Source organism: Nocardiopsis sp. TSRI0078 (assembly GCF_001905145.1).
GTDB lineage: Bacteria > Actinomycetota > Actinomycetes > Streptosporangiales > Streptosporangiaceae > Nocardiopsis.
Window position 1 is genome coordinate 341,244 of sequence record NZ_LWLB01000001.1, and the last position, 57,164, is coordinate 398,407.

Here is a 57,164-nt window from a genome sequence, read left to right on the forward strand (position 1 = left end):
CGTTCATGTTCTTCATGTCGACCGCGCCGCGGCCCCACACGCAGCCGTCGGCGATCTCGCCCGCGAAGGGGTGGTGGGTCCAGTCCTCCGGCGCCGCGGGGACGACGTCCAGGTGGCCGTGGATGAGCAGCGGGGGACGGCTGGAGTCCTCCCCCGCGATCCGCGCCACGACGTTGCTGCGCCCCGGGTGCTTCTCGTAGATCCTCGACTCGACGCCGACCTCGTCGAGCCGGCCCGCCACGTACTCGGCGGCCTTGCGCTCCCCGGGCCCCGAATGGTCGCCGTAGTTGGAGGTGTCGAACTCGATGAGCTCCCGGCACAGGTCGACCACCTCGACCTCGGCCGCGCTCAGGTCCCTGTCTGGCTCTGCCATCTGACGCTCCCGTCCAGCCACACCTTTTGCCCTACTGTCCCATCCGACCCTGCCACGGTCTTCCCCGGCGGAAAACCTGGTTCGGGCCACCTCAGACCTTTGCTATGGTTGATCTGTCCGAAGCGAGAGCGCCGGACGCATCCCAGTCCGGGTGGCGGAATAGGTAGACGCGCTAGCTTGAGGTGCTAGTGGCCGTTAAGGCTGTGGGGGTTCAAGTCCCCCCTCGGACACCGAAGAGAGAAGATCCCCAGGTCGACGACCTGGGGATCTTCTCGTTGTGCCGACCGTGCGCCGCCACGGGCCGCGGCGGCGTCAGGTCCGGCCGGTGGCCGCCGACTCCTCGTCCGCCGTCCCCGACGGCGCCGTCGGGCCGGGCCGGGCCCTCCCACGGGCCCCGGCCGCGAGCGCCTCCGGGGCTCCCCGCGCTCAGGAGGTGTCGGACCGCTCCTGGTGATCGAGCCTTTCCCGGAGGCCCTCCCAGTCCTTCCTGCGCGCCATCACCCGGTACACCGGCAGGGAGGTGGGCATCATGCGGCCGACGGTCATGGTCAGCCGCGGACCGTCGGCGTCCAGGCGCGCCCGCGGGCCGATGGCGGTCTCCGCCCTGCCACCGTGGAGGACGAAGGGCACCCGCAGCCTCCCCGGGGTGAGCACGAAGTAGGGCATGCGGACGTAGAGGATCCCGAAGGCCAGGAGGACCAGGCCGGGGACGAGGACGGACACGCCCCTCGCACCGTCGCCGGTCGCCCAGAGCCAGAGGCCGGAGACGGACAAGCCGGTTCCGGGTGACAGGAACACGCCGCACATCCACCAGGCGAACCGCACTCTCACCGTCATGCATGCTCTTCTCACCGCTTCGGGGGACCCCGCCGGACGGGGTGCCGGGGATGGCGGGGGGACAGAGCCCCCACCCTGACGACGGGTCCGCGGCGCGGGCGGGCGCCCGTGCGCGGCCGGTACCACCGCGACGGCCGCGGCGGAGAAGACCGCGGCCACCGCGAAGACGGCGGGCAGGCCCGCGAGGGTGATCACGCCCGCCATGAGCACCGGGGTCAGCGTCGTGCTGATGCCCTGGAGCCAGTTCTGCACGGCCAGGGCCCGCCCGGCCCAGGGGGTCCCCGCGATCTCCGCGACGGCGGTGAAGGTGAGGCCGTTGTGCCACATCGTCAGGACGAGGCAGAGCAGGGCCATCGGCACCGCCGTCCAGGACCAGGCGTTCGGCAGCGCGGTGAGCAGGAGCAGGCAGGTCCCGGAGGCGACCGCCAGCCACCGCACCGGCCGCATCCGGTCCCCGGTCCGGTCCGAACGGACACCGAGCAGCAGGCGCCCGGCGGCTCCGGGCACCTGTGCCGCCGCGACGACCGCGCCCGCGGCGGGCGCGCTCCACCCCTGCTCCTGGACCAGGTAGATCACCGCGTAGGTCATGAGGGTGATCTGCGGGACCCCGAGCAGCATGCTCACACCGTGCACCCGCCAGATGGCCCCGTGGCGGTACGGCGATCCCGCCGGGGCGGCCGGCGCGCGCTCCGCGTCCCCCGCCGCGCCCGGACCCGGGGTCGCCTCCGGCGCGCCTCCCGGCGGCGCCGCGGGCATCATCAGTACGAGCGGGACCGCGAGGAGCGCGAGCACCGCCGGGACCGTCATCGCCCCGACGAACCCCCACGCCTCGGCCGCTCCGGGAAGCACCAGGCCGGAGACGCCCACGCCCAGGGGAAGCGCCGACTGCCGGATGCCCATGGCCAGGCCGCGCTCCCCCGCGGAGAACCACGACAGCACCAGCCGTCCGCTCGCGGCGTTGACCGGGCCGCCGACCGCTCCCACCAGCAGCAGGACCGCGGCGGCGCTCCACAGGTGCGAGACCGCCCAGAGCAGGCCGAGCGCGCCCGCGGTGAGGACCAGGCTCAGCGCCATCGTCGGCCGCTCCCCGGCCCGGTCGATCACCAGGCCCCAGAGCAGGAGCGTGAGCAGCAGTCCGAGCGACGGCAGCCCGGCCAGTACCCCGGCCTGCGCCGTCGTGACCCCGAAGGCCTCCCGCAGTTGCGGCAGCACGACGGGCACGCCGAACATCGCCGACACACTGGCCACCTGCGCCACCATGCCGACGGACAGGACCACCCAACGACTGCGCACGAGCATCCCGCCAGCGTAGGGAAGGACGGCTCCGTTCCCCGCACGCCCCCGCACGCGGCCAGGACCTGTTCCTGCGAGGCCGCGAGCACCTGGAGACCGGGCGCACGGCGACCGCGGTGGCGGGCACCGAGGACACCGCGTACACGCGCCCGGCCGACGTACGCCGTGGTGGGGAGCGACGCGGCCATCGCCGCCGACGGCCTGCCCCCGGCCGTGCGCGTCCCTCATCGGGGAAACGACCTGTTCCGTGTCCGCAGGTCCCTGCCCCCGTTGCCGGTGCGTTCGCGTCGGCATACCTTCACGTGGCCGGCAGTGACCGACGACGGACCGTCCGTGTCGGTACGAACGAAAGGCACCGCAGTGGCTACGAACGCACACCGCCTCACCGCGGTCACCGCTCTCGGGATCAGCGCCGCGCTCGGGATCAGTACCGCACTCGCCTCCCCCGCCGCACTGGCCTCATCCGCCGACGACACCCTGCTCCCGGTCCCCGCCCCCGAGGTGGAGGGCCCCCTTCCGGGAAGGGTGCCCGGCGCCCCCGGCGCCGACGACGTCGAGGACACCTACCCCTTCTTCGCCACGACCGAGAACCTCGACCTCCACGACTACGTGGAGGAGGAGTTCCTCATCTCCGGGACCGCCAACCGCTACTCCGACGGCGAGGTCGTCTCGGAGCACCCCTACCTGACCCGGGTGCTGGTCCGACGCCCCGCCGACCCGCGCGACTCCAACGGCACCGCGCTCGCCGAGTGGCAGAACGTCAGCGCGGGCAACGACCTGGACGCCCTCTGGGGACCCAGCGCCAGGCACATCATGCGCTCGGGTTACACCTGGGTGGGGGTGTCCGCCCAGAACGTCGGCGTCTCCCACCTGACGGAGTGGAGCCCCGCCCGCTACGGCCGGCTGGACGTCACGGACGGCGGGACCGTCCCGGACGACCAGCTCTCCTACGACATCTTCTCCCAGGCCGCGCAGGCCCTGCGCTCCTCCGGCGAGCTCACCGGCGGGATCGGGATCGACCAGGTCCTGGCCGTCGGGGCGTCGCAGTCCGCGGGCCGTATGACGGTCTACTACGAGGAGGTCCTCCCCCACATCGAGCCGGTCTTCGACGGTTACGGCTTCATCGTGGGCCAGGCCCCCGAGGCCGACCGCCCCGAGCCGGTGTTCCAGGTGCTCTCGGAGACCGACGTCGCGTGGATCGGGCCCGCGGAGGACACCGAGACCTTCCGCCGCTGGGAGGTGGCGGGCACCGCGCACTCCGGCTGGGCGGGAAGGCAGGCGCGCAAGGAGACCGAGGTGCGCGACTTCGGCCGGCAGCCGCAGTACGACTGCGTCGAGCCGCCGTTCAGCCGCGTGCCGCTGCACCACGTGCTCAACGCCTCCTACGACCACCTCAGCGAGTGGGCCGCGGACGGGACCCCGCCGCCGGTCGCGGAGCCGATCAGGCGCACCGGGCAGGGGGAGATCGTCCGGGACGAGGACGGGTTCGCCGAGGGGGGAATCCGGCTCTCCCAGGTGGAGGTGCCCACGGCGCTGAACACCGGCGGCAACGCCCCGGCGGCCCCGGAGGACTACTTCTGCGTGCTGTTCGGCTCGCACGTCCCCTTCGACGAGGACGAGCTGGCTGAGCGCTACCGAAGTCACGGACAGTACGTGTGGGCGGTCAACAGCGTGGAGAAGGAGAACGTGCGCGAGGGCTACGTCACCCGCGCCGACTCCCTGCGGACCAGGCTGGAGGCCGCGCGCCGCTGACGCCTCCGACGGTCCCGGTACGTGACGGGGACCCCGGCCGGTGGCCGACGGGGACGGCCGCCGGCGGTCACCGCTCCGCGGGAGCGGTGGCGGGCAACCCTCGGGGGTGGTGTTCCGACCCGTCGCACCGGTCGGCGGGGCCGGGCGTCACTGCCCGGGGGCGGAGGGGGAGAATAGGTCCGATGACCGACAGGATCCGCCCCCACGCGCCGGTGCCCGCCCCCTCCCCCGCGGGAGGTGCGCGGTGAGTCCGACCGGGGGTCCCGCCCGCACCGCCGTCGTCTCCCCCGCCCGGGTCGTGGTCGCGTCCGCGCTGGTCCTGGCACTGAGCGGCCCGGGGCAGACCGCCGGTGTCTCCGTGTTCGTCGACCACGTCATCACCGACCTGGAGGTCAGCCGCTCGGCCGTCTCCCTCTCCTACATGGTCGGCACCCTCGGCGGCGCGCTCGCGCTGCCCTGGCTGGGGCGGGCCGTGGACAGGTTCGGGATCCAAAGGGTCCTGGCCTCCGTGGCACTGGGTTTCGGCGGCTTCCTGGTCCTGCTGGCCTGCGTACAGGGCCTGGTGGGCCTGACCGCCGGCTTCGTCGGGGTACGCGCCCTGGGCCAGGGCGGCATGTCGCTGATCGCCAGCACCGCCGTCGCGATCTCGGTGACCCGCGGCCGGGGCACCCTGCTCGGACTCACCACCTCGGCGGGGAGCGCGGGGATCTCGCTGTTCCCGCTGATCGCCGAGCAGGTGGTCTCCGTCCTGGGCTGGCGGTACACCTTCGCCGCCGAGGCGCTGCTCATCTGGGTGGTCGTGCTGCCCCTGGCGTTCTGGGGCCTGCGCGGGGTCACCCGGGGGGCCGGGGAGCCTGAGGAGTCCGGACGGGCAGGAGAGCCCGCGCGTGCGGAGCCGGACCTCTCCGGCGGACCGGAGTGGCCGCTGAGGGCGATCGTGCGCACCTCCGTCTTCTGGGCGCTGGCCGGTGCGGTGGCGTGCAGCGGGCTGGTGTCCACCGCCGTGTTCTTCCACCAGATCGCCGTGCTCGGTGAACAGGGACTCACCCCGACGCAGGCCGCCGCCAACTTCCTGCCCCAGACCATCGCCGGGCTGGGTTCGGCGCTGCTGTTCGGCTCGGCCGCCGACCGGATGTCCCCCAAGGCCCTGATGTGCGGGGCCATGGCCGTGCACGCGCTGGCGCTCGCCCTGCTGCCGCTGGTCTCGCCGGGCCCGGGGGCGGTCCTCTACGGGATGGCGCTGGGCGCGGCGGCCTCCGGGGCCCGCGCGGTGGAGAACGCCGCGCTGCCCTTCTACTTCGGCACCGCCATCCTCGGCTCCCTGCGCGGGGTGACCCAGTCCGTCGCGGTCGCCTCCACCGCCGTGGGCCCCATCCTGCTGTCCCTGGCCCACGGGTGGGCGGGGTCCTACCGCCCCGGGGTCCTGGGGCTGGCCCTGCTCTGCGCGCTGATGGCGGTCGCGGTGTGCTTCGCCCGCCGGCCCGTGCCCCCGCGCCTGCGCGCGACCGGACCAGCCGGTCCACGCTGCCCGGAGCGGCCCTGACCGGGCCGTTCCCGGGCTTCGCCGCGGTCCGGTCGCCCCCGCTGGAGACCGCGGGAGTGAGGGACGATCGCGGTGGTCCCGGGTGACACACGGCCTCATCTGGTACACAGTGGACGGAAGTGACGCCAGGGGCCTTTGTTCACCTTGTCGGATCTCACGCTACCGGCTAGTAACGTCCAAATATGTCCACACTTCTGTTACATTGCCACAACGCACACGCAAGGCAGGGGGTCGGGTCATGCGAGCAGCGAAACGACCGTCATCCGCTCCCCGCGTGGCATTCGCAACCGTCCGAACTGTGGACGGGCACCGAATCCGGAAGAAGAGGACGAGGCAGCGATGAGGGATCCCGCCAACCTCGGCACTGCCAGAGGGGCGGCACGGCCGCTCCCCTCGCCCCGAACCGCCGAGAGGTCGCCGTGTCCGCGGTGACCTGAGGAGCACCCGCGCGTACCGTCCGGGCACGGCGCACGCCGGGCCGACACGTGTCGGCCCCGCCCGGAACCGGCGGGTGCGCACGTGCCGCCGTTTCCAGAATGGTCACTCTCCGTAGCAACACTGTCTTGGTGTGTGCGCCTTCGTGGTGCTTCTCCTCCCGCAAACCCGATTGGAGGCTCCTTGTCTCCCCGTTCCATCAAAGAGGTTCCGCTTCCCGCCCCAGCCGTCATCGACGCGGTCCGGCGCTCCTGCTCCTCCTTACCGCCCGGTTCGACCCGCCTGGCCGAGCGCTTCTACCAGAACCTGTTCTCCATGGCGCCCGGGGTGCGGTCGATGTTCCCCGAGAACATGCAGACGCAGAAGGAACGCATGGCCTTCGCCCTGCTGGAGGTCGTCCACTACCTCGACCAGCCCGACGAGGTGGCCGGTTACCTGCGGCAGCTGGGCGCCCAGCACCGGCGCGAGCTCGCCGTCGAACCCGAGCACTACCCCTACGTGGGCCGTGCCCTGGTGCGTGCGGTCAGCGAGATCTCACCGACCTGGTCCTCCTCCATGAGCTCGGCCTGGGTGATGGTCTACGAGTGGATCACCGCCAACATGCTCGAAGGCGCGCGCGACGCCGACGAGGGCAGGCCCGTGACGCGCAGCCGCCACGCGGCCGCGCCCTCCGAGTCGCGGCCCGCCGAGTCACGGCCCGCCGGGGCCCACTCCTCCGGATCCCGGCCCTCCGAGGGCGGGCTCTTCGACCCCCGGGCCGCCGGGCGGACCAGGGCACCTGAGGCGACCGACGCCTCCGCTCCGATCCGCTGATCCGCGTTCCGCGCACCTCGCGGACCGACCTGGTACCGCCCACCCCGCCTGTCCCCCCGCCCGGGACGACTGCGGCATCGCAGATCCCACCAGCCCCACCAGCCCTATCAGTCCCTGTGAGAGGCAGTGATGCGCGAGACCTCCCCACGGCACGTACCCGGCAGCGAGGGTGAACGCCGCGTCCAGGAGATAACCGGTACGAGCGAGCGCGCCGACCGTTTCTACCGCGACCAGATGCTCGACCATCTGAATCCGCGCATGCGCGAGTTCGTCACCCGCCAGGAGATGATGTTCATCGCCACCTCGGACCAGAAAGGTGAGTGCGACTCCAGCTTCCGCGCGGGCCCGCCCGGCTTCGTCCACGTGATCGACGAGCACACCCTGACCTACCCGGAGTTCCGGGGCAACGGCGTGTTCGCCAGCGTGGGCAACATCCTGGAGAACCCGCACGTGGGGCTGATGTTCCTGGACTTCACGCACGACCGCATCGGGCTGCACGTCAACGGCCGCGCGACCCTGCTGGAGGACGTGGAGCTGCGTCGCCACATCCCCGGCCTGCCCGCACCCGAGGTGCCCGGCCAGAGGGCGCTGATGTGGACCGTGGTGCACGTGGAGGAGGCCTACATCCACTGCCGCAAGCACATCCCGCACCTGCGCAAAGTCGGCCGGGACGAGTCCTGGGGCACCGACGACACCCTGCGCAAGGGCGGCGACTTCTTCGCCGCCAAGGAGACCTCCAAGCACTGGGGCGCCCCCTCCACCCCCGCCTATCCGGGCTGACCGCCGCGGCGGCGAAGGAAGCGGCGGGGCCCGCGCCCGGACGGGCGGGCCAACGCACCCCGTTGGTCGGAGCCGGGGTACACGCGGAAGGAGTACCGCAGCTGCATGCCGGTGAGCGTAGCGGCGGGGTGTGACAGAACGCGACCGGGCAGGAACACGCGGGTGGTGCGCGGACGTGGAAGCCGTGTCGGCCGAGGTCAACGCCAGGAGCGGGCCTGGGCGCCTGTGGGTGCACCTCCCACCGGAGGTCGCGGTGTCGAAGCCGGTCCACAGCCTCACCGGGGTCTGGTCCCGGCGGAGGCGCCAGGGGTTCGGCGCACTGGAGCGCCACTACCGGCGGGCCATGCGGTGGTGGTCAGGGGGCGTGTTTCGCCGGGGCGGTCGGGGGTGCACCGTTGGGCGTGGTGCGCCAGGACATCGAAGGCCGACAGCGCCCGGCCTGAGGGCCGGGCGGGGGTTCGGATCCGATGCGCCTTTGGCCTGAAGTCCGGAGCACTCTCGGATAAGACCGGTAGCTCTGGACCAGGCCGATCGAGACGCCCGCGTGGTCGGCGACGTCGGCGAGGGTGGTCCGGGCCGGCCCCTGCTCCCCCACCGCGCGCAGGAGCGCCTCGGCGACCTGACGCCTGCGCTGTTCATGGTCCGCCGTCCGTGCCATGAAAAATAACACGAAAATATTTTTCTGGACGCGAGGCCCCGTGCGGGGCCGGGCGGTGTGCGCCGCCCGGCCCCGCACGGGAGCGCTTCAGCCGCCGGCCGGCACCGTCCCGTTGATGCTCGCGACCCGGTGGGAGTCGTCGAAGTCCACGGTCACCCCGAAGTCCCGGGCGCCGAACGACAGCCGCCTTCCCTCGGCGTCGAACACCGGGTCGAGCCCGCGCATGGCGGCGTAGCCGTGCAGGGCGCGCCGGTGGTCCGACAGGGGCAGCTCGGCGAGGGACTGATGGAGCAGGCGCATCGTGCGGGCGGGGGAGGGCGGCGGCAGCAGGAACGCCGGGTGCTCGATGAGGAAGGCGACCCGTGTGCCGCCTCCGGCGTCGCCGGTGTAGGAGGTCCAGCTGCCCGTCAGGACCTTGGCCGCCTCGGCGAGGACGGCGGCCGCCATGACGGGTTCTCCCGAGGCGTGGGGCAGCGCGTCGAAGGGCACCTCGGGGTCGGAGAGCTCGGCGATCCCGTACTGGTGGCCGAGGTCGCGGACCCTGGCGGAGAACCCGGTGAGCTCCGCGGGGAAGCCGGAGGGGTTCGCCCAGGCCCACATCCACGATCCCGGACCGGGCGCGGCGCTGCCGAGGAGGTGGAACCGCTCACAGGTCAGGGACCGCTCCCCGGTGAACTCGAAGACGGGATTTTGCAGGTCCACGCGCCAGTCGTGCTCGCCCACCACCTCCGAGAGGTGGATCTGGTGTTCGAGTGAGAGGATCGCCGCGTCGTCGAGGATGTCGGTGAGGGACCGCGGAGTGTTCAGCATCCATGGATGCTAGTGCCTCCCTCCGACGGCCCGACCCCGGTGGACTCCGGGGGCGGGGCGCCGGGCGCCCGGCCGGTCGGGCCCCGGTGGCACCCGTCGCACCCGCCGGGCCATGGCACGCGCCACGAGCAGCCGGAACGCCCCGTCCGCCCGTTGTGATGCAATTGTCTACGGGTCCGCGGACCCGCGAGGACCCACGTGGTCCGCAACAGCACATCGACAGAGGGGGGTTGGTGCCCGATGACCGACCGCGCGTACGTGATCGCAGGATCGGAGGCCACCGGCGGCGCCGGCATCCAGGCCGATCTCAAGGCCTTCCAGGAACTGGGCGTCTACGGGATGGGGACGATCACCTGCATCGTGTCCTTCGACCCGAAGAACGACTGGGGCCACCGCTTCGTCCCGATCGCCCCGGACGTCATCGCCGACCAGATCGAGGCGGCGACCTCCTGCCACGACCTGGACGTGGTCAAGCTCGGCATGCTCGGCACCCCGGACACCATCGACGTGGTCGCCGACGGCCTGGGCCGTCAGCCGTGGCGGCACGTGGTCCTGGACCCCGTGCTGATCTGCAAGGGGCAGGAGCCGGGGGCCGCGCTGGACACCGACAAGGCGCTCACCGCGCGGATCCTGCCGCTGGCCACCGTGATCACGCCCAACCACTTCGAGGCGCGCACCCTCGCGGGCATGGAGAGCATCGAGACGGTGGACGACCTGGTCGAGGCCGCCCGCCGCATCCACGCTCTGGGCCCCCGGCACGTCGTGGTCAAGGGCGGTGTGGAGCTGCCCGGCCCGGACGCGGTGGACGTGTACTTCGACGGCGAGGAGGCGACCGTCCTCAGCGCCCCCAAGATCGGTGACGCGCGTGTGAGCGGCGCGGGCTGCACCTTCGCCGCCGCGATCACCGCCGAACTGGCCAAGGGCGCCGACGTGGGCAAGGCCGTGGACGTGGCCAAGGAGATGGTGCGCGAGGGCATCACCCACCGGGTGACCACGCACGCCCCGTTCGCCTCGGTGGCCACGGCCGCGCCGCGGGCCTGAGGGCTGCGCCTCCACTCCGACCTGCACGTTGTCCATTATGTCCAGTTTTTCACCTTACGTACGGTTGAGCCTTCCGCCGAGCGGTGAGGAAACCGGAGGGGACCGGACCCCGATGCAGGAGGTGGGTATGTCCGAACGCGACCAGGCCCGCAACAAGGCCGAGGAGTTCAGAGGCAAGGCCAAGGAGGGCCTCGGCAAGGCCACGGACAACGAGCAGTGGCAGGCCGAGGGCAAGGCCGAGAAGAAGACCTCGAAGCTCAAGCAGGCCGGGGAGAACATCAAGGACGCGCTGACCGGGAACGACAAGCCCGGCAGGTGACGATCCCACCGCCCCGGTGACGCGGGGAGGCGCCGGTGCGTCCGGACGCCTCCCCGCTCGCGTGTCATCCCCCCGGCTCCTCCGCGGGGGTGTCCCCCAGGGAGAGCAGCAGCTTGCGCAGCAGCGCCGCCAACTGCTCGCGCTCCCCCTCCTCCAGACCGCCGAGCAGGCGCAGCTGGTTGGCGACGTGCCCCTCCACGACCCGATCCACCAGGGCCAGCCCCTCCGGTGTGAGCCCCACGAGGGTGCGGCGCCGGTTGCCGGGGTCGACCTCCCGGGTGACCAGGCCGCGCCCGACCAGGCGGTCCACCCGGTGGGTCATGGCGGCGGAGCCGACCATGGTCATGGCGACCAGTTCCTTGGGTGTGAGGCGGCGGGGGTGGCCCGCACGGCGCAGGGTGGCGAGCACGTCGAACTCCCAGGACTCCAGCCCCTGCTCGGAGAAGTAGGCGCCGACGCCCCGGGACAGCAGCCGACTGGCCCGGGAGAGCCGTCCGAGCACTCCCATGGGGGCCGTGTCCAGGTCCGGCCGCTCGCGTGCCCACTGGTCGAGGAAGACATCGACGGCGTCGTTCATCCGGCGATCATAACGGCGCTCCCTTGACGGGATGAATCGCCCCGGCCTAATCTTTCGACATCGAACAGTTTGACATCGAAGGGTTCGCCGTCGAATGAGAACACGCCTCCCCCTGGCCGAGACCATCCGGTCCCGCCGCAGCGTCCGCCGTTTCCGCCCCGACCCCCTCCCCGACTCCCTGCTCGACGAGATCCTGGACACGGCCGTGGAGGCCCCCTCCAGCTGGAACTTCCAGTCCCGCTCGGTGGTCGCGGTCCGCGACCCCGGCAACCGCGAGGCCCTCGCCCGGGCCGCGAACGGCCAGCGCCAGGTCCGCGAGGCCCCCGTCACCCTGGTGTTCGTCGCCGAGACCGACTCCTGGCGCGAGGCCCTGGACGACATCTGCGGGACGGCCGTGCGCAACGGGGCGTGGAACGACGGGTGCGCCCGCACGACGGCCACGGCCGGGGCCGGCTTCCAGGACGACCTGGCCGCGCGCGGGCTGCTCCGCGAGTACGCGGTCAAGGACGCCATGATCGCCGCGACCTACGTGATGCTCGCCGCCGCCGACGCGGGTCTGGGCACCTCGCCCATGAACGGCTGGGACGAGGCCGAGGTCAAGAAGGTCATCGGCGCCGAGCACCGGGACGACCTCGCCGCCGCCCTCCTGCTCTCCGTCGGCCGCCCCGCCGAGCGGCGGGCCCACCCGGGACGCCGGCCGCGCGGGCACACCGTGTTCGGCGAACGGCACGGAAGGGCACTGGTGTGAACCGCGGACGGCTCGCCCTGGACTCCCTGCTCACGGCCCTGGCCCCGGCGGTGTGGGGCAGCACCTACCTGGTCACCACCGAACTCCTGCCGCCCGACCGCCCCCTGCTCGCCTCGGCCGTGCGCGCCCTGCCCGCCGGGCTCGTGCTGCTGGCCCTGACCCGGACCCTGCCCTCGGGCGCGTGGTGGTGGCGCGCCGCGGTCCTGGGCACGCTCAACATCGGCGCGTTCTTCTACCTGCTCTTCGTCGCCGCCTACCTGCTGCCCGGCGGCGTGGCGGCCCTGGTGATGTCGGTCCAGCCCCTGCTGGTCCTGGCCCTGGCCGCGCTGCTGCTCGGCGACCGGATCCGCCCGGTCCACGTCGCGGCCACCCTGCTCGGCGCGACGGGCGTGGGCCTGCTCGTCCTCGGCCCGGAGGCCGCCCTGGACCCGGTCGGAGTGCTGGCGGGACTGGCCGCCTCGGCCTCCATGGCGACCGGGATCGTGCTCACCAAGCGGTGGGGCCGCCCGCCGGGCGTGGGCGTCCTGGCCATGACCGGCTGGCAGCTGAGCGCGGGCGGGCTCCTCCTGGCGCCCGCGGCGCTTCTGGTGGAGGGCCTGCCCGGCCGCGTCACCGCGCCGAACCTCGCGGGGTTCGCCTACCTGAGCGTGGTCGGCGCCCTGCTCGCCTACGCGGTCTGGTTCCGGGGCGTCGAGCGCCTGCCCGCGCTGGCCGTGTCCTTCCTGTCCCTGGCCAGCCCGCTGACCGCCACGGCCCTGGGCCTGCTGGTCCTGGGCGAGACCCTCACGCCCCCGCAGGGCGCGGGCGCCCTGGTGGCGGTCGCCGCGGTGGCGCTGGTCCAGCTCACCCCGCAGCGACCGCCCGCGGACTCAGCCGACCGGGGAGAACCCGAGCCGGAGCCGGTGCCGCCCGGCCGCCAGGCGGTGTGCGGGGAGCACGCCGGGACCGCACGAGGCTGAACCGATGCCGTGGTGCGCCTGGTCCAGGTGCAGATGGATCCGGTCGTCGGGGACCAGCTCGTGGGGGTGGTCGGCCGCGTCGAGCGCCGCCGTGTCCCACCGGCGGGCGGAGAAGTCGAACACCGGGGCGCCCTCCACCCGCAGGCCCGTCCCGTCCGCCGCCCGCAGGACGAGCCACCTGGCGTCCGCCCGGTTGCCGTTCTCCTGGGGCCGCAGGTAGGGGGTCTGCAGAGCGTCGACGGTGCTGGAGAAGCGGCCCACCCGCGCGGCCTGGGCCACGTCCCGGTAGGCCTCGCCGGGACCGCGTCCGAACCACTCGACCCCGTCCAGGGAGGCGGGCAGGGCCGTGCGTACGCCAAAGCGCGGCAGGGGGCAGGGCCACTCCCCCTCGGCCTCGGCCTCCACGGTCAGGAGCAGGCGTTCTCCGGCGGCACCCCACCGGTAGACGGCGCGCATGCCGAAGTCGGCCGCGGCCGGGGCCAGCCGGGTCCGGACGACGAACTCCTCCCCCTCCCAGCCGGTGGACAGCAGGCGCTCGGTGATCCGGTGGAGCCCCGCCGCGCGCCACGGGGCGGCCAGCGAGACCCCGTGCCGGGCCACGTCGTTGTCGGTCGGGGCGCGCCACAGGTCCACCACGGGCGGGTCCACGGGCAGGCCGCCGACGGAGAGCAGCGCGCCCGTCCCCGCGTCCAGGAGGCCCGGGCCGATGCCCAGCGTGCCGTCCGCCGCGGCCGGCGGCGGAGGCGTCGCGGAGCCCTCCGGCCCGCCCGGCGCGTCCGCGTCCGCGTCGGTGTCCGCGGCCTCCGAAGCACCCACCCTGGCCTGCCCCCAGGCCAGCTCGTGCCCGGCCGGGGCCCAGGGCTCCTCCCCGGCCAGCCGGACGGACACGGTCAGCCAGGTCTCCCCGTCTCCGGGCGGCTCGGGCAGCACGGGCAGCGGCACGTCGGCGGCCTCCCCGGGCGCGAGCACCGGCACGTCCAGGACGCCCTCCCCGAACGGGACGCCCTCCTCCTCGACCCGCCAGGAGAAGGCCAGGCCCGAGGTGTCCCGAAAGTCCCAGGTGTTGGTGACGCGGACGCTCCCGGCCGCCGGGTCGGGGACCACGTGCACCGGCTCGACGGTCCTGGCGTAGGCGGTCAGCCCCGGTCCGGGTACGCGGTCGGGGAACAGCAGGCCGTCCGCGACGAAGTTCCCGTCGTGCAGGACCTCGCCGAAGTCGCCCCCGTAGGCGAACCACTCGGTGCCGTCCGGCTCCCGGCGGCGGATCCCGTGGTCGATCCACTCCCAGACGAACCCGCCCTGGCAGCGGTCGTGCCGCTCGAACAATCGCTGGTACTCCTCCAGCGCCCCCGGCCCGGTCCCCATGGCGTGCCCGTACTCGCACAGGACGAAGGGCAGGCCGCGCCGGTGGGCGTCGGCCGCCGGATCCTCCGTCTCGGCCTCCTCGCGCCTGCCGATGGCGTCCACCTCGTCGTGCGGCGCGTACATGCGCGAGTACACGTCCACGTACGGGCTGTCCCGGTCGCCCTCGTAGTGGACCGGCCTGGACGGGTCGTGCTCACGTGTCCACTCGGCCATGGCCCTCAGGTTCGCCCCGGTCCCGGCCTCGTTGCCCAGGGACCACAGGATGACGCTGGGGTGGTTGCGGTCCCGCCCGACGGTGCGGCGCATCCGGTCCAGGTAGGCGTCGCGCCAGCGCGGGTCGTCGGAGGGGTTGCCACGCCATCCGACCTCCTCGAACCCGTGGGTCTCCAGGTCGCACTCGTCCACGACCCACAGGCCCAGCTCGTCGCACAGGTCCAGGAAGTGGGGATGGGGCGGGTAGTGGCTGGTGCGCACCGCGTTGACGTTGTGCCGCTTCATGAGCAGCACGTCCTCGCGCATGGTCTCCCGTGGCACGGCGCGGCCGTGGTCGGGATGCCACTCGTGCCGGTTCACCCCCCGCAGCAGCAGCGGGCGGCCGTTGACGCGCAGCAGCCCGCCGGAGACCTCCACCGTCCGGAAGCCGATCCGCGTGCGGACCCGTTCCCCCGGCGCGCGCACCTCGGCGTCGTAGAGGCGCGGCACCTCGGCCGACCACGGCTCCACCGCGCCGACCGCGTGCTCCACCCCCGCGGCGGCGTCCACCAGCCCCAGCTCGGGGACGCTGACCAGGGCGTCCGGCGACCCCTCCACGTCGACGCGCAGGGTGCCCGCCCCGGTGGTGTGGTCGTAGGCGGCGTGCACGGCGAGGTCGTCGACCCCCTGCGGGGGCCGGGCGATGAGGGTGACGTCGCGGAAGATCCCCGACAGCCACCACATGTCCTGGTCCTCCAGGTAGCTCGCCGCCGACCACTGGTGGACGCGGACCGCCAGGGTGTTGCCTCCCGGGCGCAGCAGGTGGCCGACCTCGAACTCGGCGGCCAGGCGGCTTCCGGTGGAAAAGCCCAGCTCGGTGCCGTTGAGCCAGGCTCGGAACCAGGAGTCGACCCCGTCGAAGCGCAGCACCGCCGGGCCCTGCGGCCAGTCCTTCGGAAGGTCGAAGGTCCGCCGGTGGTCACCGGTCGGGTTGTCGTCGGGCACGTACGGGGGGTCGATCGGGAAGGGGTAGGAGATGTTCGTGTAGGCGGGGGAGCCGTGTCCGTGCATCTGCCAGTGGGCGGGCACGGGAAGGTCCGTCCACGAGGAGTCGTCGAAGCCGGGGGCCTCGAACCCGCCGGTGTCGGCCTCGGCCCGGGGAAGCAGCCGGAACCGCCACGTACCGTTCAGGTCCAGCGAGGGGGCGTCGGAGGAGAAGCGGGCGCGGGGCGCCAGGGTCCCCCGGGAGGGAGCGAAGTCCTCCAGGTGGGCGGGCTTGCGGTCGGCGGGCACGTCAGGCCTCCCTCAGGTGCAGGAGCAGGGCTTGGGACGGGTTGAGGTTGGGCAGCTGCACGCCGGAGCGGGTGAGCACCGCGCCGGACACGGTCGCCCCGCCCCCGGCGAACCACTCCGGGAGCACGTGCTGCATGGTCGAGGGACGCCCCGCCTCCTGCCGCCACACCAGGCGGTAGGTCAGGTCCCGGCGCAGGCCGGGCAGCCGGACGCGCCCGGGCAGGGCGCGCGCGGAGGTGGCCAGACGCGCGTACCGGAACACCGCCTCGCTCCCGTCCGGGTCGACCACCCCGTCGAGCTGGTCGGCGGGATCGGGTGCGTCGGCGTGCACGGCCTCGCCCGAGTGCAGCAGCGGGCGCAGCTCCTTGTACAGGCCGATCCAGGAGGCCAGCGCCCCGAGTTCGTCGTCGGTGCACCGGGTGATGTCCCACTCGATGCCGGCGTGGGACATCAGGCTGGTCAGGCAGCGCAGGGACAGGTCCGCGTCCCGGCCCGTGGTGTGGGCGGTGCGTCCGCCGACGTGGCTGCCGACCAGCTCGGGCGGCAGCAGCAGGGAGGTCCAGCGCTGGACGGCCAGCCGCTCCAGGGGGTCGTTGGTGTCGGAGGCCCACACGCGGTCGGTACGCTCCAGGATCCCCAGGTCCACGCGGCCGCCGCCGGAGGAGCACGACTCGATCTCCAGGCCGGGGTGGCGCTCGCGCAGCCGGTCGAGCAGTGCGTGCACGGCCAGGGTCTGCCGGTGCGTCCCGGCTCCCCCGGTGGGCGCGTGCACGGGTTCGAGCAGGTCGCGGTTGTGGTCCCACTTGAGGTAGTCGAGCCGGTACTCGGCGATCAGGGCGTCCAGGTGCTCGAACACGTGCCGGAAGGCCTCGGGGCGGGACAGGTCCAGCACCTGCTGGTTGCGGCTGGGCAGGGCCGTGCGCCCCTCGGCGGCCAGGATCCACTCGGGGTGGGCGCGCGCCAGGTCGGAGTCGGGGTTGACCATCTCCGGCTCCACCCACAGCCCGACCTGCATGCCCCGGGAGCGGACGTGGTCGAAGAGCGGATGCAGGCCCTCGGGCCACACACCGGTGTCCACGGTCCAGTCGCCGAGCCCCGCGGTGTCGTCGCGGCGCCCCCGGAACCAGCCGTCGTCCAGGACGAACCGCTCCACGCCGATTCCGGCGGCGGTGTCGGCGAGCCGTCTGAGCGTGGCGAGGTCGTGGTCGAAGTAGACGGCCTCCCAGGTGTTGAGGACCACCGGGCGCGGGGAGGAGGGGTGGCCCGGCCGGGCGCGCAGCCAGCGGTGGATCCGCGCGGACATGCCGTCGAGCCCCTGGTCGGACCAGGACAGGAACACCCACGGGGTGGAGTAGGACTCGCCCCGCGCCAGGCGGACCTCCCCGGGGTGGAGCAGCTCGCCGCCCGCGATCACCGCGTCGGCCTGCCCCGCGCCCTCGGGCAGGCGCTCGGCCAGGTGGACGTGGTCACCGCTCCATGCGGTGTGCACGCCCCACACCTCGCCGCCGCGGAAGCCGAACCCGGGTGTGCCGGCGACGAGCAGCAGCGGGGCGTCGTGGCCGGTCCGGCCGCGGCGGGAGGCGCGCATCCGGGTGCCCATCGTGAGCTCCTGGCGCTGGGGCGAGCGCTCGCGGCACCAGCGCCCGGTCAGGTCCAGGACCTCCTCCGCCTCCCGCGGCAGGGGCAGGGTGACCCGGAGGGTGTCCAGGGTCCACGGGTCGGCGTCGGTGTTGGTGACCGTGTTGCGTGCGCGGACCAGCCCGGAGGCCTCCATCCGGAGCTCGCACCGCAGTTCCAGCCCCCGGGCCCGCGCCAGGACCGTGAGGACTCCGCCGACGCCGGGGCCCGCGTCCGGCAGCGGGTCCTCGGAGACCTCGCGGACGGTCCAGTCGGGGAAGGTGGCCCGGCCCTCGTGGTGCCCGGCGATCCCGGGATGGCCGCGCCACCCCTCGGTCTGGGTGGGCACCAGCGACAGCCACTGGGACACGTCCACCCCGTTGTGCGCGGCGGGCGGCGCCGCGACGGCGGCGAGCCCTCCGGCGTCGGGCAGGTAGGCGCCCCAGTGCAGGACGTGGGGCAGCCCGGTCTCGGGCACGCCGAGGACCAGGGAGGTCCCCGCCGCGCTCAGGCCAACGGTGCGGTACGTCATTCTTTGCTGGCTCCCAGGGTGAGTCCGGCGACGAAGTGGCGCTGCAGCAGGAAGAACACGACCAGCGTCGGCAGGGCGACGATGACCGATCCCGCCGAGAGCAGGTTGTAGTCGACGAAGAAGGCGCTCTGGAGGTTCTGCAGGGCGGTGGTGATGGGCAGCTTGTCCCCGCTGGACAGCAGCGCCAGCGCCCAGAAGAAGTCGTTGTAGATCCAGGTGACCAGCAGCGTGGCCAGGGCGGCCAGGCTGGGACGGCACAAGGGGAGCACGACCCCCCAGTACTGCTGGAGCACCGACGCCCCGTCCACCCTGGCCGCCTCCAGCAGGGAGGCGGGCATGGCCTTCATGAAGTTGCTCAGCACGAACGTGCAGAACCCGATCTGGAAGGCCGTGTGGATCAGGACGATGCCGAGGTGGCTGTCGTAGAGGGATCCGGACTCGCTGATCCAGTACGGCAGTGGGATGGAGGTGTAGAGCCGGAACAGCGGGACGAGCAGCGCCTGGGCGGGCAGCAGGTTCGCGGCCAGGAACACCGCGAGCATCACCAGGTTGAACCTGCGGGAGTAGTTGGAGAGCACGAACGCCGCGCAGGAGGACAGGAGCAGCGTCAGGAGCACGGCCGGGACCGTGATGACCAGCGAGTTCCAGAAGTAGCCGGGCAGCTCGCCCTGGTTCCAGGCGTTGGCGTAGTTGTCCAGGGTGAAGCCGCCCAGGGACAGGTAGCCGTGCAGGGCGGTGTGGTCGTAGTCGCGGAAGGAGTTGACCAGCGCCCACAGGACGGGGAAGAACCAGGCCAGTGCCGTGGCGCCGAGGAAGGCGTGCAGCAGGGCCCTGGCCGGGCGGATCCTGCGGCGGCGGTACTGCCGGGAGGCGTCGGGGAGGGTCGTGGCGGTCACCGGTAGGCCCCTCTCAGCATGGTGGACACGTAGACGATGATGAACACCAGCGAGATCACCAGCATGATCACGGCCAGCGCGGAGCCGAAGCCCACACGGCTGGCCTCGCCGATGACGTTGGAGGTCACCAGAGCCGATATCAGCTCCAGGCCGTTGCGGCCCCGGTTGATGATCCACACGATGTCGAAGGCGCGCAGTGCGTCGATGACGGTCACGACGAGCACGACCAGGTTGATGGGCAGCAGGGCGGGGAAGACGACCCGGGTGAACGTGCGCACCGGCCCGGCGCCGTCGATGGCGGCGGCCTCGCGCAGGGACGGGTCGACCGCCTTCAGCCCGGCCAGGTAGAGCAGCATGATGTAGCCGGTGTGCCGCCACCCGGCCGCGACCAGCACCGCGTACAGGTTGATGTCGGAGTCGCCGAACCAGTCCACGGGCGGGACGTCGGCGACCACGGCGAGGAAGGCGTTGAGCAGTCCCTGGTCACGGGAGTAGATGAGCTGCCAGATGAACCCGACCAGGGCCAGCGACAGCACGACCGGCATGTAGAAGATGCTCTGGTAGACCGGGCCTCCGCGCAGCTCCCGGTCGAGCAGCACCGCCAGGAACATGCCGAGGACGGTGGGGACCGCGAACAGGGCCACCAGCCAGACCAGGTTGTTGCGCAGCGCCGGCTCGAACGGCGGGTAGATCGTGAACGCGTCCGTGTAGTGCTGCGTGCCGACCCACTCGATGGTCTCCAGGCCGCCGATGCCGTCCCAGCGGGTGAACGACAGGACGACGGTGGCCATGGCGGGCAGCCACACCAGGCACACCACGAGCAGGGCGGGCACGCCCAGCATCAGTGCGAGGGTGGCCCGGTCCCCCCTGCTGTTGCGCAGGCCCGGGCGCCGGGCGGCCGTGCGCGGTCGGCGCGGCGGGCCCTCTCCTGGCCGCGTGGCCCGTTCTTGGGGCGGTGAGGGGGCGTTGGACACCACACCCTTCTCCCTTCTGGTTCAGTGACCGAAGATGGACGCCTTCTGGCGCTGGATGGTGGCGGTCAGATCGGCGATGTCGTCCGGCTGCCGGACGAAGCGCTGGAGCGCGGGGATCATGACGACGGACGCGAAGTCGGGGCGGGTGTCCCGGTCCATGTACTGGGTGAGCGCCCCGGCGCCGGCGACCATGTCGTTGACCTTGGCGTCGAGGGCGCTGAACCCGCTGGTGTCGGCCTCCGTGTGGACGGGGAGCGCCTGCGGGTCGATCGCGGTGTAGATCTCCTGCGATTCCAGGGTTCCCATGTGTCCCACGAGCTCGCGGGCGCCCTCGGGGTTGCGCGGGTCCCCCGAGAGCATGAACCCGTCGATGGGCGCCTCGACCGTGTCGGCCCCGATCGCGGGGTCGAACTCGGGGAAGGTGAAGCAGTCCAGGTCGTCCAGGTCCTCCTCGGGGAAGGAGTGCGTGATGAACATGCCGCACAGCATCATTCCGGCCTCGCGCCGGACGAGTGCCGTCTGCGCCTCGTTGATGCCCCGTCCCAGGGGGTCGGGCTGGTGGTGGGGCAGCAGTTCGGCCCAGGCGCCGAAGACGCTCCTGACCTCGGGCGAGTCCCAGGAGTGGTCGCCGTTGAGCAGCTCCAGGTGGAACTCGGGACCGTTCAACCGCAGGTTGAGGTGGTCGAACATGCCCATCGCGGGCCAGCCCTCCCGGAGCCCCGAGGCGAGCGGGTCGAGCCCGTCCCCGCGCATCCGCCCGCACAGTTCGACGAACTCCTCGCGGGTGGCGGGGACCTCGTAGCCGTTCTGCTCGAACAGGCTCCTGCGGTGGAAGACCGCCCAGGGCGCGGTGGAGTCGGGGACCATGTACTGCTTGCCGTCGTCGGCGGTGCACAGGTCGCGCACCTGGTCGGTGAAGGCGTCCTTGAAGTGCCGGTCCCAGACCTCGGAGACGTCGCTGACAAGGCCGCGTTCGGCGAAGAAGCGCATCCGGTAGCCGGCGAACCATCCGATGACGTCGTCCGGGGTGCCCTGGAGGTAGTTGTTGATGCTCTCCTGGAATGCGGTGGACTGGAAGGTGTTGACCTCCACGGCCAGCCCGGAGGCCGCCTCGAAGTTCCCGACGCTCTCGCCGACGGCCTCGCGCTGGGCGGGATTGGCCCGGTTGGAGGCCATGGTGACCGTGTTCGGGTCACCGCGTCCGCCCGCGCCGCATCCGGCCAGGCCGGGCAGTGCCAGCAGTGTCCCGGCACCGGCCAGTCCGCGCAGCAGGGTGCGGCGCCGCAGGCCCGGTGGTCCCACAGGTCTGTGGTGCATCGGGGGCTCCTCCGAACAGGTGTGAAGGCGGTCACACGGACGTTCCACACATGTTCGACACTCCGTGCCTGACTTGTCAACAGTTACCAACGTTTTCCAACAGTTTTCCTCGATGGAACCTCCCGATATTGACACCAGACAGGAACATGCAAAACTAGAAACAACACGTTCAAACACTTTCGATCACGCCTGGGGGGCGGATGCTGGCTGCGCAACGGCAGGAGCTGATCCTCGAACAGGTGCGGCGCACCGGGGCCGTGCGGGTCGCCGACCTCGTCGAGAGCCTCGCCGTGTCGGACATGACCGTGCGCCGCGACCTCGACGCCCTGGAGCACCGGGGGGCGCTGCGCAAGGTGCACGGCGGCGCCGTCGCCCCGGACGGCGCCCGCACCGAGGAACCCGGCTTCGAGGCCAAGTCCACCCGCCAGGAGGACGAGAAGCACGCGATCGCCCGGGCCGTCGCCGAGCTGGTCGAACCGAACAGCGCCGTCGGCCTGTCCGCGGGCACCACCACCGCCACCGTCGCCGAGTACCTCGCCGAGACCCCGGGGCTGACGGTGGTCACCAACTCCCTGCGCGTGGCCGAGGTGTTCTACCGGGCCGCCCGCCCCGACCAGACCGTGGCGCTCACCGGCGGCTTCCGCACACCCTCCGACGCGCTCGTGGGCCCGCTCGCGCTCGCCTCCGTCCGCGGACTCAACCTGGACACCCTCGTCCTGGGAGTGCACGGCATGCAGGAGCGCGCCGGGTTCACCACCCCCAACCTCATGGAGTCCGAGACCAACCGGGCCCTGGTCGAGGCCGCCGCCTCCCTCGTGGTCGCCGCCGACCACAGCAAGTGGGGCACGGTCGGTATGAGCACCATCGCTCCGCTGGACCGCTGCGACGTGCTGGTCACCGACTCCGGCATCGACCGGGACGCCCGGGCCACCCTGACCGAGCACGTGGGCCGCCTACTGGTCGCCGACGTCCGACCGAGGAAGGAGGACGGATGAGGAGGACCTCCGCGCGGCTGGCGGACGGCCGCGAGATCGTCTACTTCGACGAGGGCGACACCGTCCGTGAACCCGCCCCCGACCTGCGTGACCTCCCCCCGTCCGCGACGGGCGCGGAGATGCGCTTCGACCCCCTGCTGCGCGAGTGGGTGGTCGTGGCCTCGCACCGCCAGGGCCGCACCCACCTGCCGTCCAGCCGCGAGTGCCCGCTGTGCCCCTCCGCGGACGGACGGCTGACCGAGGTCCCGTCCGCCTCCTACGACGTGGTCGCCTTCGAGAACCGCTTCCCCTCCCTGGTCGCCGACGACGGCCGGGTCCTGGAGGGCGTCGGTGAGCTGGAGGCCTCCCGGCGCGTGGCCGCGGGCCGCTGCGAGGTCCTCGTCTTCGGCTCCGACCACGACGCGTCCTTCGCCGACCTGTCCCCCGAGAGGGCGCGCACGGTCATGGCCGCCTGGATCGACCGGACCGAGGCGCTGTCGGCGCTTTCGGGCGTGGAGCAGGTGTACTGCTTCGAGAACCGGGGCCCCGAGATCGGGGTGACCCTGCACCACCCGCACGGGCAGATCTACGCCTTCCCCTTCGTCACCCCGCGCACCCGGCGCATGCTCGACTCCGCCGAGGAGTACCGTGAGCGCACCGGAGGCGACCTGTTCGCCGACGTGCTGCGCGCCGAGCAGGAGGCCGGGGTCCGGGTGGTCGCCCGGACCGACCACTGGACGGCGTTCGTCCCCGCCGCGGCCCGGTGGCCCGTGGAGGTGCACCTGTACCCGCACCGGCGGGTGCCCGACCTGCCCGCGCTGTCCGAGGAGGAGCGCGAGGACTTCGGCCACCTGTACCTGGACGTGCTGCGCCGCCTGGACTCGCTCCACGACGCGCCCCTGCCCTACGTCTCCGCATGGCACCAGGCGCCCGTGCGCGACCGGCGCGACCTCGCCCGCCTGCACCTGGAGCTGTTCTCGGTGCGGCGCGCCCCGGGCAAACTCAAGTACCTCGCCGGGACCGAGTCCGGCATGGGCACCTTCATCAACGACGTCGCGCCCGAGACCACGGCCCGACGGCTCCGGGAGGTCGCACCGTGAAACTGCTCGTCACCGGCGGCGCCGGATACGTGGGGAGCGTGGTGACCGCCCTGCTGCTCCGGGAGGGCCACGAGGTGACCGTGCTCGACGACCTGTCCACCGGGCACGCGGACGCCGTCCCCGCGGGCGCCCGGCTGGTGGTCGCCGACCTGCACGAGGCCGCCGGCGTGCTGGACCCGTCCGTGGACGCCGTCCTGCACTTCGCCGCGAAGTCCCTCGTGAGCGAGTCGGTGACCGCCCCGGAGAAGTACTGGCGCACCAACGTGTCGGGGACCCTGGCGCTGGCGGAGGCCACGCTGCGCCACGGGGTGCGGCGGCTGGTGTTCTCCTCCAGCGCCGCGGCCTACGGCGACCCCGGCTCCGACGCGCCGATCGGCGAGGCGGACCCGGCGGTGCCCACCAACCCGTACGGCGCGACCAAACTCGCCGCCGACCACCTGCTGGAGTCGTGGTCGCGGGCCCACGGGCTGGGCGCGGCGAGCCTGCGGTACTTCAACGTGGCCGGGGCCCACCTGGGGTTCGGCGAGCGCCACGACACGGAGACCCACCTGGTACCGAACCTGCTGAAGGCGGCCGCCGGGGAGGGCGGGAGCGCGAAGGTGTTCGGCACCGACTACCCGACCCGGGACGGGACGGCGGTACGCGACTACCTGCACGTCGCCGACCTGGCCGAGGCGCACCTGCGCGCCCTGGAGCACGTGCGGCCGGGCTCCTTCCGCGTCCACAACCTGGGGACCGGAGGCGGACACAGCGTGCGCGAGGTGATCAGGGCCGTCCGGCGGGTCACCGGCCGACCGGTGCCCGTGGAGGACGCCCCCCGCCGCGCCGGCGACCCGGCCGTCCTGGTCGCGGCCAACGACAGGGCCCGCAGGGAACTGGGCTGGGAGCCGGTGCGCACGCTCGACGAGACCGTCGCCGACGCCTGGGAGTTCGCCCGATCGCGCCGGGACGCGGCCTGACACCGTGCTCCGGCGCTCACCTCGCACAGACGGCCAAGGAGGCAGGACCGTATGGACGACGCGACGACCGTGTTCCACTCGGCGTTCGGGCACGGGCCCGAGGGCGTGTGGGCCGCGCCGGGGCGGATCAACCTCATCGGCGAGCACACCGACTACAACGACGGGTTCGTGCTCCCCTTCGCCCTGCCCCACGCGCTGACGGCCGCCGCGGCCCGGCGCGCGGACGGAACCGTGCGGTTCCGGTCCCGCCAGTCCGGGGACGGGTTCGGGGCCCGGCTGCCCGACCTGCTCCCCGGCGCCGTGGAGGGGTGGGCCTCCTATCCCGCGGGCGCGCTGTGGGTCCTGCGGGACGAGGGGTACACGGTGGACGGGATGGACCTGCTGGTGGACAGCACGATCCCGACCGGCGCGGGCCTGTCCTCGTCCGCCGCGCTGACGTGCGCGACCGTCATGGCCGCCGCCTCCCTGCACGGCGCGGTCCTGGAACCGGCCGAGGTGGCCCGGCTGGCCCAGCGCGTGGAGAACGACTTCGTGGGCATGCCGTGCGGGATCCTGGACCAGTCCGCGTCGATGCTGTCCACCGAGGGGCACGCCCTGTTCATGGACACGCGGTCCATGGTGACCGAGCAGGTGCCCTTCGACCCGGCGGCTGCGGGGCTCACCGTCCTGGTGGTCGACACCCGCGCCCCGCACCGGCTGGTGGAGGGCCACTACGCCGACCGCCGCCGGTCCTGCGAGGAGGCCGCGCGCCTCCTGGGAGTGGCGGCCCTGCGCGACGTCGCCGACCTGCCGGGGGCCCTGGCCGCACTGCCCGACGACGTGTCCCGCCGCCGGGTGCGCCACGTGGTGACCGAGAACGCGCGGGTGCTGAAGACCGTGGACCTGCTCCGGTCCGGGGACCTGCGGTCGGTGGGGCCGCTGCTCACCGCCTCCCACGCCTCCCTGCGCGACGACTACGAGGTCAGCGTCCCGGAGGTGGACACCGCCGTGGACGCCCTCCTGGCCGCCGGCGCGCTGGGCGCGCGGATCACCGGCGGCGGTTTCGGCGGGTGCGTGGTCGCCCTGTCGGACACCGACCGCGTGGAGGCCTGTGGGAAGGCGGTGCGGGAGGCCTATCGGGAGCGGGGCTTCACCAGGCCGGCCGTGTTCGGGGCCCTTCCGTCGGCGGGGGCGCGCCGCCTGTACCCCTGACCCGCGCGGCGTACGGGGCCCGCCGGTTCGTCCCCGCTGGATCAGGACGCCCCGCCCCACACCGTGGGAGCGATTCCATGGACAATGGTCGGTGGTCGAGACTAGGGAGAACGGCATGGGCCTCAGGTTCGGACTGCTGGGCACGGGCTACTGGGCGGCGGAGACGCACGCCGCGGCACTGGACGGGCACCCCGGCGCGACCCTCGCGGGGGTGTGGGGACGCGACCCGGCCAAGTCCTCAGCGCTCGCCGAGCGGTACGGGATCCGCGCCCACGACGATGTCGACTCGCTGCTGGCCGATGTCGACGCCGTGGCCGTCGCGCTGCCGCCCCACATCCAGGCGGAGCTGGCGCTGCGCGCCGCCCGGGCCGGGAAGCACCTTCTGCTGGACAAGCCTGTGGCGCTGTCGACCGCCGCGGCCGACGCGCTGGCCGCCGAGACGGAGGCGCGCGGGCTGGCGTCGGTGGTGTTCTTCACCAACCGCTTCTCCGACAACGTGACGGAGTTCGTGGAGTCGGCCGCCGAGGAGGGCGGCTGGCACGGGGTGCGGGCGACGCTCTTCGCGTCCATCTTCCAGCCGGGCAACCCCTTCGGCGCCTCCCCCTGGCGCAAGGAGAAGGGCGGGCTGTGGGACGTGGGACCGCATGTGCTGTCCCAGGTGCTGCCGGTGCTCGGCCCGGTCACGCAGGTGGCGGCGCTCGCGGGGCCGCGGGACACCGTGCACATGCTCACCCGGCATGAGGGCGGCGCGGTCGGCTCGTTCGCGGTGACCCTGGACGCCGCCCCCGACGCGCAGACCTTCGAGGTCGTGCTGCACGGCGAGCGCGGCTGGGTGCCGGTGCCCAGCGGCGACCGGAACCCGGTGGAGGCCTTCGGCGCCGCGGTCGACAGGCTGCTGGCACAGGTGGAGGGCACGGTCGGCGATCCGTGCGACGTGAGGTTCGGGCGGGACGTGGTGGCCGTGCTGGAGGCCGCCGAGACCTCGCTGCGCCTGGGACGGACCGTGGACGTGGACGGGGCCGCCGGGTAGACCCGGCGGCCCCGTGCCGGGGTGGAACCGCCTCAGGCGGTTCCACCCTCGCCTCAGGCGGTCCTACCCTTGGCCCCCTTGGAGTAGAGGCCGTCCGCGAGGTAGACGATCGCGGCCGCCACCAGCACCTGAATGATCACCGTGATGATCAGACTGCCGGTGAACATCGCTGCGAGCCAGCCGCCGACGAGGGCCGCCACGATGCCCAGGACCAGTGTCAGCCAGATCGGCAGGTGCTGCTTGCCGGGGACGACGAGGCGCCCCAGTGCGCCGATGATCAGTCCGATGACGATCGCGCTGATGATTCCGGTGATCTCCATAGGTTCCTCCGGATGTAGACGCGTTCTCCTACTGCCCGCTCCATGGAGGGGAAAACACCGGCGACACGCGCACGGGGACAAGCCTTTGCCGGCTCTGGAGGCACGCGTGGCGGACGCGTCGGACGCCGCCCGGTTCTGCCCTTCGCAGAAGGCCCGGGGACGACTCCCCGCCGCACGGACCGCGGCGTACGCTCGGGAGGAGACCGTCGAAACCGTGGAGGCCCCGATGTCCGACGTCCTTCGCTCCCTGGACGAGGCCCGCGTGGGCGGGCGCGCCGAGGAGCCGGGAGATCCCCTCATGCGCGACCTCATCGGCGACCTGCTGCGGCGCACCCGGACCGAGCAGGGCCGAACGCTGCGCGAGGTGGCGGAGGACGCCCAGGTGTCCCTGCCCTACCTGTCCGAGATCGAGCGCGGACGCAAGGAGGCCTCCTCCGAGGTGCTCGCCGCGGTCTACCGCTCCCTCGGGCTGAGCCTCTCCGACGTGCTGGGCGAACTGTACGAGCGGACCGTGGCGGTCCGGCTCAGGCGAACCGGCACCTCCCTCGGCGACTACCGTCCCGCGGCCGCCTCCCCCGCGGCCGTGCCCGTCCAGCGGGCCCAGGTACTGTCGCTGGCCGCCTAGCGGACCGGCCGCGAACGTCGCGGGCGTGGAGCAGGAGGCTCCACGCCCGTTGATCTTGTACCTATAGCGAGTTCGGGCGCCTTGGGGTCAAGTGGTCGTCGCAACGAGGAACTTGTTGAGGGCCTCGGCCGGGGTGGCCCAGCCCAGGGTCTGACGGGGACGGCTCCATGCTCCGCCCCGCCCGTCCGGGGCCCGGGCCCTCGCCGCCCGGGCCCCGGACGGCACCGCTACGCGGCGCGCCCGGCCGCGGGGGCGACCTCCCGGGTCGTGATGACCCCGTCCACCAGGCCGTACTCCCTGGCCTGCTCGGCGGTGAAGATCTTGTCCCGGTCGGTGTCGGCGCGCAGGCGCTCCTGCGTCTGCCCGGTGTGCCGTGCCAGGATCTCCTCCACCTGGGAGCGGACCCGCAGGATCTCCCCGGCCTGGATCTCCAGGTCGGCGGCGACCCCCTGCCCCTCTCCGGAGGGCTGGTGCAGCAGCACCCGCGCGTGCTCCAGCGCCATCCGCTTGCCGGCCGTGCCCGCGGCGAGCAGCACCGCCGCCGCGGAGGCCGCCTGGCCCATGCACACCGTGGCCACGTCGGCGCGCACGAACCGCATGGTGTCGTAGATGGCGGTCAGGGCGGTGTTCGAGCCGCCCGGCGAGTTGATGTAGAGCTGGATGTCGGAATCGCTCGACTCGTAGTCGAGGTGGAGCATCTGCGCCATCACCACGTTGGCGACGTCGTCGTCGATCGGCGTGCCCAGGAAGATGATCCGCTCCGAGAGCAGCCTGCTGAACACGTCGAAGGACCGCTCGCCGTGGGGCGTGCGCTCCACCACCACCGGCACCGTGTAGCGACCGCTCATCGTCCCCCTCCCCCCGTCCGGGTGGCGAACCCGGGAGGACCGGCGCCCAGCCGCAGGCCGCTGCCGTCCATCTGCGCCGCGGACTCGACCACGTGGTCGACGAACCCGTACTCCCTGGCCTCCTCGGCGGTGAACCACGCGTCGCGGTGCTGGTCCCGGGAGATGGTCTCCTCGGTCCGACCGGTGTGCTCGGCGATCAGCCGGATCATGGTCTGCTTGGTGTACGCCAGGTTCTCGGCCTGGATGGCGATGTCGGCGGCGGTCCCGCCCAGCCCTCCCGAGGGCTGGTGCATCATGATCCGCGCGTGCGGCAGGCTGTACCTCTTGCCCGGGGTGCCCGCACAGGCCAGGAACTGGCCCATGCTGGCGGCGAAGCCCATGACCAGCGTGGACACGTCGTTGGGTACGAATTTCATGGTGTCGTAGACGGCCAGGCCCGCCGAGACCGACCCGCCCGGGCTGTTGACGGCCAGCGTGATGTCCCTGCGCGGGTCCTCGTCGGCGAGCAGCAGGATCTGCGAGCACACGCGGTTGGCGCTGGCCTCGTCGACCTGCGTGCCCAGCAGCACGATGCGGCTGCGCAGCAGGCGCATCGCCAGCTGGTCGTCGAAGGCGCCGCCCGGGCTCTCCTCCGGGGCGGCGAGCCGTTCGTGGATCAACATGGAACCTCCCTCACCGGCCCCCTCGCGGGATGGTCGCCCGCCCGGCCGGTGATCCCAGCCTGCGGCGGCGGACCGGGCGGCCGCCACCGTTTCGGCCCGGGGCAGATCTGCCCACGGCAGACCCCGCCGCCCTCAGGTCTCGTCCAGGGCCTCGCGGAGGTCGCGCAGGAGGGTGAGCACCAGGGGCCTCAGCGACGGCCTTATGGCGTCGAAGACCTGCCGCTGCTTGCGCTCCATGTCCTTGCGGCGGATCGCGAGCACCCGCTCGCCCTCCTCCGTGATGGCCACCACCGTGCTGCGCTCGTCACGTTCGGAACGACGGCGCGCCATCATGCCCTTGCGCTCCAGCTGTTGGATCATGCGTGTGGCGGAAGGAGAGGAAACACCGACAATCTGGGCGACCGAACCGACACTGGGGTTGTCCATCCCGCGGACCGCCTCCATGAGGAGCGCCTGGGTGAGGGTGAGATCTTCGGCACCCCGGTGGCCGTGCCCGCTGCGGGAGCGGGCGTGGATCGCCGCGTTGATGAGTTCGGTCCAGGCGCGCTGGAACTCTTCGAGCTCGGCATCGCGCTGGTCAACACGGGCCCCGTGGGTCTCGTCGGGCACGAACTCGTGGGTCTCGTCGGGCACGAAACGGTCCTCGCAGGCTGGATGGGCGCCGCGGGTCCACGACCGCGCGGTGGTTTGACGTTTGTGTAGTCTAGCTATTAAATAGCCTTTGCACGCAAGTTCACATACATCCTTGCCCCCTCCAAACCGTAGCGACACCCCGTCCACTGATCCGGTTGTGGGCGAGACGGGCCGCTGCTGGGGGCAGTGGACGTCCGCCCGGGACCAGGGCGGGCCCGGGCCGGTCCGGGAGGGGCGCATTGACCACAGTGCTGATCGCGCATTTCGTCGCGGCTGCGATCGCGCCCTTACTGGTGCGCCAGTGGGGCCGCAACGCCTTCCTCGCGCTCGCCGTCGTCCCCGGAGCGTCCACCGTCTGGGTCCTCTTCCAGATGCCCGCCCTCCTGCGCGGGGAGACGCTCTCCACCTCCCTGTCCTGGGCCCCCGAGTTCTCGCTCCGCCTCGGCCTGCACATGGACGGCCTGAGCCTGGTCATGACGCTCATCGCCGCGGGCGTGGGCGCCCTGATCCTGGTCTACTGCGCCCGCTACTTCAACGACTCCGAACCCGGCCTCGGACGCTTCGCCGGGGTGTTCGTCGCCTTCGCCGGGGCCATGCTCGGCCTCGTGCTGGCCGACGACCTCATCCAGCTCTTCGTGTACTGGGAGCTGACCACGGTCTTCTCCTACCTGCTCATCGGGCACAGCACCGAGCTCAAGGAGAGCCGGCGGTCGGCCATGACGGCCCTGACCGTCACCACCTTCGGCGGCCTGGCGATGCTCGTCGGCATGGTCGTGCTCGGCGAGGCCGCCGGGACCTACGTCATCTCCGAGATCGTCGCCGCGCCTCCCGGCGGCACCGCGGTCGACGTCGCGCTCGCCCTGGTGATGGTCGGCGCGATGTCCAAGTCGGCCCTGCTGCCGTTCAGCCTGTGGCTCCCCGCCGCCATGCGCGCCCCCACGCCGGTCTCCGGTTACCTGCACGCCGCGGCGATGGTCAAGGCGGGCGTGTACCTGGTGGCCCGGCTCACCCCCGCCTTCCACGACGCCGTCGTCTGGCAGTACACGGCGCTGTTCTTCGGCACGGTCACCATGGTCCTGGCGGGCTGGAAGGCGCTGCGCCAGTTCGACCTCAAGCTCGTCCTGGCCTACGGCACCATCAGCCAACTCGGCTTCCTCATCACGCTGCTGGGCGCGGGAACCCGGGCCGGGGCCCTGGCCGGGATCTCCATGCTCGTCGCGCACTCGCTGTTCAAGGCGCCGCTGTTCCTCGTGGCCGGCGTCATCGACCACAGCACCGGAACGCGCGACCTGCGCGAGCTCTCCGGCCTGCGCACGTCCATGCCCGGCTCCTTCTGGACGACGGTCGTGGTCCTGGCCTCGATGGCGGGCCTGCCGCCCACCCTCGGGTTCGCCGCCAAGGAACTGGCCTTCGGCGCCTTCGCCCACGGCGACGGCGTCGACACCGCGGTCCTGGTCGGCATCACGGTGGGCAGCGTCCTCACCGTCGCCTACAGCCTGCGCTTCCTGTGGGGCGCCTTCTCCGTCAAGGAGGACGTGGCGTCCACGCAGGTCCACGCCCCCGGCCCCCTCTTCCAGGCGCCCGCCGCGGTCATGGCCGGGCTCGGGCTCCTGGGCGGCCCGCTCTCCAGCATGGTCGACCCCCTCCTCGCCGTGTACGCGGACACCGTCCCCTCCGCCCCCGGCGCGGAGGAGAAGCACCTGGCCCTGTGGCACGGCTTCGAGCTCCCGCTGCTGCTGTCGGCGGTGTGCGTCCTCGGCGGCCTGGCCATGTTCGGCCTCCGCCACCAGGTCGTGTGGATGGGCAACCGGACGGCGCTGCCCGACCCCAACCGGGTCTACCGCCGCATGCTCGCCTGGCTGGAGAACCTGGCCCTGCAGGTCACCGGCAGCACCCAGCGCGGTTCGCTGCCCATCTACCTCGGCACGATCCTGGTCGCCCTGGTCATCGCCACCGGATGGTGGATGGTCGGCGGCCGGATCTGGGACGGCGACTACCCGCGGCCGCGCCTGTGGGACTCCGCCGTGCAGGTCATCCCCGCCCTGATCATCATCGTCACCTCCCTGTTCACCCTGTTCGTACGGCGCCGCCTTTTCGCGGTGATCCTCGTCGGCACCGGCGGCTACGGCGTCGCCACCCTCTTCTACGTGATGGGCGCCCCCGACATCGCGCTCACCCAGTTCCTCGTGGAGACCGTCAGCCTGGTGGTCTTCGTGCTGGTGCTTCGCCGCTTCCCGCCCCGCTTCTCGGCGCCCGCCCTGCGCGGCCGCCGGATGTGGAACCTGGCCCTGGGGCTGGCCACCGGCGTCGTGGTCGCCTCGATGACCTGGTACGCCCTGGCGGGGCGCCGCGAGCCGTCCATCGCGCAGGAGTACCCGGCCGCGGCGAAGGAGGCGGGCGGCGAGAACATCGTCTCGGTCCTGCTGCTCGACGTCCGCGCCTGGGACACCATGGGCGAGATCTCGGTGCTCGCCGTCGCGGCCGCCGGCGTGGCCAGCCTGATGTTCGTGCGCCGCCGCGCCCAGCCCCGCAAGGCCCCGGGCGGCGTGATGGCCCTGTCGGTCACCCAGCCCCCCGAGCCCGCCGAGGACCAGGACAGGGCCGACCTCGGAGGGATCCGGATCGCGCCGCAGGACATGCACATCAAGCCCAAGTGGCAGCACACCTGGCTGCCGGGCGCCGACGCCCTGCCCACCGAGCGCCGGTCGGTCATCTTCGAGGTCGTCTCGCGCTTCCTCTTCCCGGTGGTCATGGTGATCTCGGTGTACCTGCTGCTGACCGGCCACGGCTCGGTCGGCGGCGGCTTCGCGGGCGGGATCGTCGCGGGCCTGGCGTTCATCGTCCGCTACCTCGCCGGAGGCCGGTTCGAGCTGTACGCCAGCGCGTGGGTGCAGCCGGGAGCGCTGATCGGCACCGGCCTGGCCGTGGCCACCGGCACCGCGCTGGGCGGTGCGGTCTTCGGTACCAACGTCCTGGCGGGCGGCCACGCCTACATCGACCTCTGGATCCTGGGAACGGCCCACGTCTCGGTCTCCATGATCTTCGACATCGGCGTGTACCTGCTGGTCATCGGGCTGATCCTGGACATCCTGCGCAGTCTCGGCGCGCGTATCGACGAGCAGATCGAGCGGAACGCCGCGCACGAGAAGGCGGACGCCCGGGGCAGGGACGCAGAACCCGCCGAGGAGGTCATCTCGTGAACGAGTCACCCAGTCTGGCCCTCGTCATCGTCGTCGGCGTCCTCGTCGCGGTGGGCGTCGTGCTCCTGCTGGAGCGCAGCCTCACCCGCGTGCTCCTCGGCTTCATCATGCTGAGCAACGGCGTCAACCTGATGATCCTGGCCATGGCGGGCGAGCCCGGCAGGCCGCCGGTCCTGTGGCTCACGGATCCCGAGGACATGACGGACCCGCTGCCGCAGGCGATGATCCTGACCGCGCTCGTCATCACCCTCGGCGTCACCGCGTTCCTGCTGGCCATGGCCTACCGGAGCTGGCAGCTGGAGGGCAACGACGAGGTGCAGGACGACGTCGAGGACCTCCGCATCGTCCAGGGCGAGGGGCGGCGCGCCGTGCGCCAGCGCTTCCTCAAGGAGCGGCGCAGGCTCCAGGCCGACATCCGCCGCCAGCGCGCCGAACTCCAGGCGACCATCGCCGTCGCCGACGCCCAGGAGCTGGCCGAGCAGGCCCGCATCAAGGCCGAGATCGCCAGGGCGCAGGCCGAGCTGGCCCGCTACGAGCTGGAGGCCGAGGACCACGATCCCGACGAGAAGTCCCAGGAGACCATGCGCCGCCTGAGCGACCGCGCGGAGAGCATGACCGCCCAGGTCCAGGAGCTGCGCGGACGGATCCGGCAGGGACGCAGGCGGCTGCGCGAGCACCGGCGGGCCGACCGCGCCGCCGAGCGCGAGCTGTGGCGCGAGCTGCGCCGCCGCGTCCGCTCGCAGCGGCGCCAGGCGCGCCAGACCATGCGGGCCGAACGCGAGCGCCTGGCCCGTGCCGAGGACAGCGACCTGCAAGGGAGCGAGTGACCATGGGTGTGGACCACCTCTCCGGGATCCTGCACTACCTCATCCCCCTGCCGGTCGTGCTTCCGCTGTTCACGGCCGGTGTGAAGCTGGCCCTCGGCATCCGCTGGCCGCACCTGCAGCAGTGGCTGAGCGTCATCTCCCTGACCCTGGTCCTGGCCATCGGCCTGGTGTTGATGCTGGGCGTGCACGAGTACGGTCCGCTGGCCGTGCAGGTGGGCGGCTGGGAGGCGCCGATCGGCATCACCCTGGTCGCCGACCGGCTGTCCGCGCTCATGGTGACGGTGTCGGCGGCGGTCACGCTGGCCGTGCTGGTGTACTCCGTCGGCCAGGGCATGGCGGGCAAGGCCGAGGTGGCGCCCCTGTCGGTGTACCAGCCGACCTACCTGATCCTGGTGGCGGGCGTGTCCAACGCCTTCCTGGCCGGCGACCTGTTCAACCTCTACGTCGGGTTCGAGATCCTGCTGACCGCCAGCTACGTGCTGCTGACCCTGGGCGGCACGCAGTCCCGCATGCGGGCGGGCGCCACCTACGTCGTGGTGTCGCTGGTGTCGTCGGTGCTGTTCCTGATCGCCGTCGCGCTGGTCTTCGGCGCCACCGGCACGGTGAACATGGCCCACCTCGGCGAGCGGCTGCCGGAGCTGTCCACCGACCTCAGGGCGACCCTGCAGATCATGCTGCTGTTCGCCTTCGGCATCAAGGCGGCGGTGTTCCCGCTGGCCGCCTGGCTGCCCGACTCCTACCCGACGGCGCCCGCGCCGGTCACCGCGGTGTTCGCGGGCCTGCTCACCAAGGTGGGCGTGTACGCGATCATCCGCACGCAGACCCTCCTGTTCCCCGGCGAGCAGCTCAACGTCCTGCTGATGTGCGTGGCGCTGGCGACCATGGTCATGGGCGCCCTGGGCGCGGTCGCGCAGACCGACATCAAGCGTCTGCTGTCGTTCACGCTGATCAGCCACATCGGGTACATGGTCTTCGGCGTGGCCCTGGGCAGCGACCAGGGCATGGCGGGCGCGGTGTTCTACATCGCGCACCACATCACGGTGCAGACCACGCTGTTCCTGGTCACCGGCCTGATCGAGCGCCGGGGAGGGTCCACGTCCCTGGACCACCTGGGCGGACTGGCGCGGATCGCGCCGGTGCTGGCGGTCCTGTTCTTCATCCCGGCGATGAACCTGGGCGGCATCCCGCCGCTGTCGGGTTTCCTCGGCAAGATCGGCCTGCTGCAGGCCGGCGTGCAGGCGGGCACGCCGCTCGCCTACGTCCTGGTGGGGACGTCGGTGCTCACGAGCCTGCTCACCCTGTACGTCATCGCCCGGGTGTGGAACTACGCGTTCTGGCGAAGGCCCTCCGAGGGCATGGTGGCCGAGCCCGGTACCGTGCTGGAGGACACCGAGGCCGAGGACCCCTCCACCGCGGCGCTCGGCCCCGCCGAGGCGGTCGGCCCCTCCTCCCGGCTGAGGGACACCGCGACCGCGGCCACACCGGTGGTCACGTCGGTGGTCCTGCCGAAGAGCATGGTCGGCGCCACGGTGGCGCTGGTGGCGTTCAGCGTCGCCCTGACGGTGTTCTCGGGCCCGCTGATCGAGTACTCCTACGAAGCGGCGGTCGAGCTCCAGGCACGCACCCTCTACATCGAGGCGGTTCTCGGAGGCGACCGGTGACCAAGACGACCAACCCGCGGAAGAGAAGCCTCGGCCTGATCTCGCTGCGCAGACGCCTGGGCAAGGTCCAGATCCCGGTCGCGCTCGGCATGACCCTGGTGTGGATGCTGCTCTTCAAGGGCTTCCAGCCGCGCCCGGAGTCGCTGGGCCTGCTGGTCCTGGGCTTCCTGGTGTCGGTGCTGATCATGGTGCTGTTCCCGATGCCGCCGATCACCCCGGGTCCCCGCTTCCACCCGGTGAACCTGGTCCGGCTGTTCCTGCACGTGCTCGTCGAGATGGTCTTGGCCAGCTTCCAGGTGACCGTGCTGACCTTCAGGCCCGGGCGCGTGCACAGCTCGGTGGTGGCGGTGCGGATGCGCACCGACTCGGACCTGATGATGGTGTGCACCGCGATCGCCGCCTCGGTCATCCCCGGCACCCTGATCGTCGAGGTCAACCGGCCCGAGCGCATCCTGTACGTGCACATGCTGGGCGTGGGGGACGACGAGGCCGTCGAGAAGGGCCGCCGGGACGTCTGGAAGCTGGAGAGGCGGTTCGTGATGGCCCTGGGCACCCAGGAGGACATCGCCGCCCTGCGGGCCGGAGGGCCCGAGGAACTCGAAGAGCAGAAGAGGCACGAGGGGAAGGAGGGGTCGTGAACGCCCTGTGGATCGCCATCGGCGTCATGCTCGGACTGGCGGCGCTGCTGGGCATGGTCCGGATGCTGATGGGCCCGAGCGTCCTGGACCGGGCCCTGTCCGTGGACGTGCTGCTCGCCTCGGCGCTGACCGGCGCCGGGGCCTACGCCGCCTTCCACCGCGACCCCACGGTGCTGCCGACCCTGCTGGTGCTGTCCCTGCTGGGCTTCGTCGGATCGGTCAGCATCGCCAAGTTCGTCGCCCGGCGCGCGCTGGGAGAGCACATCCCCTCGACGACCGGGTCGCACCCCACCTCCGCGACGCCCACCGACGCCGTTCCCGACTCGGAGAAGGGGGAGAACCCGTGAGCGAGCAGTTCGTCACCGTCCTGGACTGGGTGGCGGTCCTGTGCATCCTGGCCGGCGCGGCGCTCTCCCTGGTGGCCGGGGTGGGACTGGTCCGCTTTCCCGACCTGCTCTCGCGCATGCACACCGCCGCCAAGCCGCAGGTGCTGGGGCTGCTCCTGGTACTGGTGGGGATCGGTATCCGGCTGGTCCCGGTGGAGACCAACGTGTTCAACGTCGGGACGCTGATACTGGTGGCGCTCTTCCAGGTGGTGACCATCCCGGTGGCGGGCCACATCACCGCCCGGGTGGGCTACCGGACCGGGCGTATCGACGAGAGCCTGATGGCGCGCGACGAGCTCGCCGCGCGCCTGGCGTCCGACGACGAGATCGCCGGGGGCGGGGGCGACATGTCCCGGTAGGCGCACGGAGGGGCGCCTCAGAGGTGCTCCGCCTCGTCGTCGGCCATCGGTCGGGAACGGATGAGGAGACGGCCTCCGGTCGGCGCATCCGGGATCACCCCGCGGACGCATCCTCCCCGGGGCCGTCCGCCAGGGCGGCCAGCGCGACCGTCATCGCCACACGGGCCTCGGGGTCGTGCAGCCGCAGGTCCGCGACCGCGCCCATCCGGCGCAGCCGGTAGCGCACCGTGTTCGTGTGCAGGCCCAGGGACTCCGCGGTCCGCCCCAGGTCCCCGTGCGCGTACAGCCAGGTGCGGAGCGTACGCACGTGGTCCGTTCCGTGCTCGGCGTCATGCCGTACCAGGTCCGCCACCGGGTTGCGGACGGGCAGGCGGCCGCTCTCGGCCACCAGCCGCAGGCGGCGCAGCAGCACGAGGTGCCAGGCGTCGTCGTAGACGAGCGCGTCGGCCCCCTCCGGCGCCCGCCCGTGCAGTGTCAGGCACTCGTCCGCCTCCTGCCTGCTCGCGGGCAGGCCCGCGACGTCGGCGACACCGCCCACACCGGCGACGAGGCCCGGGGACCCGTGCAGGCCGCGCAGCGTGGAGCGCACCCACTCCACCGCGGGAGCGGGGTCGTCCCCACAGGGCAGCACCGTGTACACGGTGGTCCCCAGCAGCGTGCTGCGCCCCGGGCGCGACCACCCGAAACCGGTGGTGACCTGTTCGAACAGGTGGAGGATCGCGGCCTCGGGCTCGCCGCCGGCACGGGCCTGGAAGGCGATCACCCGCAGCCCCTCGGCGAGCAGGCCGATCCGTCCGGCCGTCTGCGCCGGGTCGGCCGACCCCTCCAGGAGGTCGATCACCGACTCCGACTCGACCTGCCTCTCCAGGTCGCTGCTCACCCGGGCCCTCAGCATGTGCAGGCCGACCGTGTACGCGCCCTCGCGCAGCGCCCGCGACCGCTCCGCGTCCAGCGGGGCCGTGCACACCACCCACAGCGACCCCAGGAGTTCGCGGCCCACCCGTATGGGCACGGCGGTGCGCCCGCCCATCCCGAGCGCGGGCACACCCGGGACGAACCGGGGTTCGGTGGAGGCCGCCAGCCGGGCGAACACCCCGTCCGCGTCGAACCGCTCCCGGACCGCCTCCGGCACCCGCCGGTCCACCAGGGTGTGGCGCCGCACCGGATCGGTGTCCCCCTGGGAGGCGGAGTAGGCGATCACCCGGGACGCGCGGTCCTCGATGGTGACGGGCCCGCCGACCTCGGAGGCGATGGTGTCGGCGAGCGCGAACAGGTCGCTGGGTCCGCGTCCGGCCTCGGTCTCGCGCCCTTCCAGCACCAGCCCGTAGACGACGCCGGATATCTGGCTCCACGACACCGCGGGGTCCACGGTGAGGAGGGCGGGGCCGCTCTCCCGGAGGCGCCCGCGCACCTCGTCGTCGGGACCGTCCGCGGACCGGACGATGACGACGGTCGCGCGGGCCCGTTCGGCCAGGCGCACGGCCTCGGCCGCCGAGTCCACGCCGACCGCGAGGAACGCGTCGCCCAGGAGCAGGGTGTCGTCGGTGGGATCGTGCATGGCCACGCTGCGCAGCTCCCGGCGGCGCAGCGACTCCGGGCCGGCCAGCCGGGCGCCGTACCCGCCCAGGACGTTGACGAGACGGTCGAGGTGGATCACGTTTCCCCACTTCCCCCGGCAGGGGCGTTGTCCTGTTCCCACAAAGAGCGGTCAGCTGATTGTGGCCTGAGGATAACGCCCGGCACGACGGCCATGGACACACTCGTCATGAGCGGCAGTACCCCCGGCCCTCGCTGTGTTTGCCCGTCCGCGGCCCGGTCCGCGGGCGGCCCTGTGAAGACAAGGAACGTCCCATGGCGAAGACCACCGAACGCTGGATGACCCGGGAGGCCCACGAGCGGCTCCTGGAGGAGCTCCGGGCACTGCGCGCGCTACCCGATGACGGCCCCGGGACCGGGGCGGACGGGGGCGCGGGGGGCACACTCCCCGCGCCCCGCTACATTCACGACCCCGCGGTGCGCCAGGCCCGCATGCAGACCATCGAGAGGCTGCTCAGCGAGGCCGTGGTGGAGGAGGCCGCCCCCGACGACGGGATCGCCTCCCCCGGCAAGGTGCTCACCATCCGCTACGACGGCGAGGAGGAGACCGAGGAGTTCCTGCTCGGCGTCCGGGACGCGTCCGTGGCGGACCGGATGGCCGTGTACTCCCCCGACTCCCCGCTGGGCGCTTCGCTGATGGGCGCCCGCCGCGGCGAGCGGCGCACGTTCACCGCGCCGCGCGGCGCGGTCATCGGGGTCACCCTCGTGAACGCGCAACCGTACCGGAGCGCCGTCGCGCACTGATCCGTCCGCGCCGGCCCGTCCGCACGACGGCCCGGCCCCGGGGCCGGGCCGCCTCGGAGGTGTCGCCTCAGAACGCGGAGGCCGCACCGTGGCCCGGTGTCCGGACACCGGGTCACGGTGGGCGGACATCCCGCGCGGGCCCCGCGCGGGATGTCCGCGATCCGGCGCAGGTCCGCGACCGCGTCGGCCTCCAGCGCCACCAGACGCCACACCAGCTCGATCGTGTTCGCCGGTTCCACCGGGCCCTCCAGGCCACGGGGCCCGTCCTGCGACTCCCCGGACCCGGACTCCATCGTCACCCGCCAGCGGCCGTCCGCCTCCGTGACCGGCGACGGGAGGCACGCGGGCTCGTGCCCCTGGACGCGAACGCGCAAGCGGGTCATGGGACTCGTGTCCGAAGGGGACGGGATGTGATGGAGACGGGACGTGTCCGGTGCCGCGGAGGTGGTACCGCCCGCGCCGGAAGGGGTCCGAAGGCCTCCCGTGCGCAAGGTCCGCTTCCTCTCCGCACACCCTGATGTGATCCATGGCACACAACCCCGTCGTCACCACGGGAAACACCCGCCCTCCTAAAACACATGCGGTTACACCGGTTGACGCGAGCGTTACTAAATGATCACTTAGTTTCCAGTCTCTACCCGCTATCCAAGGAGACGGCCGTGATCAACCGCAGACTCTTCCTCGGAGGAGCGTCCCTGGCCGCCGGGGTCCCCCTGCTCGGCGCCTGCTCCCCGTCCGGCACCCAGGCATCGCTCCAGTCGGACACGAGCGGCGGCGCCAACCCGGGGGCGCTCCCGGTCGGCATCACCAACGAGACGGGGCGCTACTCCGACAGCGAGGTGCTCGTCTACATCGTCGGCACCGACCTGACCACCGACCGGCACTGCTGGGTGGACTCCGGCGGGGTCCCGCACCCCGTCAGCGTGGACGACAACACCGACGGCGGATACGCCGACTACGCGATCCCGCTCGACGCCCTGCCCGCCGACATGACCCTGCCCTACATGTCCGGCCGGATCTACATCGCGCTCGGCGGCAAGCTCGGCATCCGCATCGTCCTCGACGGGAACGGCGCCCCCGCCCTCCAGCTCCCCGCCGGCTGGGTGGAGAGCGACCACGGGTTCGGTGTGCCGCACGACTCGGTCGAGTTCACCCACAACGAGGACGGGATGTTCTGCAACACCAGCATGGTGGACCAGTTCAGCGTCCCGATCGGTATCCGGCTGACCGGCGACGCCGACCAGACCACCGGCACGTTCGCGCCCGGCGGACGCGCCGCCGTGTTCGAGACCCTCGCCGCGGACCCCGTCTTCTCGTCGCTCGTCGTCGACGACCTGCGTGTGATCGCCCCCGGGCACGGGATCGACGCCGGGCTGTTCCCCGCCGACTACTACGACCCCTACATCGACGAGGTCTGGTCCCACTACACCGCCCACGACCTGCGGGTCACCACCAACGCGGGGACCTTCACCGGACGGGTCCAGGGCGACCGGTTCGTCTTCGACGGCGGCGTGTCCCCCATCTCCCGGCCCTCGACCAGGGACGTCTTCTTCTGCGACGGCAACCTGGCCGCCCCCAACGACGGGCTCACCGGCCCGGTCGCGGCCATCCTGGGCGCCGCCCTCAACCGGTCCACCCTGCTGACCTCCGCCGAGCAGCCCACCAGCGACCCCGGCACCTTCTACCGCGCGCAGACCACCAACCGCTACGCCGGGGTCTTCCACGAGCACACCCTGGACGGCAGGGCGTACGGGTTCGCCTTCGACGACGTGGCGGGCTTCGCGTCCTACATCCAGGACCACGCTCCCGCCGAGCTCGGGATCACCCTGACGGCCTTCTGACCACCCCGCCCGCCGACCCGGTCACCGGGGAACCGTCACCGCGCGTGGGGGTGCGGTCCGGGGACCTGCCGGTGCGGTGGGCCGGGGTGTGGTGGGCCGGGGTACGACGGGCGCCGCACCGTGCCCGGCGGTACGGTGAGCGCCCGCCCCGGCCCTCACAGGTCGGCCAGCCCCAGCGGGCCGTCCGGAGCCGGGACGAAGTGGCGGGCCACGTCGTCGTCGGTGACCGCCTCCAGGGAGTCGGGCACCCACTTGGGAGAGCGGTCCTTGTCGACCACCTGCGCCCGGATGCCCTCCACCAGGTCGGGCGAGGACAGGGCGGCGCAGGAGACCCGGTACTCCTGTTCCAGTACGGCCTCCAGGCCCGGCAGTCCGCGGGCACGGCGCAGCGCGGCCAGGGCCACCTTCACCGAGGTCGGCGACTTGCGCGCGACGGTCTCGGCGGCCAGTGCCGCCTCCGGGTCGCCGTGGTCGCGCAGCCGGGCCACGACCTCCTCGGCCGTGTCCGCGGAGTAACAGGCGTCGATCCAGTGCCTTCGGGATTCGAGGGCCGGTGCGGGCGCGGGCTCGGCGAACCGGGCCACCGTCCCGGCGACCCCGTCGGCCGCGGTGTCGGCGAGCGCGGCGGTGAGGTCGGCCAGCCGCTCCGAGGGGACGAAGTGGTCGGCCAGGCCCAGGTACACGGCGTCGCCCGCGCCGACCGGCTCCGCCGTGAGCGCCAGGTGGGTGCCGGCCTCCCCCGGCGCCCGGGACAGCAGGAAGGTGCCGCCGACGTCGGGTACGAACCCGATGGTGGTCTCGGGCATGCCGACCAGGGAGCGCTCGGTGACGATCCGGACCGAGCCGTGCGCGGACACGCCCACGCCACCGCCCATGACCACGCCGTCCATGAGGGCGACGTAGGGCTTGGCGTAGCGGGCGATGTGCGCGTTGAGGAGGTACTCGTCGCGCCAGAACGCGGCCGCCTGCCGGCTCCCGTCCCGGGCGCTGGAGCGGATCGCGCGGATGTCGCCGCCCGCGCACAGACCGCGTTCCCCCGCGCCGTCGACGAGGACCGCGCTGACCGCGTCGTCGTCCTCCCAGTCGGTGAGCGCCCTCCGGAGGCGCCCCACCATGGCGTGGTCGAGGGCGTTGATGGCGCGCGGCCGGTTCAGGGTGAGGCGGCCCAGGCGTCCCTCGACGCGGGCCAGGACCTTGTCCCCGTCCTCTGGCACGGCCTGTCCGCGAGCGGTGGTCGGGTTCGTGGCCACGCTGCTTCCCTCCAGGTCGAAGGCTCCCGCGGTCGGCACGGGCGCGAGTCGCCGACGATCCTCCCAGTGCCGTCCCCGGCGGGGTCGTCCACCCCCGCCGAAGCGACGGTACCCGGTGAGGCCGCGGCGGCCCCGCACGGCCTCGACGGCCCCTTCGAGGCGATCACGGAGCCGTCACCGCGTGTGCCGCTACGGCGAGGGCGTGGACACGGCCCCCGCGGCAGCGCGGCGTCGCCGACGACGCGGCGGCGCTGGCGTCCGGGCCCGGCGCGGCGCCGCCGTCATCGCCCTCAGGAGGCCGTCCGGCCCCCGAGGGTGCGCAGCAGGCCGTGGGCCTCGTCCAGCCGGACGGGGAGGGCCTCGGGGTTGTCCGCCAGACGCATGGCGGTGAGTTCGCAGGCCATGGCGGTGTGGGCGGCGAGTACGGCGACCTTCTCGGCCGCGCCCGCCTCCACCAGGGCACCGGCCAGCCTGGTGGCCCGCTGCTGCCGGGTGAGGAGGTAGCGGGAGCGCAGGTCGCTGCTCTCACGGAGCAGGCGTGCCAGGACGGCCGAGTGCGCCGGCGAGAGCGCGGTGTGCGGCCTGACGGCGGTGTCCGCCTCCCTGAGCAGTTCGAGGGCGGTGCACAGGTCCTCGCCCAGCGGGCGGGGCGCCTTCTCCCGTACGTAGGCGCACATGCGGTCGGCCTCGGCTCCGTCGTCGGCGAACAGCACCTGTTGTTTGTCGCCGAAGTACCTGAAGAAGGTGGTCCGGCCGACTTCGGCGCGCTCGGCGATCGCGGCGACCGTGACGTTGTCGAATCCGTGTTCGGCGAAGAGTTGGAAGGCTGCTGACACGATCATGGCCCGGGCCTTGCGGCGTTTGCGGGCGTGGAGCGTGTCCGGGGGGTGGTGCATGAGGCGACCCTATCGAGTGGGGACCCGGTGCTCCCTGGTACTCAGGACCATTAGGACGGTAGTCCTGAAACGCGCCATAGGAGTCGGGATAGCGGGAAGTCGTCTGTCCTGTTGGTGGTGGGGAACGCAGCCGGTGGGCACAGGACGAGCCCACTCGGGCACACCGGTTGGCCCGGAATTTTATTGCAGAGCAGTCTTCTCCTGACAACCGCCTTCCGCTCCGTGGTGAACACCTGCCGGGAAAGTGGTTCCCCCCTGACGGAAGATATGCCTTCGGCGGGCCAACCATTTACGGTCGGCGTTCCTTGAACATCTTCCTGGAAACCTTTCAGGTTCCTAACTATTGGCATATCCGAGAGACCGGAACCTGCGCCCCGACGTGTCGACGCCGCGCCCTCCCGATTGTCGGTGCCCTGTGTCACAGTGAAGTCCTCATTCCCACACTGGAGTTGGTCATGGCGTATCTCCTGGTCATAGGCACACGCAAGGGACTCTTCACGGCCCGCAGCGAGAACCGGCGCGAGTGGGAGGTGAGCGGCCCCCACCGGCTCGACGCCGCGGACCACGCCAGCATGGACGCGGTGTACGCGGTCGGGATCGACCCGCACAGCGGTCGTGTCCTGGCCGGGTCGGAGAGCTCCCACTTCGGACCGAGCGTCTGGTACAGCGACGACCTGGGCCTGACCTGGCACGAGCCCGCCTCCGCGCCCATCACCTTCCCCGAGGACACCGGCGCCTCCCTCACCCGCGTCTGGCAGTTCGCCTTCGGCGACGACCCCGGGACCGTGTACGCGGGGGTGGAGCCGCACGCCCTGTTCCGGTCCTCCGACGCGGGGATGAGCTTCGAGCTCGTCCGCGCCCTGTGGGACCATCCCCACCGCGCCGACTGGTTCCCCGGCGCGGGCGGCGGCGCGATCCACACGATCCTGCCCGGCCTCCTGGGAGCGGGTGAGCGCTCCCCCGGCTCCATGACGGTGGCCATGTCCACCGGTGGCGTCTACCAGACCCGTGACGACGGAGCCGGCTGGACTCCGGCCAACCGGGGGATCTCGGCGGTGTTCCTGCCCGACGAGGAGCCCGAGTACGGGCAGTGCGTGCACAAGGTGGCCGCCGGGCCGAACGGTGTGCTCTACGCCCAGAACCACCACGGGGTCTACCGCAGCGAGGATCCCGCCGGACGGGGGTGGACCGCGGTGGAGAAGGGGCTGCCCACCGACTTCGGGTTCGCCATGGTCGCCCACCCGCACCGGCCGGAGACCGCGCTCAACTTCCCCGTGGTCAGCCAGGAGGTGCACCTGCCGCCCGACCACCGGCTGGGGGTGTACCGGACCGACGACGGGGGCGACAGCTGGCGGCCGTTCACACGGGGCCTGCCGGAGGACCCCTACTTCGGGATCGTGCTGCGCGACGGCGCCTGCACCGACGGCGCGGACGAGCCCGGGTTCTACTTCGGCACGCGCACCGGCGACGTCTACGCCGCCACCGACGACGGGCGGGGCTGGCACCCGGTGGCCGCGCACCTGCCCGACGTACTGTGCGTCCGCGCCGCGGAGGTGTGACATGCGGGTGACGGTACATCTGCCGGGACTGCTGCGCGCGGACGCCGACGGCTCCGCCCACGTCCCGCTGGAGGTCGACGACGGCACCGAGCTGGGCGGGGTCCTGGACGCGCTCACCGCCCGCCACCCCGGCCTGGACCGGCGGATCCGCGACGAGCAGGGAAGGCTGCGCCGCTACGTCAACGTGTTCGTGGACGAGGACGAGTGCCGGGCCGTGGGCGGGTTGGCCGCGCCGCTCCACGACGGCGCGGACGTGCGCGTGCTCCCGTCGGTGGCGGGCGGCTGACGGGGATCGGTGGTTCGACCAGAACCCGGCCCCGCCCCAGGTGTCGCCTTCGTTCGGGCCCGTCTTCGCACGATGATGGTCGGAAGGAAGCTCCGACGAGAACGAAGACGAGGATCTCCATGGCCACGATGCGTGCGGCCCGGCTCAACGTGAGGACCCGGACCCTGGAGCTCAGGGACGTTCCCAGGCCCGTCCCCGGCCGGGGCCAGGTCCTGGTCCGGGTCAGGGCGGCCGGGGTGTGCCTGTCCGACGTGCACCTGATCGACGGCACCCTCACACCGCTCTACCTGGAGGGTGACGAGGTCACCCTGGGGCACGAGGTGTCCGGTGTGGTGGAGGAGATCGGCCCCGACGTCATGGACCCCGAGGTGGGAGACCGGGTGATCCTCCAGGCGGGGCAGACCGACCGCTCCGGGAAGGTGCTCACCCGGGGCGTGGACTACGACGGCGGGTGGGCCGAGTACGCGCTCGCCGACGAGGAGACCCTCGTACCGATCCCCGACGACCTGCCCTTCGACCAGGCGGCGATCATCCCCGACGCCGTGTCCACCCCGTGGGCGGCGATCACGTCCACCGCCGACGTCGGACCGGCCGAGGCGGTCGCCGTGTGGGGCGTGGGCGGGCTGGGCGCGCACGCGGTCAAGCTGCTGCGCCTGGTGGGCGCGGCGCCGGTCATCGCCGCCGACCCCGACCCCCGGGCCCGGCAGCGCGCGCTCGACTTCGGCGCCGACGTGGCCCTGGACCCGACCGACCCGGACTTCCTGCCGACGATCGGCGAGATGACCGGCGGCCAGGGGCTCAGCACCGCCTTCGACTTCGCCGGCGCCCCGGTCGTGCGCGAGCAGGCCCTCCGGGTACTCGGAGAGCGCGGCCGCCTGGTGCTCGTCGGCCTGACCGACAAGCCGCTGGAGGTCAGGGACGGTACGCGCTTCAGCTACCTGCAGCAGCAGATCCTCGGCCACTACGGCTCCGAGCCCGAGCACGTCGTCCAGCTGGTGGAGCTGGCCAACGCGGGCCGGGTGGACTTCGCCAGCTCGATCAGCGGCACCCTCGGCCTGGAGGAGGCGCCCGCGGCGGTGGAGCGGCTGGAGAAGCGGACCGGCTCCCCGATCCGGCTCGTGCTCGAACCCTAGCCGTCCGAGGAGCACCGCCTCTCGCGGCCCCACCGCCGTCACGGGCGGGGGCCGCGCCGGCCGCGGTCCTCACGCCGTTCGCGGCCGCCCGCGACCGCGGACCCGCGTTCCTCCTGGTCCCGACGCCCGTGGCCACCCGGCCGCCCCGGGCCGGTGCGCGGCCCGCTCCGGCCTACCAGGCGGCGGGGGCGTAGTCCTTCAGGAAGCACCCGTACAGGTCCTCCCCCAGTTCGCCCCGCACGATGGGGTCGTACACGCGCGCGGCCCCGTCCTCCAGGTCCAGCGGCGCGTGGAACCCGGCCTCGGCCAGCCGCTCCTTGTCCGGGTGCGGCCGCTCGTCGGTGATCCACCCGGTGTCCACACTGGTCATCAGGATGCCGTCGGACTCCAGCATCTCCTGGGCGCTGGTGCGGGTGAGCATGTTCAGGGCGGCCTTGGCCATGTTGGTGTGGGGATGCCCCGCGCCCTTGTAACCGCGTCCGAACACGCCCTCCATCGCCGACACGTTCACGATGTAGGTACGGCGCGCGGAGGAGGCGGCCAGGGCCGGACGCAACCGGTCCACCAGCAGGAACGGCGCGCTCACGTTGCACAGCTGCACCTCCAGCATCTCGACGGGGTCGATCTCACCGACCCGCTGCGTCCAGCTGTTCACCGGCGCGAGGTCGGGGACCAGACCGCCCGCGTCGATCGCCGTCCCGGCGCGCACCCTCTCCATCGACGCCGAGCCCGTGGTCAGCGCCAGCGACGTGAGCATCCGCGGGGTGAACGCGTGCCGCGTCAGGACGGGCACGCCCGTGCCGTGGTCCGCGTCGGCTCCGTCCACGTCCTCGCCCGGAGCCTCCAGCACGCGGGGGCGCACACCGCCGAGGACCAGCGGCTCCGGCAGTCCCTCATCCGTGAGGGGCTCGGCCTCGGCCTCCAGCAGCGGCCCGTACGAACCCGGAGCCCGGCGCACCGTCTGAGCGGCGTTGTTGACGAGGATGTCCAGCGGCCCCTGTTCGGCCACCGAGTCGGCCAACCGCACCACCTGTGCGGGGTCGCGCAGGTCGATACCCACCACCCGCAGCCGGTGCAGCCACTCGGCGCTGTCCGGCATCGCGGCGAAACGGCGCACCGCGTCGTTGGGGAACCGCGTGGTGATGGTGGTGTGCGCGCCGTCCCGCAGCAGCCGGAGGGCGATGTACATGCCGATCTTCGCGCGGCCGCCGGTGAGCAGGGCCCGTCGGCCGGTCAGGTCGGTGCGGGCGTTCCGGCGCTGCCTGTTGAACGCCGCACACGTCGGGCACAGCTGGTGGTAGAAGGCGTCGACCTCCCGGTACTTCTCCTTGCAGACGTAGCAGGGCCTGGCCTTGCTCAACACGCCCGCGAGGGCGCCGCTGCTCCCGCTGGTGAGGGCGCGGCCGCTGGTCTCGTCGTCGATCCGGTCGGGCGCCGCGGTGGCGGTGGCCTCGAACACGGCCCTGTCGTGGGCCTTCCGCCTGGCCTGGCGCTCCTTGCGGCGCTGTTCCTTGACCCTCTTGAACAGTCCGGCGGTGGCCCGCTGCAGGGCGACCGAGTCCGGGTGCTCGCTGGGCAGGTCGCCCGCACGGGAGAGCACGTCCAGGCACACGGCCAACCGGTCGGGATCGATGCCCTCCACGGACTCCGCCCGCGTCTGCTCCTGAGTTCCCGCCCGTGTCTCCGGGTCCGTGTCCGTCATCGTGTCCGTCACCGCTCCGCCGCCGTCCTTGACCGCCCCTGCCGTCCGCACCGCGTCCGGTGATCCGGATGCCGCCGTCGTCACGGTTCTCCCATCGGGCGGCATGCTCCCGGTTCGGGGCCACCAGAACTTTATGCGTACCAAAGCACCACGTGGGGCACGAACCGGTACGGGCGACAGGCGACCATGGAGGGTAAGCAGACGACATGTGGGGCTCCCGTGCCCCACGAGCAGGGGGAGATCCGTGATCCAGCCGACGGCCGCCGTAACGAACACCGGTCCCGGACGCGAGCTCGTGGTGCTGCTCGACGAGGACCACCGGCGCGTGGGCGTCGCCGACAAGGCCACGGTGCACACCGAGGACACCCCCCTGCACCTGGCGTTCTCCTGTTACGTCCTGGACGCGGACGGACGTGTGCTGATCACCCGCCGGGCCCTCGGCAAGACCACCTGGCCGGGGGTGTGGACGAACAGCTGCTGCGGCCATCCCGCCCCCGACGAGGACTTCGAGGAGGCCGTGCGCCGCCGGGTCGCCCAGGAGCTGGGGATGGACGTCACCGGCGTGCGGCCCGCACTGCCCGACTTCCGGTACCGGGCGGTGTCGGCCGAGGGGATCGTGGAGAACGAGTTCTGCCCGGTGTTCTGGGCCCGCGCGGAAGGGGAGGCGGGCCCGAGGCCGGACCCGGACCCGTCGGAGGTCGCCGAGTACGCGTGGGCGGAGTGGCCGGACCTGGTGGCGGTCGCCGAGCGGACCCCCTGGCTGCTGAGCCCGTGGGCGGTCGAGCAGATCCCCCGCATGAACCCCTGACCGCGGCGGCGGGCGCGGGCTGGGCCCTTTCCGTGCCATGTCCGGGGGGAGGGGGCGCTGGAGGACCCGCGCGCGGGTAGGAGTCCGTGTGGTGCCCCCTCGTCCCCTGGAGCCGAACCCATGCCCGAACGCCCCTCCGGGCGGCCGCTCCGCCCGGCCGCCCTCGTCTTCGACGTTCTCGACACCCTCTTCCCGCTGGCGCCCCTGGAGTGGCGGTTCCGGGAGGCCGGCATTCCCCGGGTGCTCATGGCCCGCTGGTCGGCCCACCTGCTGCGGGACTCGTTCGCCCTGGCCCTGACGGGAGGTGGGGCCCCCGACGGCCCCGACTCCCCCGGTCCGGCCGACCGGTCCTTCGAGGGCGTGGTCCGCGGCGCGCTGAGGGACATCACGGGCCACCAGATCGCCCCGTCGGCCGAGGACGCCATCATCGGGGGCATGGCCGAACTCGACCCCCGCCCCGAGGCGGCCGCCGCCCTGCTCGCCGCACGCGGGGCCGGTCTGGGGGTGGCGACCCTGAACAACCACGACGGCGTCCTGCCCCGGAGGCTGCTGGAGCGCGCCGGCCTGCTGGACCTGGTGGAGGAGGTGCTGGCCGTGCGCCCCGCCGCCAGGTGGAAGCCGGCGCCCGGCGCCTACCGCGCCGCCGCGCGGTCCCTGGAGGTCCCCCCGGAGCGGCTGGCCCTGGTCACCGCGCACGGTTGGGACGTCGCGGGGGCGGGGAACGCACGGCTGGTGACCGGCTGGTCCTCCCACCTGGAGGGGCGCTTCCCGTCGGTCTTCGCCCCGCCGGACGTCCTCGGCCGGGACCTCGCCGAGACGGTGGACGGGCTCCTGGCCCTCCCCTCCTGAGCAGGCCCGGGCCCGGCTCGGGCTTCTAGAACGATCAGTCCTGGAAGGAGGGGCGATGGCGGTCGCCGACACCACCGTCCACCGTCACCCCGTCCCGGTGCCGTTCGCGCCCGCACCGAAGAACGAGCACAGCATGACCGCACGTTTCCACGGACGCACCACCCGCGTCGTGGGCGGCAGCAGGGGTATCGGCCGGAGTCATCCCTCCCAGGACTCGTCGTACTCGGGATGGTTCCGGTACACCCCGGCCAGGTACTTCACCGCCAGCCGCCAGGCCAGCAGTTCCGACCAGGGGTCACCGATGCTCTTGGACCACCGGGAGCCGGGGCCGGCGTGGGAGGAGGAGCGTGTGTCGGAGGTCAGAACCGGTTCGAGGATGCGCATGCTCGCACTGTGGGCCTGGGCGTAGCCGCGGACGATCTTGCGTTTGGCCGCGACCTCTGCCAGCGCCCTGTCCCGGCCGCGCGCTCCCGCGGGAGCGGTCTTCGACGCGCGTTCGTCCTCGTCCAGACGCGCGTTCAGGAACTCGACGATGGTCAACGGACGACTCCTCACCTGTCCCCCCGTTGCTCTGCCAAGGACCAGTATCGGCCATATACCCCGCTCGGACCACACCCCGGGCAGCGCGGAGGACACCCGGCCGGCCCCGGCCACACCCCGGTTCCGCCGGCCTCTCCCCCTCTCCACCGCCGTTCCCACGGGCACCCCGGACCTCTCTCAGACACATCCCTCGAACTGGGGCACGCTCTCCACCCTCTGGAGGCCGGTCTCACCGAACCAGGTGTCCAGGAACTCCTTGGCCTTGCCCTCCTGGTACATCAGGCTGATGGCCTTGTTGACGGCCTCGCAGGCGCGGACGTCGCCGTACGGCAGGCCGACGCCGTACTTCTCGTCGGTGAAGGGGTTGTTGACGAAGCGGAAGGCGGAGGGGTCCTCGGCGAGGAAGCCGGCCAGGATGAGGTTGTCGGTGGAGACGGCGTCCACGCCGCCCTCGCGCAGGGAGTCGATGCAGGCGCTGTAGCTGGGCTCCTCCGTCTTCCGGATGCCGATACCGAGGCCCTCGGCGATGCGCGCGGCGGAGTTGGAGCCCGCGCCCTGGCACACGCTGAGGCCCTCCAGGTCGCGCACGCCCTGGATGCCGGTGTCCTCGGCACGCACCAGCACGTCCTGTTTGGCGACGTAGTAGGGGCCGCCGAAGGTCACCTGGGTCTTGCGGACGGGGGTGATGGAGTAGGTGGCCACGACCATGTCCACATCACCGTCGATCAGCTTCTCCTCCCGATCGGCGGAGGTGACGCCGGTGAACTCCACGTCGTCGGCGGACACACCGAGCCGGCCGGCGATGTAGAGGGCCACGTCCACGTCGAAGCCCGTGATGTCGCCGTTCTCGTCCTTCAGCCCCAGTCCGGGCTGGTCGGTCTTGACTCCGATGGTCAGTGAGGTCGCGTCGACCAGCGACTCCTCCTCGCCCAGCACCGCTGAGCAGGCGGGCAGTCCGAGGACCGCGACGGCGGCCAGGGCGGCCGCGGTGATACGGCGGTGGCGAGACCTCATCGGCCTGTTCCTTGTCTCTCAGGGGCTCTCGGGTTCTTCGGTCTTCGTCGTCTTCCCCCGGAAAGCCCTCGGAGGCTTCCGAGGGCTCTCGGTTCCCTCTCGGACCTCAGCGGTACTCGGCCAGCCGGGGGCGGACCCCGAGCACGACGAGGACGAGCAGGAGAAGCGTTCCCACGGGCAGCAGCCACGTCCAGGGCTCGAGCACCGCGTCACCGCGCTCGATCCCCTCGCCGAACGCGCCCATGTGCAGGTCGATCAGCTCCTCCAGTGCACTCTCGTAGGTCTGGAAGGCGCCGTCCTCGATGTGTGCGATGCCCATGCGGATGTCGAGGGCCCCGGCCAGGTCCCCGTCCTCGGCGGCCGAGCGCAGTGCCCGGTCCTCGCCCTGGAGGGCCTTGTAGGACTCCAGCACCTCGGCGAGCGCGTCCTCCTGGCCGGACAGCAACGCGTCCTTCGCCCTCTGCCCCAGGTAACCGAGCGTGCCCGGGTCATCGGGATCGGACGCGTCCGGTCCCGGCAGGTCCGGATAGGATGCGGCCACCTCGTCGACGGCCTCGTAGTAGGCCTCCAGGTTGCTCGCGGGGCGGAACAGCACCTGCTGGGCCTGCTCCAGGTACACCTGCTGGTAGTTGTCGGCCCTGTCCCGGTCGACCAGATACCGGCTCTCGTCCGCCTGCATGTCGGTGGCGATCGCCCCGGCCCGGGACAGCGCCATGGCCGCGTCCAGACCCTCCTCCTTGGCGTCACGCTGGTGGCCCGCGCTGGTGACCAGGGCCAGGACCACCCCGGCCGTGAGCAGGACGGTGCCCGCCGTCGCCGCCGTCAGCGAGGCGTTGACCCGCCGGCGGAAACGCGCGCGCAGGTACAGCTGGAGGCCGATCAGCGCGGCGACCGCCACCGCGCCGACCGCGCCCACCCCCAGCAGTCCGCCCCCGACGGCCTCCTGCCGCTCCTCGTGGTTGGCCCGCACGATCGCCGACGAGTCCAGCCCCAGGTTGAACGCCTTGGGAAGCAGCTCGGTGTGCATCAGCCACGTGGCCCTGCGGTACGTCCTCAGGGCGGCCTCGTCCACCTGTCCCGGCGGGGCCTGCGCCTCGTCGTTGAGCAGGCGCGCCTCGGCGGCCAGCTGCTCGTAGGCACCCATCCCCTCCAGGACCGCCTGGACGTTGCGCTCCTCCACCTCGTCGTCCTCGGTCAGCGCGGCCGCCTGCAGCAGGGCCTCGCTGGCCTGTCTCCGGCTGGCCTCGTACCGCTCCTGTGCGTCCTCCCGGTCCGACCTGAGGTCGCGGTCGTTGCCCATGAGCAGCATGTCGGCCACCCGGGAGTCCATGTCGGCGAGCGCCAGGTACAGCTCGGTGGTCGCCTCGGCCTGCGGCCCGTTGCGCCTGAGCACGTCGAGGCCGTCGCGTGCCTGGCCGAGGGTGGAGGCCGCCGAGCCGAACAGCCCGGCGATCGCCACCGCGCACACCGTGGTCAGCAACCACACCCGGGCCGGAGTGGTGCCCAGCCGGCGGCGGGCGCGGACGCCCCGTTCACGTATACCGGTCCGCCGCGCCCGGTCGGAGTCGGGGGACATCAACGGGGGTCACCCCTTCTGGAGGATGATGACGGTCCATGCGCCGACGTAGATCCGGTCACTGTCATGCAGGGGAACCTCCACGTTGGGGGCGATGGGATCGACGGTCCCGTTGATCGTGGTGCCGTTGGTCGATCCCGGGTCGATGAGCGCCCAGGCGCCTCCGGGTTTGGCGATCAGGACCGCGTGGACGTGGGAGATCGCGGGATCGCCGCCGGGTCCGCCCAGGTCGATCTCGGGGACGAAGCCGCGGGAGGCGCTGCGCCGCCCGATGTGCACCCGGTCGCCCGTGAGCGCCACCCGGCGCTGCGCACTGCCCGCGGGGAAGGAGATCCGGGTGGAGTCGAGCATGCCCTGGTCGACCATGTACTGGTAGTACGCGGGGTCGGCGGCCACGATCGCGCGCCAGTGCGGTCCGGCCGGTGCGCCTCCCGCCCCGGAGTGTCCGCGCTGGAGGCTCCCGGACCGCGAGGCGAAGTCGAACCCGCACTCCTCGCAGAACCGTCCCGCCCGCGAGGTTCCGCACTCGGGGCAGGGGCCTCCCCTGGTCGCGGTCGGCGGACGGCGCGGTGCGGGGGGCCGCGCCGGGGACAGGGGCGGGGTCGGGTGTCGGTGTGACGGGGGCGGTGTCGGGGGGCGGACCTGGAGGCGCAGTCCGCAGACGTCGCAGAAGTCGGTCGCCGTGGAGCGGTGCCCGGAAGGGCAACTCGGCATGGGTCCCTCCTACCCGGGTACGGGGGCACCGCCGGTGTCCGGCCCGTTCTGTCGGGGCCGGGTCCGTACGGTCCGGGTCGAGTCGGTGTCCAGGGTCATCTCGTCGACCTTGTCGACACCGGGCTTGAGCCGGGCGGTTCCGGTGGCGGGGTCGACCACGTCGACGACCCTGTCGAGGAGCTTCGCCGTCTCCTCGTTGCCCGACTCGTGGGCGAGTGCGACGGCGCGGCCGAGCCGCGTGGTGGCGGTGTCGTCGTCGCCGCCGCGACGGGCGGCGAGCCCGTCCTGGATGGCCTGGGCCAGTTCGACCTGGCCGGTGTAGTGGGCCACCCGGGGGTTGATCTCCGTGGCCCTGGTCCCGTCCGCGGTCCACTCCGCGAGGATGTTGCCCGAGGCGAGCACCTGCTCCTGCGCACCGTCGGCCCCGGGAAGCACCACGCGCACCCATCCGGCGCGCAGCCGGCGTCCGGGATCACCTGGCGGCACCTCGACGCACACGTGGTAGTCGCGACTCTCGGTGCCCCAGGACCCGGTGGGGTGGCCGCCCGCCTGGGGCACGCGTTCCACCTCGCGTCCGGTGAGGTCCAGCACGGTGGGCGCGACCTGCTTGACGTGGCGCACCACGGAGTTCCGGGGCGTCCACAGGCGCAGCGCGACGTCGGCGACGGCTTTGCCCATGGACGCCCGGGTCATCGTCCGGAAGTCGGCGGCCATGTCGTCGGGGTCGGCGATGATGCCGGGCCCTGCGCCGAGAAGGGCGGCGTCGATGCGGCGCAGCTCGTCGACCTTCCAGCCGGTGCCCACTCCCTCGTTGTTCTGCCCGTCGGTGAGCAGGATGGCGTGTTTGACGCCGCCCCCGACCGTGGCGAACAGTTCGGCCGCACGGGGCAGCCAGGTGCCCATGCGGGTGCCGCCGTCGGCGCGCAGGCGGCCGATGGCCGCCAGGGCCTCGGCGCGGGTGGCGGCGTCGACCCGCGCCATCTCCGTTCCGTCCTCGGGGCAGAGCACGTGGGCCCTGCTGTGGCCGGTGACCACCGCGAAGCGGACTCCCTCGCGCAGGGTCTCGACGGCGGCCCGGGCCGCCCGCTTGGCGGCGTTGAGCCTCTCCCCGTACATCGACCCGGAGGTGTCGACGATGACGACCTCGGCCGCGTCCACCGACGAACCCGTCGCCACGGGGGCGTCGGAGGTGACGCTGACGACCGCGTGCACCTCGCGCCCGCCGGTCGGCAGGGACCTGTCCTGGTCGACCTCGATCCGGAAGGCGGTCCCGGTGGCACGGTCAGCCGTGTTCGGCACGGGGACCCCCTGGGGGCACGGGGATGACGACGACGGTGACGTTGTCCTTGCCGCCCGCCTGGAGGGCGAGGCTGACGTAGGCGCGGGCGGCGTCGCGGGGTCTGGCGCCCGCCTCGGGGACGGCGTCGGTCAGGTCCCGTGCCCCGGGGTAGTAGTTCCACAGGCCGTCGCTGCACAGCACGACGGCGCCGGGGCCGGTCGGGGTGACGGTGGAGATGTGCGCGTCGATCTCGCCGGAGTCCGCTCCCATCCACGCGATGAGGGCGTGGGCGTTGGCCGAGCGCATCGCCTCCTCCCGGGAGAGGGTGCCCATCTGCACCATCGCCTCGCTCCAGGAGTCGTCCTTGGTCAGGAGGGCGGAGGCGCTGGAGGAGGGGCCGCCGGAGAGCCAGTAGGCACGGCTGTCGCCGACCCAGCCGACGGTGACGGTGCCCGTGGCGGGGTCCACCACCGCGGACACGAAGGTGCAGGCGGGCGCGGATCCGGGCGAGTCGGCGATCCTGGCGACCGCCTCCGCGGCCCGGGTCATCGCCGCTCCGGTGGCCTCGCGGGGGTCGGCGCCCCCGCGCACCTGGTCCGCCAGGACCGCCACGCCGGTCTCGGCGGTGATCCGGGAGGCCTCGTCCGAGCGGGGTGAGCTGGAGACCCCGTCGCAGACCACGGCGCAGACCACGCCGGGCGCGCGGGGGGAGTCGGCCTCGACCACGCGGATCGCCATGGCGTCCTCGTTGCGCTTGTGCCGCAGTCCCCGGTCGCTGACGCCGGCGGCGGCGTGCGTGCGCACCTCGACGTGGTCGCGGCCGGTGGGCTGGAGGAGGCCGCATCTCTCGCAGTAGCCGTCACCGACCCGGCCGGGGCACCACACGCACAGTCTGGGGTTGGTGGCCTGCACCGGGTTGCTGCCGGTGGCGGGCGGCGGCCAGTCGGGGACCTCCTGCGACGGTTCGGACAGGGTCGGGGACGACGGCGGGCCGTCGCGCCGCACGGGCTGGGTGGCGAGGGGGTCGGCCAGGCTCACCTGCGGAGCCGTCGGAGCGCCTTCGGCCGGGACCAGGCCCGGACGTTCGCCCGGCACCGCGTTCAGGCTCACCTGCGGCGCGGTGGGGGCTCCCCCGTCCGGAACCAGGCCCGGGCGCGTTCCGTTGCCGGGCGCGTTCCGGGCTGGGCCGTCGTCCGGCACCGCGCCGGACATGCTCGCCTGCGGAGCCGTGGGCACCGAGTCGGGGTGCTCCGCGGGCATGGCCCCGGCGTCCTCGGGGAGGGGCCGACCGCACCCCTCGCAGAAGACGTCTCCCACGGCCACCCTGTCCGAGCAGGCAGGGCAGGTCCACACCTTGGTCATCGACGTTCCCTCGATCCTCACAGCAGCGTCACGGGGCGTAGGGAGTTGGCCCTGTCGACGAGTTCGTAGCGTTCCGAGCGCACGGTGGCGCGCTGGGCCAGAGTGCGGTAGCGGCGTTCCAGGTTGGTCCGCACGCCCTCCTCGGTGAGCGGGCCGCCGAGCAGTTCCTCCCCGCCCGGGGCCCTACCCCCCGCGTGGAGCCAACCCAGGGCCGACTCCAGTACCTGGGCGGCCAGGCGGTCGGAGGACTCGCTGTCCAGGCCGATCCGCTCCAGGCGCCGGCCGGCCTGCACGAGGTCGGCGGCGTCCGTTCCGTGGTGCTGCGCCGCGAGCACGGCGATCAGCGCGGTCTGGGCGTGGACGTGGAGGCTGGACAGTTCCGGCACCGTGTCCAGGACCGCGATGGCCTCGGCCCGGTCCCCCTGGGCCAGGCGGATGCGGGCCAGGCCGAACGCGGCGCTGACGAAGGAGTGGTCGGTCCTCCAGACCGTCTGGAACTGGCGTGCTGCGGTTCCGTGCTCGCCGGTCCTCTCACAGGCCAGGGCCAGTCCCAGCTTGGGCGCGGCCTCACCGGGAAGGTGGTCGTACAGCTCGTCGAAGTGGTCGCGGGCCTCGCGGAACCGGCCGGTGCTCAGCTCGGCCACCGCCAGGTGCCACATGGTGCGCCAGTCCCCGGGGACCGCCACGCTGAACTGCTGGAGGGCGTCCATGGCCTCGCCGTGGCGGCCGGCGGTGATGAGCGACCGGGCCAGCATCAGCAGGGTCTCGGGGGTGGGCTCGGGCATGGAGCGCAGCGCGGGGACGAGTTCCTCGGGGGAGAGCGTCCGGAAGCCGCGCAGGTGCTGGGCGGCGGGGTCGGCCGGGTCGATGAGGGGCGCGGGCAGCAGCGCGGCCGCCTCGGTGGGCGGGGGCGGGGCGAGCATGCGGTCGGTGTTGTGGACGCGCACGGAGCGGCCGATGGCGGAGTTCTCCCCGCCGAAGAGGGGGGAGGCGGCCGGGTGCGGTACGCCCTCCGTGTCGGAGAGGACCTCGCGCAGCACCCCGGTGAGCTGGTCGGCCATGTCGTCGGCGTCGTGGAAGCGCAGTTCGGGCTCGCTGTGGGTGGCACGGCGCAGCAGCCGGTCGAAGGACTCGTGGCGCTGGAGCAGCGGCACCGTCTCCCGCGGCGGGATGCTGTGCGGGTGCTCGCGCATGAAGCTGAAGCGGAAGCTGAGCACGGCCAGGGCGCGGCCCACCGAATACAGGTCGGCGCTGACGGTGGGACCGGGATCGCGCAGCTCGTCCTCGGGCACCCGGTAGCCGGGGGTGGTGTAGACGGGGCTGGTGGTGTCGTCCATGCGCCGCACGCCGCCCAGGTCGATGAGCTTGATCTGCTCCTCGCTCTGGATGACGTTGTCGGGCTTGAAGTCGCAGTAGAGCAGACCCTTGGAGTGCAGGTGGCCCAGGGCGCGCAGGACCTCCAGTCCGTAGGCGATGGC

The 57,164-nt window shown here is 72.7% G+C and carries 50 protein-coding genes, 1 tRNA gene and 1 pseudogene (2 of these 52 cut by a window edge); 28 read left to right on the plus strand and 24 right to left on the minus strand.

Features of this window, described 5'->3' with window-relative positions; translation table 11 throughout:
- A protein-coding gene (locus A6A08_RS01550; protein ID WP_073700675.1) for a M20/M25/M40 family metallo-hydrolase crosses the window boundary here: on the minus strand, positions 1-373 show its 5' end (the start). The gene continues 950 nt to the left of window position 1, outside the view; 373 of the gene's 1,323 nt are visible here — the first part of the coding sequence; its start codon is at positions 371-373; the stop codon falls past the left edge of the window.
- 145 nt (positions 374-518) lie between these two features.
- Here A6A08_RS01550 and A6A08_RS01555 point away from each other — a divergent pair.
- Positions 519-603 (plus strand) — tRNA-Leu (locus A6A08_RS01555).
- 709 nt (positions 604-1,312) lie between these two features.
- Here the strand turns inward: A6A08_RS01555 and A6A08_RS01560 are convergent.
- Positions 1,313-2,509, minus strand: a pseudogene (locus A6A08_RS01560) (MFS transporter); the annotation flags it as partial.
- Between the two features lie 354 nt (positions 2,510-2,863).
- Here A6A08_RS01560 and A6A08_RS01565 point away from each other — a divergent pair.
- The 4 genes from A6A08_RS01565 (at position 2,864) to A6A08_RS01580 (ending at position 7,826) form a co-directional block, all read left to right on the plus strand.
- Positions 2,864-4,255 (plus strand): alpha/beta hydrolase domain-containing protein, encoded by a 1,392-nt coding sequence (locus tag A6A08_RS01565; RefSeq protein WP_073700676.1) that lies wholly within the window; start codon positions 2,864-2,866, stop codon positions 4,253-4,255.
- A 244-nt stretch (positions 4,256-4,499) separates the two neighbouring features.
- Complete coding sequence (locus A6A08_RS01570; RefSeq protein WP_083608719.1) at positions 4,500-5,798, plus strand: MFS transporter; 1,299 nt, start codon at positions 4,500-4,502, stop codon at positions 5,796-5,798.
- 618 nt (positions 5,799-6,416) lie between these two features.
- Positions 6,417-7,046 (plus strand): globin domain-containing protein, encoded by a 630-nt coding sequence (locus tag A6A08_RS01575; RefSeq protein WP_073700677.1) that lies wholly within the window; start codon positions 6,417-6,419, stop codon positions 7,044-7,046.
- A gap of 129 nt (positions 7,047-7,175) precedes the next feature.
- A complete protein-coding gene (locus tag A6A08_RS01580) occupies positions 7,176-7,826 on the plus strand; it encodes a pyridoxamine 5'-phosphate oxidase family protein (RefSeq protein ID WP_073700678.1) in 651 nt (216 codons plus the stop codon).
- A 745-nt stretch (positions 7,827-8,571) separates the two neighbouring features.
- Here A6A08_RS01580 and A6A08_RS01590 read toward each other — a convergent pair.
- Positions 8,572-9,294: a DUF6882 domain-containing protein gene (locus A6A08_RS01590; RefSeq protein WP_199866812.1), complete on the minus strand. Its 723-nt coding sequence runs from the start codon at positions 9,292-9,294 to the stop codon at positions 8,572-8,574.
- Positions 9,295-9,534: 240 nt separating this feature from the next.
- Here A6A08_RS01590 and thiD point away from each other — a divergent pair, with 240 nt between their 5' ends.
- Positions 9,535-10,335 carry a bifunctional hydroxymethylpyrimidine kinase/phosphomethylpyrimidine kinase gene (gene thiD / locus A6A08_RS01595; protein WP_073700679.1) on the plus strand — a complete coding sequence of 267 codons (801 nt, stop codon included), beginning with the start codon at positions 9,535-9,537 and terminating at the stop codon, positions 10,333-10,335.
- Between the two features lie 127 nt (positions 10,336-10,462).
- A complete protein-coding gene (locus A6A08_RS01600) occupies positions 10,463-10,654 on the plus strand; it encodes a CsbD family protein (RefSeq protein WP_073701053.1) in 192 nt (63 codons plus the stop codon).
- A 64-nt stretch (positions 10,655-10,718) separates the two neighbouring features.
- On the opposite strand, the gene A6A08_RS01605 is transcribed toward A6A08_RS01600, so the two are convergent.
- On the minus strand, positions 10,719-11,231 hold the full coding sequence (locus tag A6A08_RS01605; protein WP_073700680.1) for a MarR family winged helix-turn-helix transcriptional regulator: 513 nt from the start codon (positions 11,229-11,231) through the stop codon (positions 10,719-10,721).
- 94 nt (positions 11,232-11,325) lie between these two features.
- On the opposite strand from A6A08_RS01605, the gene A6A08_RS01610 reads away from it, so the two are divergent.
- Both A6A08_RS01610 and A6A08_RS01615 read left to right on the plus strand, forming a co-directional pair.
- Positions 11,326-11,979: a nitroreductase family protein gene (locus A6A08_RS01610; protein WP_073700681.1), complete on the plus strand. Its 654-nt coding sequence runs from the start codon at positions 11,326-11,328 to the stop codon at positions 11,977-11,979.
- Entirely contained in the window at positions 11,976-12,938 is a 963-nt protein-coding gene (locus A6A08_RS01615; RefSeq protein ID WP_073700682.1) for an EamA family transporter, read from the plus strand. The genes A6A08_RS01610 and A6A08_RS01615 overlap by 4 nt, the downstream gene beginning before the upstream one ends.
- On the opposite strand, the gene A6A08_RS01620 is transcribed toward A6A08_RS01615, so the two are convergent.
- The 5 genes from A6A08_RS01620 to A6A08_RS01640 are packed head-to-tail and all read right to left on the minus strand — an operon-like array spanning position 12,849 to position 21,124.
- The gene (locus tag A6A08_RS01620) at positions 12,849-15,788 is read right to left on the minus strand and encodes a glycoside hydrolase family 2 TIM barrel-domain containing protein (RefSeq protein ID WP_073700683.1); all 2,940 of its coding nucleotides are present in this window, start codon (positions 15,786-15,788) and stop codon (positions 12,849-12,851) included. The two genes, A6A08_RS01615 and A6A08_RS01620, sit on opposite strands and share 90 nt — an antisense overlap.
- Before the next feature lies 1 nt (position 15,789).
- Positions 15,790-17,937, minus strand: coding sequence for an alpha-galactosidase (locus A6A08_RS01625; RefSeq protein ID WP_073700684.1), 2,148 nt, complete (start codon positions 17,935-17,937; stop codon positions 15,790-15,792).
- Positions 17,934-18,833: a carbohydrate ABC transporter permease gene (locus tag A6A08_RS01630; protein WP_073700685.1), complete on the minus strand. Its 900-nt coding sequence runs from the start codon at positions 18,831-18,833 to the stop codon at positions 17,934-17,936. The genes A6A08_RS01625 and A6A08_RS01630 overlap by 4 nt, the downstream gene beginning before the upstream one ends.
- Positions 18,830-19,810 carry a carbohydrate ABC transporter permease gene (locus A6A08_RS01635; protein WP_199866813.1) on the minus strand — a complete coding sequence of 327 codons (981 nt, stop codon included), beginning with the start codon at positions 19,808-19,810 and terminating at the stop codon, positions 18,830-18,832. The genes A6A08_RS01630 and A6A08_RS01635 overlap by 4 nt, the downstream gene beginning before the upstream one ends.
- Positions 19,811-19,828: 18 nt before the next feature.
- Positions 19,829-21,124 carry an ABC transporter substrate-binding protein gene (locus tag A6A08_RS01640; protein WP_073700686.1) on the minus strand — a complete coding sequence of 432 codons (1,296 nt, stop codon included), beginning with the start codon at positions 21,122-21,124 and terminating at the stop codon, positions 19,829-19,831.
- A 200-nt stretch (positions 21,125-21,324) separates the two neighbouring features.
- Here A6A08_RS01640 and A6A08_RS01645 point away from each other — a divergent pair, with 200 nt between their 5' ends.
- The 5 genes from A6A08_RS01645 to A6A08_RS01665 all read left to right on the plus strand — a co-directional run bounded on the left by A6A08_RS01645 (position 21,325) and on the right by A6A08_RS01665 (position 26,378).
- On the plus strand, positions 21,325-22,119 hold the full coding sequence (locus tag A6A08_RS01645; RefSeq protein WP_073700687.1) for a DeoR/GlpR family DNA-binding transcription regulator: 795 nt from the start codon (positions 21,325-21,327) through the stop codon (positions 22,117-22,119).
- Positions 22,116-23,198, plus strand: coding sequence for a galactose-1-phosphate uridylyltransferase (galT, locus tag A6A08_RS01650; protein WP_073700688.1), 1,083 nt, complete (start codon positions 22,116-22,118; stop codon positions 23,196-23,198). Before A6A08_RS01645 ends, galT begins: the two co-directional genes overlap by 4 nt.
- A complete protein-coding gene (gene galE / locus A6A08_RS01655) occupies positions 23,195-24,157 on the plus strand; it encodes a UDP-glucose 4-epimerase GalE (RefSeq protein ID WP_073700689.1) in 963 nt (320 codons plus the stop codon). The genes galT and galE overlap by 4 nt, the downstream gene beginning before the upstream one ends.
- Before the next feature lie 51 nt (positions 24,158-24,208).
- Positions 24,209-25,348, plus strand: coding sequence for a galactokinase (galK, locus tag A6A08_RS01660; RefSeq protein WP_073700690.1), 1,140 nt, complete (start codon positions 24,209-24,211; stop codon positions 25,346-25,348).
- Between the two features lie 115 nt (positions 25,349-25,463).
- A complete protein-coding gene (locus tag A6A08_RS01665; protein ID WP_073700691.1) occupies positions 25,464-26,378 on the plus strand; it encodes a Gfo/Idh/MocA family protein in 915 nt (304 codons plus the stop codon).
- 53 nt (positions 26,379-26,431) lie between these two features.
- Here the strand turns inward: A6A08_RS01665 and A6A08_RS01670 are convergent, their stop codons facing one another.
- Positions 26,432-26,698 (minus strand): GlsB/YeaQ/YmgE family stress response membrane protein, encoded by a 267-nt coding sequence (locus A6A08_RS01670; RefSeq protein WP_073700692.1) that lies wholly within the window; start codon positions 26,696-26,698, stop codon positions 26,432-26,434.
- A 226-nt stretch (positions 26,699-26,924) separates the two neighbouring features.
- Here A6A08_RS01670 and A6A08_RS01675 point away from each other — a divergent pair, with 226 nt between their 5' ends.
- Positions 26,925-27,323, plus strand: a complete 399-nt coding sequence (locus A6A08_RS01675; protein WP_073701055.1) for a helix-turn-helix domain-containing protein — start codon at positions 26,925-26,927, stop codon at positions 27,321-27,323.
- Between the two features lie 227 nt (positions 27,324-27,550).
- Here the strand turns inward: A6A08_RS01675 and A6A08_RS01680 are convergent, their stop codons facing one another.
- The 3 genes from A6A08_RS01680 to A6A08_RS01690 all read right to left on the minus strand — a co-directional run bounded on the left by A6A08_RS01680 (position 27,551) and on the right by A6A08_RS01690 (position 29,442).
- Positions 27,551-28,171 carry an ATP-dependent Clp protease proteolytic subunit gene (locus A6A08_RS01680; RefSeq protein ID WP_073700693.1) on the minus strand — a complete coding sequence of 207 codons (621 nt, stop codon included), beginning with the start codon at positions 28,169-28,171 and terminating at the stop codon, positions 27,551-27,553.
- Entirely contained in the window at positions 28,168-28,833 is a 666-nt protein-coding gene (locus A6A08_RS01685; protein WP_073700694.1) for a ClpP family protease, read from the minus strand. Before A6A08_RS01685 ends, A6A08_RS01680 begins: the two co-directional genes overlap by 4 nt.
- A gap of 132 nt (positions 28,834-28,965) precedes the next feature.
- The gene (locus A6A08_RS01690; RefSeq protein WP_073701056.1) at positions 28,966-29,442 is read right to left on the minus strand and encodes a MarR family winged helix-turn-helix transcriptional regulator; all 477 of its coding nucleotides are present in this window, start codon (positions 29,440-29,442) and stop codon (positions 28,966-28,968) included.
- A gap of 272 nt (positions 29,443-29,714) precedes the next feature.
- On the opposite strand from A6A08_RS01690, the gene A6A08_RS01695 reads away from it, so the two are divergent.
- Genes A6A08_RS01695 through mnhG form a run of 6 tightly spaced genes read left to right on the plus strand, consistent with a single transcriptional unit; the run spans position 29,715 to position 36,537 of the window.
- Positions 29,715-32,666 carry a Na+/H+ antiporter subunit A gene (locus tag A6A08_RS01695; RefSeq protein ID WP_073700695.1) on the plus strand — a complete coding sequence of 984 codons (2,952 nt, stop codon included), beginning with the start codon at positions 29,715-29,717 and terminating at the stop codon, positions 32,664-32,666.
- Positions 32,663-33,493: a Na(+)/H(+) antiporter subunit C gene (locus A6A08_RS01700; protein ID WP_073700696.1), complete on the plus strand. Its 831-nt coding sequence runs from the start codon at positions 32,663-32,665 to the stop codon at positions 33,491-33,493. The genes A6A08_RS01695 and A6A08_RS01700 overlap by 4 nt, the downstream gene beginning before the upstream one ends.
- Before the next feature lie 2 nt (positions 33,494-33,495).
- Positions 33,496-35,154 (plus strand): Na+/H+ antiporter subunit D, encoded by a 1,659-nt coding sequence (locus tag A6A08_RS01705; RefSeq protein ID WP_199866814.1) that lies wholly within the window; start codon positions 33,496-33,498, stop codon positions 35,152-35,154.
- Positions 35,151-35,792 carry a Na+/H+ antiporter subunit E gene (locus tag A6A08_RS01710; protein WP_073700698.1) on the plus strand — a complete coding sequence of 214 codons (642 nt, stop codon included), beginning with the start codon at positions 35,151-35,153 and terminating at the stop codon, positions 35,790-35,792. The genes A6A08_RS01705 and A6A08_RS01710 overlap by 4 nt, the downstream gene beginning before the upstream one ends.
- Positions 35,789-36,139 carry a monovalent cation/H+ antiporter complex subunit F gene (locus A6A08_RS01715; RefSeq protein WP_073700699.1) on the plus strand — a complete coding sequence of 117 codons (351 nt, stop codon included), beginning with the start codon at positions 35,789-35,791 and terminating at the stop codon, positions 36,137-36,139. Before A6A08_RS01710 ends, A6A08_RS01715 begins: the two co-directional genes overlap by 4 nt.
- Positions 36,136-36,537, plus strand: coding sequence for a monovalent cation/H(+) antiporter subunit G (gene mnhG / locus A6A08_RS01720; protein WP_073700700.1), 402 nt, complete (start codon positions 36,136-36,138; stop codon positions 36,535-36,537). The genes A6A08_RS01715 and mnhG overlap by 4 nt, the downstream gene beginning before the upstream one ends.
- A 94-nt stretch (positions 36,538-36,631) precedes the next feature.
- Here the strand turns inward: mnhG and A6A08_RS01725 are convergent, their stop codons facing one another.
- Positions 36,632-38,194, minus strand: coding sequence for a CdaR family transcriptional regulator (locus tag A6A08_RS01725; RefSeq protein ID WP_073700701.1), 1,563 nt, complete (start codon positions 38,192-38,194; stop codon positions 36,632-36,634).
- A gap of 194 nt (positions 38,195-38,388) precedes the next feature.
- Between A6A08_RS01725 and A6A08_RS01730 the strand changes: the two genes are divergently transcribed.
- Together A6A08_RS01730 and A6A08_RS01740 are read left to right on the plus strand one after the other, a co-directional pair.
- Positions 38,389-38,877, plus strand: coding sequence for a GreA/GreB family elongation factor (locus tag A6A08_RS01730; protein WP_073700702.1), 489 nt, complete (start codon positions 38,389-38,391; stop codon positions 38,875-38,877).
- Positions 38,878-39,536: 659 nt separating this feature from the next.
- Positions 39,537-40,718: a beta-1,3-glucanase family protein gene (locus tag A6A08_RS01740; protein ID WP_073700704.1), complete on the plus strand. Its 1,182-nt coding sequence runs from the start codon at positions 39,537-39,539 to the stop codon at positions 40,716-40,718.
- 155 nt (positions 40,719-40,873) lie between these two features.
- Here A6A08_RS01740 and A6A08_RS01745 read toward each other — a convergent pair whose 3' ends face one another.
- Positions 40,874-41,968, minus strand: coding sequence for an enoyl-CoA hydratase/isomerase family protein (locus tag A6A08_RS01745; protein ID WP_073701057.1), 1,095 nt, complete (start codon positions 41,966-41,968; stop codon positions 40,874-40,876).
- A 290-nt stretch (positions 41,969-42,258) separates the two neighbouring features.
- Entirely contained in the window at positions 42,259-42,864 is a 606-nt protein-coding gene (locus tag A6A08_RS01750) for a TetR/AcrR family transcriptional regulator (protein WP_073700705.1), read from the minus strand.
- Between the two features lie 455 nt (positions 42,865-43,319).
- On the opposite strand from A6A08_RS01750, the gene A6A08_RS01755 reads away from it, so the two are divergent.
- From A6A08_RS01755 to A6A08_RS01765, 3 genes are all read left to right on the plus strand, one after another.
- Positions 43,320-44,423, plus strand: a complete 1,104-nt coding sequence (locus A6A08_RS01755) for a sialidase family protein (RefSeq protein ID WP_073700706.1) — start codon at positions 43,320-43,322, stop codon at positions 44,421-44,423.
- A 1-nt stretch (position 44,424) separates the two neighbouring features.
- Positions 44,425-44,709: a MoaD/ThiS family protein gene (locus tag A6A08_RS01760; RefSeq protein WP_073700707.1), complete on the plus strand. Its 285-nt coding sequence runs from the start codon at positions 44,425-44,427 to the stop codon at positions 44,707-44,709.
- A 119-nt stretch (positions 44,710-44,828) separates the two neighbouring features.
- Positions 44,829-45,842 carry a zinc-binding dehydrogenase gene (locus A6A08_RS01765; RefSeq protein WP_073700708.1) on the plus strand — a complete coding sequence of 338 codons (1,014 nt, stop codon included), beginning with the start codon at positions 44,829-44,831 and terminating at the stop codon, positions 45,840-45,842.
- Between the two features lie 172 nt (positions 45,843-46,014).
- On the opposite strand, the gene A6A08_RS01770 is transcribed toward A6A08_RS01765, so the two are convergent.
- Positions 46,015-47,544, minus strand: a complete 1,530-nt coding sequence (locus A6A08_RS01770; RefSeq protein WP_073701058.1) for an SDR family oxidoreductase — start codon at positions 47,542-47,544, stop codon at positions 46,015-46,017.
- Positions 47,545-47,788: 244 nt separating this feature from the next.
- On the opposite strand from A6A08_RS01770, the gene idi reads away from it, so the two are divergent.
- The gene (gene idi, locus A6A08_RS01775) at positions 47,789-48,352 is read left to right on the plus strand and encodes an isopentenyl-diphosphate Delta-isomerase (protein WP_073700709.1); all 564 of its coding nucleotides are present in this window, start codon (positions 47,789-47,791) and stop codon (positions 48,350-48,352) included.
- A 120-nt stretch (positions 48,353-48,472) separates the two neighbouring features.
- The gene (locus A6A08_RS01780) at positions 48,473-49,201 is read left to right on the plus strand and encodes an HAD family hydrolase (protein WP_073700710.1); all 729 of its coding nucleotides are present in this window, start codon (positions 48,473-48,475) and stop codon (positions 49,199-49,201) included.
- 198 nt (positions 49,202-49,399) lie between these two features.
- Here A6A08_RS01780 and A6A08_RS01785 read toward each other — a convergent pair whose 3' ends face one another.
- The 7 genes from A6A08_RS01785 to A6A08_RS01815 all read right to left on the minus strand — a co-directional run.
- A complete protein-coding gene (locus A6A08_RS01785; protein WP_073700711.1) occupies positions 49,400-49,741 on the minus strand; it encodes a DUF6221 family protein in 342 nt (113 codons plus the stop codon).
- A gap of 177 nt (positions 49,742-49,918) precedes the next feature.
- A complete protein-coding gene (locus A6A08_RS01790) occupies positions 49,919-50,755 on the minus strand; it encodes a glutamate ABC transporter substrate-binding protein (protein WP_073700712.1) in 837 nt (278 codons plus the stop codon).
- Between the two features lie 106 nt (positions 50,756-50,861).
- A complete protein-coding gene (locus A6A08_RS01795; RefSeq protein WP_242422054.1) occupies positions 50,862-52,331 on the minus strand; it encodes a hypothetical protein in 1,470 nt (489 codons plus the stop codon).
- A gap of 9 nt (positions 52,332-52,340) precedes the next feature.
- Positions 52,341-53,045 carry an FHA domain-containing protein gene (locus A6A08_RS01800; protein WP_073700713.1) on the minus strand — a complete coding sequence of 235 codons (705 nt, stop codon included), beginning with the start codon at positions 53,043-53,045 and terminating at the stop codon, positions 52,341-52,343.
- 9 nt (positions 53,046-53,054) lie between these two features.
- A complete protein-coding gene (locus tag A6A08_RS01805; RefSeq protein WP_073700714.1) occupies positions 53,055-54,344 on the minus strand; it encodes a VWA domain-containing protein in 1,290 nt (429 codons plus the stop codon).
- Positions 54,328-55,686: a PP2C family serine/threonine-protein phosphatase gene (locus A6A08_RS01810; RefSeq protein WP_073700715.1), complete on the minus strand. Its 1,359-nt coding sequence runs from the start codon at positions 55,684-55,686 to the stop codon at positions 54,328-54,330. The genes A6A08_RS01805 and A6A08_RS01810 overlap by 17 nt, the downstream gene beginning before the upstream one ends.
- Positions 55,687-55,703: 17 nt before the next feature.
- Positions 55,704-57,164, minus strand: partial view of a tetratricopeptide repeat protein gene (locus tag A6A08_RS01815; RefSeq protein WP_378701101.1) — the 3' portion only. Its footprint extends 1,140 nt past the window's final position; only the last 1,461 of its 2,601 coding nucleotides appear in the window; its start codon lies beyond the right edge, outside the window; its stop codon occupies positions 55,704-55,706.

Bases quoted from the DNA above. Each gene is read 5' to 3' on its own strand.
- A6A08_RS01670 (WP_073700692.1), bottom strand. From the start codon at position 26,698: ATGGAGATCACCGGAATCATCAGCGCGATCGTCATCGGACTGATCATC.
- A6A08_RS01790 (WP_073700712.1), bottom strand. From the start codon at position 50,755: ATGAGGTCTCGCCACCGCCGTATCACCGCGGCCGCCCTGGCCGCCGTC.
- A6A08_RS01705 (WP_199866814.1), top strand. From the start codon at position 33,496: ATGGGTGTGGACCACCTCTCCGGGATCCTGCACTACCTCATCCCCCTG.
- A6A08_RS01640 (WP_073700686.1), bottom strand. From the start codon at position 21,124: ATGCACCACAGACCTGTGGGACCACCGGGCCTGCGGCGCCGCACCCTG.
- A6A08_RS01750 (WP_073700705.1), bottom strand. From the start codon at position 42,864: ATGCACCACCCCCCGGACACGCTCCACGCCCGCAAACGCCGCAAGGCC.
- A6A08_RS01780 (WP_073700710.1), top strand. From the start codon at position 48,473: ATGCCCGAACGCCCCTCCGGGCGGCCGCTCCGCCCGGCCGCCCTCGTC.
- A6A08_RS01810 (WP_073700715.1), bottom strand. From the start codon at position 55,686: ATGACCAAGGTGTGGACCTGCCCTGCCTGCTCGGACAGGGTGGCCGTG.
- A6A08_RS01795 (WP_242422054.1), bottom strand. From the start codon at position 52,331: ATGTCCCCCGACTCCGACCGGGCGCGGCGGACCGGTATACGTGAACGG.
- A6A08_RS01645 (WP_073700687.1), top strand. From the start codon at position 21,325: ATGCTGGCTGCGCAACGGCAGGAGCTGATCCTCGAACAGGTGCGGCGC.
- A6A08_RS01675 (WP_073701055.1), top strand. From the start codon at position 26,925: ATGTCCGACGTCCTTCGCTCCCTGGACGAGGCCCGCGTGGGCGGGCGC.
- A6A08_RS01760 (WP_073700707.1), top strand. From the start codon at position 44,425: ATGCGGGTGACGGTACATCTGCCGGGACTGCTGCGCGCGGACGCCGAC.
- A6A08_RS01755 (WP_073700706.1), top strand. From the start codon at position 43,320: ATGGCGTATCTCCTGGTCATAGGCACACGCAAGGGACTCTTCACGGCC.
- A6A08_RS01680 (WP_073700693.1), bottom strand. From the start codon at position 28,171: ATGAGCGGTCGCTACACGGTGCCGGTGGTGGTGGAGCGCACGCCCCAC.
- thiD (WP_073700679.1), top strand. From the start codon at position 9,535: ATGACCGACCGCGCGTACGTGATCGCAGGATCGGAGGCCACCGGCGGC.
- A6A08_RS01770 (WP_073701058.1), bottom strand. From the start codon at position 47,544: ATGACGGACACGGACCCGGAGACACGGGCGGGAACTCAGGAGCAGACG.
- A6A08_RS01625 (WP_073700684.1), bottom strand. From the start codon at position 17,937: ATGACGTACCGCACCGTTGGCCTGAGCGCGGCGGGGACCTCCCTGGTC.
- A6A08_RS01590 (WP_199866812.1), bottom strand. From the start codon at position 9,294: ATGCTGAACACTCCGCGGTCCCTCACCGACATCCTCGACGACGCGGCG.
- A6A08_RS01730 (WP_073700702.1), top strand. From the start codon at position 38,389: ATGGCGAAGACCACCGAACGCTGGATGACCCGGGAGGCCCACGAGCGG.
- A6A08_RS01600 (WP_073701053.1), top strand. From the start codon at position 10,463: ATGTCCGAACGCGACCAGGCCCGCAACAAGGCCGAGGAGTTCAGAGGC.
- A6A08_RS01765 (WP_073700708.1), top strand. From the start codon at position 44,829: ATGGCCACGATGCGTGCGGCCCGGCTCAACGTGAGGACCCGGACCCTG.
- A6A08_RS01665 (WP_073700691.1), top strand. From the start codon at position 25,464: ATGGGCCTCAGGTTCGGACTGCTGGGCACGGGCTACTGGGCGGCGGAG.
- A6A08_RS01800 (WP_073700713.1), bottom strand. From the start codon at position 53,045: ATGCCGAGTTGCCCTTCCGGGCACCGCTCCACGGCGACCGACTTCTGC.
- A6A08_RS01685 (WP_073700694.1), bottom strand. From the start codon at position 28,833: ATGTTGATCCACGAACGGCTCGCCGCCCCGGAGGAGAGCCCGGGCGGC.
- A6A08_RS01605 (WP_073700680.1), bottom strand. From the start codon at position 11,231: ATGAACGACGCCGTCGATGTCTTCCTCGACCAGTGGGCACGCGAGCGG.
- A6A08_RS01580 (WP_073700678.1), top strand. From the start codon at position 7,176: ATGCGCGAGACCTCCCCACGGCACGTACCCGGCAGCGAGGGTGAACGC.
- galK (WP_073700690.1), top strand. From the start codon at position 24,209: ATGGACGACGCGACGACCGTGTTCCACTCGGCGTTCGGGCACGGGCCC.
- galT (WP_073700688.1), top strand. From the start codon at position 22,116: ATGAGGAGGACCTCCGCGCGGCTGGCGGACGGCCGCGAGATCGTCTAC.
- A6A08_RS01610 (WP_073700681.1), top strand. From the start codon at position 11,326: ATGAGAACACGCCTCCCCCTGGCCGAGACCATCCGGTCCCGCCGCAGC.